This window comes from Pseudoalteromonas sp. MER144-MNA-CIBAN-0113, from assembly GCF_040308965.1.
GTDB classification, from domain to species: domain Bacteria; phylum Pseudomonadota; class Gammaproteobacteria; order Enterobacterales; family Alteromonadaceae; genus Pseudoalteromonas; species Pseudoalteromonas tetraodonis.
On the sequence record NZ_JBEOOG010000031.1, the window covers coordinates 1 to 43,308 of the forward strand.

The following is a 43,308-nucleotide window of genomic DNA, read 5'->3' on the forward strand; positions in this document are numbered from 1 at the left end:
GAGTATTATTCATGGACGCTCCTAACATGATTTGATTTACTTAGTATAGCAAACCAACACAGAAATGGATCAGCGCCCTAATGCCATACTTCCCGCTGGTGGTGGTGTACTGTCAAAAATACGTTAAAGGCACAGGCATAGGTACGCTTATCGCGATGATGCTACCGTATTCAATCGCCTTTATGATTGGCTGGAGTATCTTTTTGCTAGGCTACTGGGCACTCGGTATCCCATTAGGACTTGATGCCAGCTACGTGTACCCAGCAGTAGCGCCTTAACTTATATCTTGATTCATAAACCTCACTCACTCGAGTGAGGTTTATATAAAAGTGCTGTAATATTCAAAGCAAGTCTAAGTTACCTTTCTAAATCTCTCACTATATAGCCAAACAAACTAGCCTCACCAAAAATATAGACATAATCGTTTTTGTTATTCATTATTGTAGACTTATCGTCGTACCACCTAAAATCATGAGTTTCGTTTGTTTTAGGATCTTTAAAATATAAACGAGTACAATTATCTTCATAATCAGAACCACACTTTTGCACATCAGTTAGGATATATTCCTTATACCAATAGTCGCCTTGCGTGTAGTAAGCCCATAATTTAATGGGGGCAGAGAATAAAAAATAGAGACTTGCATAGATTAACAAAGGGATTAATGGGTACGCGAATATTAATGATAATTTCGTTTTTGTATCTGAAAAACTATATTTAAGATGCTCCCTGTATTTACTGCAGCGTCTATATTTATTGAATACAAGTATATTTAAATAGATGAATGATGCGCCACAAATAATAGGGAATGCTATAAAGAAAATAACGTCGTATATTTCATTTGTGATAAATGGTGGATCTGTAAAGTCCATTAAAATAGGAATAATGATGCATAATAAAATAGGTAACATTATTACTACAAAGAGTAAGTTGTCGTAATTTCTTTTCAATTTTTAATTCGTCCGTGAATTATAGCCTTTGCTTAGTTTACATAAATTTTATTGTTTTAAAAATCAAAGAAAACATGTTTATACACATTAAGTAATCTGAGTTTTGGTTAATAAAGCTATCTCAAGCAGCTTTTTCAACGCTAATTGCGTTGAATTTACTTACAATAAGCTAGCTATTGACGCGTAATTTCGCCTTGTTTTCACTGCAATCTCTGGTTAGAGAAAACAAACAGAATATTTTTAATTCAATATTTTAGTTAAGTATCTAATACTGGCTTGCGGCTTCAAGTTACGGAATTTAAGCTGACCTGATACCTGAATTCCAGACACAAAAAAACCTTGGCACTTTCGTGGCAAGGTTTTTTTACTAAAGAGTCGTTGCTTACTTAGCGGTGAAGCTAACTGGGCGACGTTCTTTACGAGGACCGCTACGCTTATCAGGGCGTTGGCCTTCTTTGTTAAAGCTACGCTTCTTGTCACCAGCAGGGCGTTCAGAACGCTCGCCGCGTGGCTCAGAAGGGCCTTGATCTTGTGTTAATGTCATACCCATTGGGCGTTTACAAATAAACACTTTTTGGAAGTGATCAAGTACATCTTTAGGCATGTTTTGCGGTAATTGTACCGTACTGTGACTGTCGTGAAGACGAATGTCACCAATAAACTTGCTTGAAATGTCTGCTTCGTTAGCAATTGCACCAACAATGTTCTTAACCTGAACACCATGCTCACGACCTACTTCGATACGGTACGTATCCATAGGACCTGCATCACGGCTATTACGCTCGCGAGGTTTACGCTCAGCGCGCTCACCGCCACGTTCGTTACGACGACCACGGTCACCACGATCATTACGGTCGTTGCGAGGGTTGCGTTCGTTACGTTCACGCGGTTGAATCTTAACTTCTTCAACTTTAATTGGTGATTGTTGCTGTGCTAAACACAGTAATGCACCCGCTAAGTCTTCAGGAGCAAGCTCAAGTTTTTGTGCCATGTTGGCAGCCACTTCGTTGAAGAAAGTAATATCTTTGTTTTCAAGTGCAAGCGTAAGCTTTTCTTGAAGCGCATTGATACGTTTCTCTTCAACAACTTTAGCTGTTGGTAATTCAACTTGTGCGATTTCAGATTTAGTATGACGAATGATATTTTTAAGTAAATAACGCTCGTTATGCTTAACGAAAAGAATCGCTTTACCAGTACGACCAGCACGACCTGTACGGCCGATACGGTGAACGTAGGCTTCAGAATCTTGTGGAATGTCGTAGTTGATAACTAAGCTTAAACGGTCTACATCAAGACCACGTGCCGCTACGTCTGTTGCAATAACAACGTTTAGCATGCCGCTTTTTAAACGATCAACTGTGCGCTCACGCGCTTGCTGGTTCATGTCACCGTTAAGTGGAGCAGCAGAGAAACCTTCGCGCTCTAATAACTCAGCTAGTTGAACTGTATCGTTACGTGTACGTACGAAAACAATAGCACCTTCATATTGTTCTGCTTCTAAGAAACGAACAATTGCTTTGTTTTTATGTACGTGTGCATTCCAAAACACTTGCTCTACTGACGATACAGTTGAGTTGCGTGCAGAAATATGAACCTGTTCAGGATTGTTCATATATTTGCTGCTGATGTTTTGAATTTGCTTAGGCATAGTCGCAGAGAAAAGACATGTTTGCTTTTCACGCGGCGTTTTTTCCATGATGCTTTCTACATCATCGATAAAGCCCATACGTAGCATTTCATCGGCTTCATCAAGTACAAGTGCTTGTAAAGCATCAAACTTGATAGTGCCACGGTTTATGTGATCGATTAAACGACCCGGTGTAGCAACAATAATCTGTGCGCCACGACGAAGTGCGCTCAACTGGATGCTGTAGCTCTGGCCACCATATAGTGCCAGTACTTCAACACCACGAGTGTGTTTTGCATATTGTTCAAATGCCTCAGCTACTTGGATCGCAAGCTCACGGGTTGGTGTGAGTACAAGGATCTGTGGCTGTTTCACAGACGGGTCAATATTATTTAGTAATGGCAGTGCAAATGCTGCTGTTTTACCTGTACCCGTTTGTGCTAGTCCCAGTACGTCCTTTCTTTCTAGCAATAACGGTATACATTGAGCTTGGATTTCAGATGGTGTCTTGTAACCCAACTCTTCAACTGCCTTTAAAATTGCAGGAGAAAGATTTAGAGATTCAAACGTGACTGGTTCTGACATTAATACGCCTCAACGAATTTAAAGAGGCGCGCATTGTATAGGAAATGCGAGGCAAATGCTTGTATAAATTACAACTAATTTATATGTGTTTGATGTTGGTCGAAATTTAACCAGCCTCAATTGTGCGTTAATTGAGCTGGTTAACACTCTGTCTACAAAATTACTGGTAAAGGCCTAGGTTTTCTTTAGCATAAGCTTCAAATTCAGTGAATCCACCAATATGAGTTTGGTCTACAAAAATCTGCGGTACGGTTGGGCATGGTTTGCCTGCAGACTTCTCTAAATCTTCTTTACTGATACCTTCTTTGATGATGTCAATGTAGCGGTATTTAAAATCATCGCGATCATTAGCAAGTTGCTCTGCAACATCTTTAGCGCGAACACAAAAAGGGCAGCCTTCACGGCCAAAAATTACTGTTAACATAACGCTCTCCTCAAATTAGTTGACCCTAGTGTAACTAATTTCATTTTTTATTACAGTGCAAAAAAACGATTATTGCGTTCGCTTTTTTAGGGCCTGTAAAAAAATAAAAATATTTTATAAAAAAATCTTGAAATAAAATTGCCCGCCCATAAATAGTTATTTGAGGACGCCTGATGGGTCTTTAGTAAATCAGAATTATTTGAAAATTATATTATTAATTAACTTTTGCCGTTACTTGTTCAAACGAAAAGTGGCAGCAATATATCGCTTAAATATGAGGATATTATTATGCGTACAGTAGATTTATCACCCCTATACCGTTCATTCATTGGTTTCGATCACTTAGCATCATTAATGGATGCCGCTGCACGAACTGACAAGCAGCCAAGTTTTCCTCCATACAACATCGAAGCACTTGATAAAGACAAATACCGTATCACTATGGCAGTTGCTGGATTTAGTGAAGACGAGTTAACCTTACAATCTGAAAACAACACTTTTGTTGTATCAGGCACTAAAGCAGGTAAAGAGCAAAATGATGAGCGTAAATTTATTCATCAAGGGATTGCCGAGCGTAACTTTGAGCGTAAGTTCCAGTTAGGCGACCACGTTAAAGTACTTGGTGCAGACTTAGCCAATGGCTTACTAAGCATCGACCTTGAACGTGAGATCCCAGAAGCGCTTAAGCCACGTAAAATCGAGATTGGCTCAGGCAATATGCTAGAAAGCAAATAGTTAAGCTAGCACATGTATTTTCCCTGTGAAAAGCCGCCATTTGGCGGCTTTTTGCGTTGTTAGTCTTTTAAGTTTATTTGCATTTGTTTTAAAGCGTTAATTTTATCTATCGCAACTTGCAGTTGTTCTTGTGAAAGCTTTTTTTGTCGGCCTTTAGCCAGTAATTCTTCAAGTTTTTATATTTTGGCTTGTGCAGCAATAACAAAACGTTGCTCTAGCTGTCTTTGCTGTTCAAGGTGGAAATCTTGATATGCCTGGTGATTATTTAAATCACCACCGTACTGAGCAACTGGCTGAGTATTTTTTACTATGTTGGGTAAATAGGCAGGAGAGGTTATTGGTGGCAAAGGCTGAGGGCTCGTATTGTTAGTTGTAACCGTGTTTAATTGCGTGCTTTTCAGCTCTTGGGTCATGTCAGCAGTAGTCAGCTCAAGTGACGTTATTTGCTTAACACTTTTAGCTTGGTTAAGGGAATCAATATTCTTTATCGTTGGTTTACTAGTATATTGAGTAAAAAGTGCGTACATACCAACACAAGCTACAACAACAGAAACGAAAACTTTTTTGCTCATAAAATTACTCCTGTCTTATTTTGCCACTTGAGCCAAGTATCCTCATACTGTTGTACCGCTTTTTGTTTTGCGATGGCCTTTGTTGCTTGGTATCGAACGGTTTCATCTTCTGGCGAAAAGTACTCAAACTGATGCTCATAACTGTGTATCACCACCCATTCACCACTGGGTGTACGTATAACAGGAGAAATAGTGTTTTCTTTAGTTGTGAACGCAAGTTGTACAACCCAGCTACTTTTGTTTTTACGGTTTAATTCACTGTTGTATTGAGCATATATATCTTGTTTTCCGGATATTACTAATGCTTGTTTTAGCGTTTTGTTAACGGCCAAGGTGCGAAAACCTACAGCATTGGCTCGATGAGCAAATTGAGCTCCATGGGCTTTTACGTGGCTTAAAAATTTAAACTGCGATTTATTGGCTTGATAAAATGCTTTAATTTCGCTTTTGTTTACTTGTTTCTCTACTTTTTCAAGAACGGGGCTTTGCATATGCATCATTGTATTTATACCTAGCCAGCTTTGAATGGAGGGGCGCAGAATATCTCCTTTAGCTATTTCATACAGATGTTCAATATCAATATTCTGTTTTGCCAAAATCGGTTTGGCTTTTGAAAACGCTATATTGAATTGCCGTTTTTTTATTAATTCACTTTTGAATAGTTCACTATCTCCTTTGTGGAGTTTAAAGCGTACCTGCATTGATAGTGAATCGACAAATTCATATAAATTAATAGCGTTATACAAAAGAGGGGTTAAATCAAACTGCTGCATTTTTTTGATGGCGCTTTGCACATACTGGCCATTTTTAGGGTAGGGCCCTAATGTGTGTTTAAGCCATTGCTTATCATAAGTTTCAAGCTTTATCGGGCTTGACTGTGCGATTATAGCTAATTGTGAATCGAACAGATTTTTTAAGTAACGTTCAACATGGTATTGAGTACTAAAACCAACGGCAGATTGTCGTTTTATTATCGCAGGGGTTTTTAGCGCAGCTTGTTGTAATAAAAACTGATTCTCATACAGACGAGTTCTAACTTCATTGATTGTAATATCAGGGTTGTGCTTTAAATAAGCACGATGCATAAAGTTAATTTCATCACTGCTGTATTGTGTAAATGATGCCATTACTAGGGAGTGGTAAGACACACCTAGTAATGTAATCACTAAAATAGCCATTTTTTTCATTAGCGAGCAACCATGGCGTGGTTTAATAAGTGCACCACCATTGCTATTGCATGGGGCACGACCTGCTTAGCTATATTAAGGCGATCAAAATGATTTTCTGAGTTGAGTACAATCCCACCTTGTGCATAAGAAAATGAACCGCCTTGAGTTAATAATGGGCGAACATCTTGGCTATTTTTATCTAAAGGCGAGAACGTTTGCATTGCTTGAGTAACGAGTGATAAATCGTTGAGCTGCTCTTGGTCATAGTAATCGTTTACCCAACTTTCCCAGCTAGAATGATTTAGATCTGATGTGGTCCACGTGTGGTGAGGTTGTAATAAATCAGTAGTATGGAACACAAACCCTAATACTTGCGGATTGCCGCTTTGTAAGTAACCTTGATACCAATATTGCCCTAAATTATCGATAGGTTGAAATGGCATTTCTTCAAAGTCATCGTACATAGAATAGGTTGAGTTGCTATCGATTCTGTAGTGAGATTCTGTTACACCATAACTGTTATATTTTGAAGAATCGGCATTAAACCAACCTGTTTCTCCCCCTTTACCATCATCAAGGTAGTCACCTTTAAGCCAAGCAGATGCAAGATTATCAATAGTGCCCCAAACGGTGAGCTTTTCATAATTATAACCACCAAAATCGTTTCCATGTTGGTCTGCACCTTGGGTATGATTTTGAAAATGCCAATAGCTTGTATATTTAACTATACTTTGCGCTGCTCCCCATACTGGCGCTTGAACACATGAACCTGTAATAGCACCACAGAAAAAGGTGTCTTCAAAGTCATCTACATCATAAGCAGCTTGTCCCAGCAGCTCGGCTAATTCAGAGATTGTCAGATTGTTTTGTGCAGCGTACTGACGTAGGGCAGCATATTCGGTGCTGGCTGGGTGTTGCTGCATATAATTTACGGCATCAAGAACAATACGTTTGTGAGTTTCTTGACTAAAAGCTTGAGCTTGGCTTGTACCGAGCAATAAAAGTGTCGCTGCAATTAATTGTTTTTTCATTTTATTCTCATCATAGTCTGGAGTAAGAGATGCAATTAAAAAATAAGCTCATTACACTGACATGACAAACAGATTAAACATTTAATTAACAATATTACCTGTATTTGGTACTTTAATATTAACTATTAAGGATGTTGCCGCCAATTGACGGCATTTATATTTAAAGCTTTTCAATATTATTTAAATAGTTGTTAGCTTGCTCTAAGGTTTCTTGGCGCAATGATTCATCTTGTTTATCCCAATTGCGATAAACCATGCCTATCCGTGGATTTTTTTCAAGCCGCTCTCGGTGTGTTTGCATAAATTGCCAATAGAGGCTATTTAAAGGGCAAGCGTCTTTTCCTACTTTTTCTTTCACTTTATATTGGCAGCTTTTACAGTAGTCGCTCATTTTATTTATATAGTTGCCGCTAGCCGCATAAGGCTTGGTAGCTATGATGCCATCGTCAGCAAATTGGCTCATCCCTCGGGCGTTAGGCATTTCTACCCACTCAATAGCATCGATATAAACACCTAAATACCATTCATCCACTTCATCGGGACTGATGGCGGTTAATAAGCAAAAATTACCTATTACCATTAAGCGCTGAATATGGTGGGCATACGCGCTGTCTAAGCTTTGTGTTAATGAGTGGCTTAAGCAGTTCATTTTTGTTTTTCCATTCCAAAAATAACGTGGCAGTGCACGGGTTGCATTAAGCTGGTTTTTGTTAGCGTAATCGGGCATGTTTTTCCAATACACGCCACGCACATATTCGCGCCAACCCAGTACTTGACGAATAAAGCCTTCAACCTGAGAAATAGATATTTCATCTTGGCGTTGTTGGTACTCTTTAACCACACGGTCGATAATATAGCGAGGGTGTAAAATTTTGGCATTTAACGCAAATGATAACCGGCTGTGATAAAAGGTATCTTTATCAGGGCATTGATCTGTCATCGCATCTTGAAATTGACCAAAGCGGGGAAGTAAATGTGCACAAAAGTGATCAAGTGCGCTTATTGCTTGTTTACGGGTTGTTGGCCAGCTTAATTGGGTTTCTATTTGCCCAAAGTATTTTATTTTATGTTTATCTAAACGCTCAATGATGGTGCTAACATCATTTTTAAATAACTTGGGTTTGGGGATATCGGCTAAATCGCTTTTTGAAAACTTATTACGGTTATTCGCATCAAAATTCCATTGACCGCCATGAGGTTTGTCATCGTCCATTAAAATATCAAACTGCTTTCGCATTGCCCGATAAAAATGCTCCATGGTGACGTGTTTATCTTTTTTAAAGCGTTTATCTATGTCGTTAAATGCTAATAAAAAATGCTCGCTGTCACAGGCATTCACCGTTAACTCGCTATTAGTCGCGAATTCGTGAAGCTGTGTTTTTAAACGGTACTCATCTGGGTATTGATATTCAATAGAGGTACATTCATGCTGCTTGGCTAAACGCTTTAAAAGAGCGGGTAAGTCATCATCGTCTTTGGTGTCATCTAGCGTGAGATGTAAAACATTGAAGCCAGCATCTTTTAATGCATTAGCGAAGTTTTCCATGGCTTTAAAAAAGGCTGATATTTTTTGCACGTGATGCTTTACGTACTGCGCTTCTTGCATGAGCTCGGCAATAACAAACACCGTGTCATCGGATTTATCTTTAAACCAAGAATGAGCGGGGTTTAGCTGGTCACCTAAAATTAGTTTTAAGGTTTTGAATTTTTTCATAATGAGCCAAAATTATTTTTATACGCTGTATTTTAAAAAGCGATCGATTTCTACATGTCGTTTTAATCATAGAGCAAAGCAATAAACAGCATTGCTTTTTTTATCAACTTATTACTTATTGTGGTTGCTAATTTAGGTGTACATCTTTATAATAGCGGCCATTGTTTAGTGGGTTATAAAATTTACTAACAGCGATATTAAGTTATTAACTTTTTATCTATTGGCGCGGGATGGAGCAGTCTGGTAGCTCGTCGGGCTCATAACCCGAAGGTCGTTGGTTCAAATCCGGCTCCCGCAACCAATCTTAATAGTAAGTTTATACTTACTACTTTATATCGCGCATTCTAAGTAATGCGCGTTTTGCGTTTAAGCTAATGAAGTTTAATTTGGTCAGGATACTGACTCGCAACCAAGCTTGGCCCTAGGCCACACAGTTTTGCGTTTTTTGGTGTGACGCCCCGCTTGGTTCGGGGCGTTGTTGTATCTGCACCGTTTGATTTAATGTTTATCGATTAAATCAAAATTTAAACTCAGTATTTTAGGGCTATAAGCCCTTTTTTTGTTTGTATGGAGGATTTTCGTGACAAAACTTGAACAAGATTTAGTAACCATGTTAACGCCTGCGGTAGAAATGTTAGGCTTTGAATTACATGGGCTTGAGTTTGTACAAGCGGGTCGCCATTCTACCTTAAGAGTATACATTGCTCATGAGGATGGGATTTCAGTTGACAACTGCGCCGATGCAAGTCGTCAAATTAGTGCGATTTTAGACGTCGAAGACCCAATTACAAACGAATACGATTTGGAAGTGTCGTCTCCTGGTGTTGATCGTCCATTATTCAAACAAGATCACTACGAGCAGGCGCAAGGAGAGGAAGTACGCGTGCGTACTAAGCTTCCACAAGATGGTCGCCGTAATTTTAAAGGCGACTTAATAGCAGTTAGCAGCGATATGATCACACTATCTAGCGATGGTGCGGAGCATTTAATCATGCTTAGTAACATTGAACGTGCGAACATAATCGCAAAGTTTTAATTCGAGTGCGAAGGAATAGGGCAAGCGAGGCATTACCCATGGCAAAAGAAATATTATTGGTTGCTGAAGCCGTTTCCAATGAGAAAGCGGTTCCAAAAGAAAAGATTTTTGAAGCTCTAGAGTTCGCATTAGCGACAGCGACAAAGAAAAAGCATGATGGTGAAATTGATGTACGTGTTGCAATTGACCGTAAAACCGGCGATTACGATACCTTCCGTCGCTGGCAAATAGCTGAAGTTTTAGAAGATGGTTCTTTAGAGAATCCATACAGCGAAATCACGTTAGAAGCTGCTCAAGTTGAAGAACCTGACTTGAAAATGGGCGACTACGTAGAAGAGCAGATTGAATCAATTAAATTTGACCGCATAACAACACAGATGGCTAAGCAAGTAATCGTACAAAAAGTACGTGAAGCAGAGCGCGCCTTAGTCGTTGAAGCATATAAAGATCAAGAAGGCGAGCTGGTAACGGGTGTTGTTAAAAAAGCAACCCGTGATGCAATCGTACTTGATTTAGGTAACAACGCAGAAGCGGTTATTTATCGTGACGACATGCTGCCACGTGAAAACTTCCGCCCGGGTGATCGTATCCGCGGTCTTTTATATGAAGTAAAGCCTGAAGCACGCGGTGCACAATTATTTGTAACCCGTTCTAAACCAGAAATGCTGATGGAATTATTCCGCATTGAGGTGCCAGAAATTGGCGAAGAAATGATTGAATTACGCGCTGCAGCACGTGATCCAGGTTCACGCGCTAAAATCGCGGTTAAATCTAACGATAAGCGTATTGACCCTGTTGGTGCGTGTGTTGGTATGCGTGGCGCACGTGTTCAAGCGGTATCGTCAGAACTTGGCGGTGAGCGTGTTGATATCGTACTTTACGATGACAACCCTGCACAGTTTGTTATTAACGCAATGGCACCAGCAGAAGTGGCTTCAATCGTAATGGATGAAGATACACACTCAATGGATATTGCTGTTGAAGCTGATAACTTAGCACAAGCTATTGGTCGTAATGGTCAAAACGTACGTTTAGCAAGCCAATTAACTGGCTGGGAATTAAACGTAATGACCGTTGATGAAATGCGCGCTAAGAACGAAGCTGAGTCAGATAAGTTAATTAACTTATTTACTGAAAACTTAGATATTGATGACGAATTTGCATCATTACTTATCAACGAAGGTTTCTCAACACTTGAAGAAGTTGCTTATGTTCCGGCTTCAGAGTTTTTAGAAATCGACGGCTTAGATGAAGAAACAGTGGACGTATTACGTTCACGTGCAAAAGATGCATTAACAACGAAAGCGCTTAAAACGGAAGAAAGCTTAGAAGGCGCTGAGCCTGCTGAAGACTTACTTGCGCTTGAAGGCTTAGAGCGTCATTTAGCATTTGTTATGGCAAGTAAGGGTGTAGTAACACTTGAAGACTTAGCTGAGCAAGGCATTGATGAGCTTGTAGATATTACAGAGCTATCTTCAGAGAAAGCGGGCGAGCTAATTATGGCTGCACGTAATATTTGTTGGTTTGCAGACGAGTAATTTATTAACGGAGGTATTAGAGACTATGGCAGAAGTAAATGTTGAAAAACTAGCCGGTGATATAGGTACAACTGTTGATAAATTGCTACAGCAGTTTTCACAAGCCGGTATTACTAAACAAGCAGGCGATAATGTAACTGAAGCTGAAAAAGCGACGTTACTTGATCACCTAAGCAAGCAACATGGCGGTACTGGATCTGAAGGTCCAGCGCGTATGACATTGCAACGTAAGAGCAAAAGCACATTAAGTGTGACTGGCTCTACGGGTAAAGCAAAGGCTGTGCAAGTTGAAGTTCGCAAAACCCGCACTTACGTGAAAAAAAGTGCTGTTGAGCAAGAGCAAGAACAGCAACGTCTAGCCGCTGAAGAAAAAGCGCGTCTTGAAGAGCAGCAAAAAGCTGAACAAGAAGCCGCAGAATTGAAAGCGAAACAAGAGGCAGAACGTAAAGCGAAAGAAGACGCTGATCGTAAAGCCAAAGAAGAAGCTAAACGCAAAGCAGATGCTGAGCGTAAAGCGAAACAACAGCAGATGACCCCTGAGCAAAGTGCTAAGTCTGAGAAAGATCGCATCGAAGCTGAGCGTCTGCAAAAAGAAGCAGAAGAGGCCGCATTGAAGAAAGCTGAAGAAGAAGCGAAACGTCAAGCAGAAGAGGCAAGAAAGCTAGCTGAAGAGAATTCAGCACGCTGGAAGAAAGAAGAAGAAGAACGTAAGAAACGCGAAGAAACCGCGGATCACCACCTTACGACTTCAACTTACGCACGTGAAGCAGAAGATGTAGCAGATGCTCGCGAAGAGCAAGGCTCACGCCGTGCGAAGAAAAAGAAAAAAGCGCCAGCAAAAGATAAATTTGCAGCGTCTAAAGGTAAAAAAGGTAAGCTAAAAGCGCCAGCGTCATTACAGCACGGTTTCCAAAAACCAACGGCTGATGTTAAAAACGAAGTGCGTATTAGTGAAACAATTACAGTTGCTGAGCTTGCATCACGCATGGCGGTTAAAGGTGCTGAAGTTGTAAAAACTATGATGAAAATGGGTGACATGGTTACTATTAACCAAGTTATTGACCAAGAAACTGCGCAACTTGTAGCAGAAGAAATGGGCCATAAAGTTATCATCGTTAAAGAAAACGAATTAGAGCAAACAGTACTTAATGACCGCCATGAAGATGGTAAGTCAGAGCCACGTGCGCCAGTAGTAACTGTTATGGGTCACGTTGACCACGGTAAAACATCGACGCTTGATTACATTCGTTCAGCTAAAGTTGCATCAGGCGAAGCCGGTGGTATTACACAGCACATTGGTGCATACCACGTTGAAACTAACGGCAACATGATCACTTTCTTAGATACTCCGGGTCACGCCGCATTTACATCAATGCGTGCTCGTGGTGCAAAAGCAACTGATATCGTAATCCTAGTGGTTGCAGCCGATGATGGCGTAATGCCACAAACTAAAGAAGCGGTACAGCATGCTCGCGCAGCTGGCGTTCCTTTAATTATTGCTGTTAACAAAATGGATAAAGAAGGCGCAGATCCAGATCGCGTTAAAAACGAACTAGCTCAGCTAGACGTTATCCCAGAAGAGTGGGGCGGCGATACACAGTACGTGCACATTTCAGCAAAAACTGGTTTAGGTATTGATGACCTGCTAGAAGCTGTATTAATGCAATCTGAGCTTTTAGAGTTAAATGCGCCGACCGAAGGTATGGCTGCAGGTGTTGTTATTGAATCACGTCTAGATAAAGGCCGTGGTCCTGTTGCGTCTATCCTTGTTCAGTCAGGTACGCTTAATCAAGGTGACATTGTATTATGTGGTCTTGAATACGGCCGTGTTCGTGCAATGCGCGATGAAAACGGTAAAGACATTAAGTCTGCCGGTCCTTCTATTCCAGTTGAGATTTTAGGTCTGTCTGGTATTCCAGCTGCCGGTGATGAAGCAACTGTAGTTAAAGATGAGCGTAAAGCACGTGAAGTTGCACTTTACCGTCAAGGTAAATTCCGCGATGTTAAACTAGCGCGTCAACAAAAAGCGAAGCTTGAAAACATGTTTACTAACATGACTGAAGGCGACGTATCTGAAGTTAACGTGGTACTTAAAGCAGACGTTCAAGGTTCAATCGAAGCAATTTCAGACTCACTAACTAAGCTTTCTACTGATGAAGTAAAAGTGAAGATTGTTGGTTCTGGTGTTGGTGGTATCACAGAAACTGATGCAACTCTTGCGGCAGCGTCTAACGCGATTGTGGTTGGTTTTAACGTTCGTGCTGATGCATCAGCGCGTAAAGTGATTGACTCTGAAAACCTAGATCTTCGTTACTACAGCGTAATTTACGCACTTATCGAAGAAGTTAAGCAAGCTATGTCTGGTATGCTTGCGCCTGAGTTTAAACAAGAGATCATTGGTCTTGCTGAAGTACGTGATGTATTTAAGTCTCCAAAAATTGGCGCAATTGCTGGTTGTATGGTTACTGAAGGTACTATCAAACGTAGCGCACCAATTCGTGTACTTCGTGATAACGTGGTTATTTACGAAGGTGAACTTGAGTCATTACGTCGCTTTAAAGATGACGTACAAGACGTTCGTAACGGCATGGAATGTGGTATCGGCGTTAAGAACTACAATGACGTTCGCGTTGGTGACCAAATCGAAGTATTTGAAACAGTTGAAGTACAACGTAGTCTTTAATTGTTGTTAGGTGTTGTTGGACATTCAAGGTCGTACCTCGATAGCCCAACATAACCTATGCTAAGATTTTTAATGGGGGCTCAGCCCCCATTTGTGTATCCATTATTTAGTTAACTTGTTATTGTTTTTCAATAAGTTATAATTTTAGGAAAGTGAAATGAGAGAATTTTCTCGCACTGATCGTGTTGCTCAGCAAATTCAAAAAGAAATTGCTGTGATTCTACAACGCGAAATTAAAGATCCGCGCTTAGGCATGGTGACAGTGTCTGCGGTAGAAGTATCACGCGATTTATCTTATGCCAAAGTTTTTATCACGGTGTTTAACACTGAAGACGAAAATGCAGCAAAACAGAGTGCAAAAGTACTGAACGAAGCAACGGGCTATATCCGTTCGTTACTAGGTAAACGTATTCGCGCACGTATTATGCCAGAGCTTAAATTTGTGGTTGATAACTCATTAATGGAAGGGATGCGCATCTCTAACTTAGTGGACTCTATCATTCGTGAAGATAATGCTAAGCATGTTGATGATGAAACAGATAGCGAAGAAGGCACTAAAGACTAATGGCAAGACGCAGTAAAGGCCGTCCAGTTGATGGTATTTTGTTGTTAAACAAACCAGAAGGCATTTCATCAAACAAAGCACTGCAGCAGGCTAAAGGTATTTATTTTGCGCAAAAAGCGGGGCACACAGGTGCGCTTGATCCGCTTGCGACCGGCATGCTGCCAATTTGTTTTGGTGAAGCGACTAAGTTTACCCAGTTTTTACTCGATACAGATAAAACCTATGTTGTTCGAGCTAAGCTAGGTGAACGTACTACCACATCAGACTCTGATGGCGAAGTGGTCGAAACTCGCGATGTGAATGTTACTTCCCAATTACTAAGCGATGAGATTGCTAAGTTTTTAGGTGAGTCAGACCAATATCCATCAATGTATTCAGCGCTTAAATATGAAGGTAAACCTTTATATAAATATGCGCGTGAAGGCATAGAAGTTCCTCGTAAGTGTCGAAAAATTAACGTATTTAGCTTAACGCTTGATGAGTTTGATGAGCAAGCTAACGAAATACAAATGACTGCACATGTATCTAAAGGTACGTATATTCGTACTATCGTTGATGACTTAGGTGAAAACTTAGGCTGCGGCGCGCATGTGATTATGCTGCATCGTAGTGCTGTAGGGCATTACCCTGCAGATAAAATGGTCACACTTGAGCAGTTAGAAGCGTTATTAAATCAAGCGAAAGAACAAGACGTTGCGCCTTCCACTTACCTTGACGAACTATTATTGCCAATGGATACCGCGTTAGTTGATTTACCTGTTGTGGAAATTACTAAAGAGCAGGGAATAGCATTTAGCCATGGTCAAGCTGTGGTGCTAGGTAAAGAATTACCTGAAGGTGCAATAAAAGTTCTGGCAGACGGAATTTTTATTGGTACTGGTGAACGTAATCCTGATGGCCATCTAAAATCAAAACGTGGCTTGTCTAATCAGCAACCAGAGTAAAGTTTAACTTGTAGTTATGCTGATAATTGGTAGAATACGCCCGCTTAATCGTTTTGGCTGAATTAGTGATCGGCTAAAGCACCTATTAAATTTAACTTTTGGAGTTATTATGTCACTAAGCAATCAAGAAAAAATCGATATCATTGCTAAATTCGCACGCGCTGAAGGCGACACTGGTTCACCTGAAGTACAAGTAGCATTACTTACTTTTGATATCAACAAGCTTCAAGGTCACTTTGCTGATCACAAGCATGACTTCCACTCACGTCGTGGTCTGCTTCGTAAAGTAAGCACTCGCCGTAAACTGCTTGATTACCTTAAAGGTAAAGATATCTCGCGTTACACTGCGTTAATCAAAGAGCTTGGCCTACGTCGCTAAGAACTTGATTATCAAAAGGGGAGCTTTTTAGCTCCTTTTTTTGTGCTTAAATTTCCCCATACCCACTATCCACATCGATTAATCCCCTTGAAATATCAGCTAAAAGCCACATTGTAAGTAACAGCAAAGTACATAATTTAGCAACGCGTTTATCTCTGGACTAAGCTCGCAATTTTACCTGACTTTGTTATATACTATGGCGCGTAGATAAAAAGGTTTATTTACGGTTATTTACATCATTGCCAATTGTAGTACTTAATTGATTTCCAACTGAATACAATTATGTACTGTAATTGGTACTTTGATGAAAACTTAATTAATACTAAAAATACATTTAAGGAATATTTTAAGTGCAAGCAATTATAAAAGAATTTCAACTAGGTCAACACACAGTGACGCTAGAAACAGGTGCTATCGCTCGTCAAGCAGACGGCGCAGTACTAGCAAGCATTGGCGACACGTCAGTACTCGTAACGGTTGTTGGTAAGCGTGAAGCTCAACCAGGCCAAGACTTTTTCCCACTAACAGTTAACTACCAAGAGCGTATGTACGCTGCAGGTCGTATCCCAGGTGGTTTCCTTAAGCGTGAAGGTCGTCCTAACGATGGCGAAACGCTAATTGCACGTCTTATTGACCGTCCAATTCGTCCACTTTTTCCAAATGGTTTCGTAAACGAAGTACAAGTTATCGCGACTGTTGTTTCTGTAAACCCTGAAATCCAACCTGATATGGTTGCGATGATTGGTACATCAGCAGCACTTGCTATCTCTGGTATTCCGTTCAGCGGTCCAATTGGTGCATCACGTGTTGGTTACATCAACGGTGAATACGTACTTAACCCAACACTAAAAGAGCTTGAAGAAAGCCAACTTGATTTAGTTGTTGCTGGTACTGATAACGCCGTACTTATGGTTGAATCAGAAGCAGACGTACTTGCTGAAGACGTAATGCTAGGCGCGGTTGTATACGGCCATGAGCAATCACAGTCTATCATCAAGGCAATCAACGAATTTAAAGCAGAAGCAGGCAAGCCTACTTGGGATTGGACTGCACCTGAGAAAAACGTTGCATTAGAAGAGAAAGTAGCAACACTTGCTGCTGATAAAGTAGGCGAAGCTTACCGTATTACTGATAAAGTAGCGCGTAAAGAAGCATTAACTGCAGCAAAAGATGCCGTAGTTGAAGCGCTTACTAGCGAACTTGCTGAAGGCGAAACGCTTGATAAGCAAGAAGTAGGTAAAGTATTCGGTTCACTTGAGAAGAAAATCGTTCGTGGCCGTATCGCTGCTGGCGAAAAACGTATCGATGGTCGTGAACCAGATATGATCCGTGCACTAGATGTAATGACTGGTGTACTTCCACGTACTCACGGTTCTGCAATCTTTACACGTGGTGAAACGCAAGCATTAGTAACAGCAACACTTGGTACAGAACGTGACTCACAGTTAATCGATGATTTAACTGGCACGCACAAAAACCACTTTATGCTTAACTACAACTTCCCTCCATTCTGTGTAGGTGAAACGGGTTTTGTTGGTTCTCCTAAGCGTCGTGAAATCGGCCACGGTAACCTAGCTAAGCGTGGTATCCAAGCTGTAATGCCAACATTGACTGACTTCCCATATTCAATTCGTGTTGTATCTGAAATTACTGAATCAAATGGTTCATCTTCAATGGCATCGGTTTGTGGTACGTCTCTAGCGCTTATGAACGCAGGTGTTCCAATTAAAGCTTCTGTTGCGGGTATCGCGATGGGCCTAGTTAAAGAAGAAGAAAACTTTGTAGTACTTTCAGATATCTTAGGTGATGAAGATCACTTAGGTGACATGGACTTTAAAGTAGCGGGTACAACTAACGGTATCACTGCTCTACAAATGGATATCAAAATTGAAGGTATCACGCAAGAAATTATGCAAATCGCGCTTAAGCAAGCTAAAGCAGCTCGTTTACACATTCTAGGTGTGATGGACGAAGCGATTTCTGCACCTTCTGAAGAGTTATCTATGTTTGCACCGCGTATTTACACGATGCAAATTCCACAGAAGAAAATCGCAGAAGTTATCGGTAAAGGTGGCGCAACTATCCGTCAACTTACTGAAGAAACAGGTACTACGATTGAAATCGGTGATGATGGCACAATCAAAATTGCTGCTACAGACGGTGAAAGTGCAGCAAATGCAATTAGCCGTATTGAGCAATTAACTGCTGAGCTTGAAGTTGGGACTATCTACGAAGGTAAAGTTGTACGTATCGTTGACTTCGGTGCGTTTGTAAACATTCTTCCTGGTAAAGATGGCCTAGTGCATATCTCACAAATCAGCACAGAGCGTGTTAACAACGTTGCTGATCACCTTAGTGAAGGTCAAGAAGTTAAAGTTAAAGTACTAGAAGTAGACCGTCAAGGCCGTGTACGTCTAAGTATTAAAGAAGCAATGGAATCAGCAGCACCTGCAGCTGACGAGTCTAAAGACGCGTAATTGCTAATCTTTCATCCAGATAATTACTGGATAGTATAAAAAGGGGCTGTTTAGCCCCTTTTTTTATGCTTTAATGTTAGCAACCTATTATGTTCAAGACGTTAAGTAACATATAACAAGAATGAACCTTACAAGACAGCTTATGTCTTATCTATTTGCTACTTACCTCGGTATTAAGGATTTTAATGAGACTTAAACATTTAGCCTTGGCATCTTTTGCTATTTTGTCTTTAAGCGCTTGTCAGGCTACTACTAAACCCGCTGCTATTATTAATGTGCCATTTACTGCGCCACTTGCATCAGACTTTAGAAATGAAATTGCCATTGCTCGTTTTTCAGAACTATTAAATAGGGCAGACTTAAGTACAGAGCAACAAGCAAAGCTGTATTATGACCGTGGTGTGCTGTTTGATAGCTTAGGCATGACAACTTTATCGCGAATTGATTTTAACCGAGCAGTTAAACTGAAACCTGATTTGGCTGAAGTGTATAACTTTTTGGGGATTCAACATACCTTGATGCAGCAATACGAAAAAGCATACGAGTATTTTGATTCAGCCATAGAGTTAGACCAAGAACATGAATATGCGTATTTAAATCGTGGTATTGCTTTGTACTATGGTGATAGAGCCACGCTTGCAAAAGATGACTTTAAAACGTTCTTGGAGCGCTCTCCTAACGATCCTTATCGTGTTCTGTGGCTTTATTTAGCGCAAGCGGCACAAGATAAAACTCAGGCACTCGCTTCGTTAAAAGCTAATGCGGCAGCCCTTGATGAAAACGAATGGGCATATCAGCTTATTGCCTTGTATGTAGGTGATATGAGTGAAAAAGCATTTTTTTCAGGCATAGCCGATGGTGTAAGTTCACAACAAGAATATGCTCAACGTTTATGTGAAGCTTATTTTTACTTAGCTAAACAGCACCAAGCCGCAGGTGAGCTTTCAATTGCAACAGATTACTTTAAGTTGGCGCTGGCCACGAACGTTCATGAATTTATAGAATATAAATATGCACGTTTAGAGCTTGAGTTGATGGCAAGTGAAAGCGCGGGCTAATTTTTTTAAATTAAGTATTTTATTACTGTGCACTAGCTTAATTAGTGGCTCCAGTAATAAACAAAATAGCATTGGCTTTTGGCAAGTATTGCACGCCAAAGCCAATGTGATTGATAGTTATTGGCAATTCCCTAGTTACTTTGCATCGCATATTTTACAACTCCCCCCGACCTCATTAGCCACCTTAGCACGCAATAAAATAGCCCATGCACAATACGGATATGGGTTATCATTAATAGCCAATAATCAAACTGAAACCGCCAAGCTCTTTTGGCAAGCAAGCCTCGATGAGATAACAATTAAACAACAAAAACATCTCGCAGCTTCATTGCTTGCTCAACAGCGTTGGCAAGATTTAGCGTTATTAAAAGCTCACAATAAGTTACCTAAAGGGGATGCCTTTTATCATTTACAGTTACAACAGCATGCTCCCTTCGATGCATTAAATCACTCCTTTATGAATAAATTAGGGTTTTTGGTAGCGAGCGATCAAATTGAGATACAAAAGCAATGCACATTTAATGTGCTAATGCTGAGCGATCACCGTGATGGTTTATATAGGCTCAACCACTTTGTGAAAAAATACGCACAACACCCAGAGCCTAGTAGTAATGCATTTTGTTTTTCAAAGCCTATATATGTTGGTAATGCAATTGCTTGTAACAGCACTAAAGCAACGCTTGCGCAGTGCGATTGGCAACAGTCATCACTTAAGCAGCGGCTTCCTAAAGGATTCGATTTTGCGATTATGATGCCCAAGCAAGGTACTGCCAATGTGCATCAGGGCTTAATGCATATTAACTCGCAGGCTAATTATGCAGTCTTTTTACATGAATTAATGCACTTTAATGGTTTTGAAGATGAATATGCTTTACCAGCAAAAAAACAAGCTTGGCTTTGTCAGCTTGAGGGGTTGGTTGCCCCTAACTTGTTTATTGCTCATAACACTGATGCGCCAAAAGGATGGCACAAAAGCAAAAGCTGTCAGCAAGGAGGTGTTGCTTATAAGCCAAGCGCACAGTGGTCTATTATGCAATATCAACAGGTTGGACTTTCAGAGCAATATCGGGCTTTGTGGCAAACTCATATAGAGCAACATGCAGATTTATTCCCGCGCTTTTAATCATTAAATAGAGTGCTTTTAGGTTGTTTAACCAATGATTATATGAGCCTATTAAAACTGCTTAAAAGCTGAGCCGGTTTTATCCCAGTTCATTAATTTATAAACTTTTTTGTTTGATTATTGCCCCGCTAGAAGCGCTTTCTATAGACAAAAACCGTGTTTATCAGTATAACTGTACGTATTAATGTTGTTAAAAAACAGATATAAAACGTATACCCAAGTCACTTTGGTATTTAATAATAACAAGTAGCGAATTGATAAACTTTATGATTCAAAAAGGCCCTTCATTATGACTTTGCTCTGGATACCCCTGTTATCCTTATTAGGCAGTGTTATTTCTGCATGCACCGGCAAACTTTCTCGAAATCAGGCAACGAGCCTAACGGCTATTGCGCCTTTAGCCGCGCTTGCAATTACACTTTATCATGCGCCTGCGGTTCTCGCGGGAGAAACTATTCGTTTTAGCGCGCAGTGGATACCTGCTTTAGGGCTGGATATTTCCTTACGCTTAGATGGATTGAGTTTACTGTTTTTATTTATGATTTTAGGAATAGGGCTGCTGGTTATTTTGTATGCCCGTTATTACCTAAGTCAAAACGATTCACTGCCAAAGCTATTTAGTTACTTAATGTTATTTATGACCGCCATGCTGGGCATTGTTATGTCAAACAATGTGATTCAGTTATGGGTATTTTGGGAGCTAACCAGTATTAGCTCGTTCTTGTTGATTAGTTACTGGTGGCATAAATCAGAGGCGCGCAAGGGGGCGCGTATGGCACTGGCGGTAACCGGTGCGGGTGGTTTAGCATTACTGGGCGGCTTAATGCTGCTAGGTGATATTGTTGGAAGCTACAACCTAGACACTATTTTAGCTAGCAAAGCGATTATTCAATCACATGATTTATACGAATTAGCGCTGGTGCTAGTATTACTAGGCGCCTTTACCAAGTCTGCACAATTTCCGTTTCATTTTTGGTTACCCCACGCCATGGCAGCACCTACGCCTGTTAGTGCCTATTTACACTCTGCCACTATGGTAAAAGCGGGTATCTTTTTACTTGCGCGTTTTTATCCAGCACTGGCGGGTACCGACACTTGGTTTTTATTAGTCGGTTTGACGGGGTTAACTACACTTTTATTTGGCGCTTACATCGCGCTATTCAAACATGATTTAAAAGGCTTATTAGCCTATTCAACAATTAGTCATTTAGGCCTAATTACTCTATTACTCGGCCTAGACACACAACTTGCAACCGTAGCCGCTATTTTTCATATTATTAACCATGCTACGTTTAAAGCGTCGTTATTTATGGCCACGGGTATTATTGACCATGAAACCGGCACGCGTGATATGCGCAAACTCAATGGCATGTGGCGCTACTTACCTTATACGGCCACATTGGCGATGGTGGCCGCTGCCGCTATGGCGGGTGTACCGCTATTAAATGGTTTCTTATCTAAAGAAATGTTTTTTGCTGAAACACTGCATCAGCAAGTACTTGGCTCTATGTCGTGGTTAATTCCTGTGCTGGCAACCGTTGCAGGTGCGCTGTCGGTAGCGTACTCATCTCGCTTTATTCATGACGTGTTCTTTAATGGTGAACCGATAGACTTACCACGCACCCCTCATGAGGCGCCACGTTATATGCGTGTGCCTATCGAAATTTTAGTGGTGCTATGTATTTTAGTGGGGATTTTTCCGCACTTTGCAGTAGATGGTATTTTATCGGCTGCCTCATTGGCCGTACTTGGCCAAGCTATGCCTGAGTACAAGCTAACTATTTGGCACGGTTTCAATTTACCTCTACTTATGAGTGGTATGGCGGTGATTGGTGGTTTATTTATTTACGTTAATCGTAAGTACTTGTTCCAGTTTCAGGCGTCGTTACCTCCTTTTAATGCTAAAAAAATCTTCGAGCGTTTTTTAGCGGTTGTGGTTAATTGGTGTCAAAACAAAATCCAATCAACAGAAAATGGCTCATTACAACGCTATGTATTTATTATGTTAGGCGTTGTATTACTTGCCTCAGGTTGGCCATTATTTGAAATGAAACAGCTAGCTGGCAGTGTACCTAACACCCCAGTTGATATTCAAAATGCTATAGGTGCAGGGCTACTGATTATTGGTGCTATTGCTACCGTTATTTGGCATCGAATTCGGATGGTGTCGTTATTAATGCTGTCGATTGTGGGATTAATGGTGTCGGTAGCGTTTACACGTTTTTCAGCGCCTGACTTGGCCTTAACGCAACTTACTGTAGAAGTAGCCACTATTATACTATTAATGTTGGCACTGTTTTTCTTACCTCAAAGCACGCCAAGAGAGTCAAGCTCATTGCGTATTTTACGTGATGTGGTTATTTCCTCTACGGTGGGGGTAATTATTGCCAGTATTTGTTACGCCTTACTGACTCGTCCGCTTGATTCAATTTCTGAGTTCTTTATTGCTAACGCCAAAACAGGCGGTGGTGGTACTAATGTAGTTAACGTTATTTTGGTTGATTTTAGGGGCTTTGATACTTTAGGTGAAATCACCGTGTTAGGGATTGCTGCACTGGGTATATTTAAACTGCTATCAAGAATTCCACTTTATATGCCAGCAAGCGACAGTGAAGGACGCCCATGGTCTAAAGACCGTCACCCTATTTTATTGGCTTGTATTTCTCAAAGCTTACTGCCATTAGCGCTATTAGTATCTGCTTATATTTTCCTACGCGGTCATAACTTACCGGGCGGTGGCTTTATAGCAGGTCTCGTAACTTCTATTGCCTTTATTTTACAATATATGGCACATGGTACTGCGTGGATTAATGAACGTTTTGATGTTAACTATCGAAAAATTATTGCATCAGGTATCGCTATCGCCATGTTTACGGGTGTCGGAAGTTGGTTCTTCGATAAACCATTCTTAACTACCTGGTTTGATTACTTTGATATTCCGTTTGTTGGTAAAACAGAGCTAGCCAGCGCCATTGTATTTGATTTGGGCGTGTACTTAACTGTTGTTGGCGCTACGCTGATGATCCTTGCAAGCTTAGGTAATATGACCGCGAACGCAGAGAAAGAAGAGGTAAATATTTAATGGAACTGTTATACGCATCTTGCGTTGGCGTGCTAGTCACCTGTGGTGTGTTCTTATTATTAAGAGCGCGCACATTCCCAGTGGTACTGGGGCTGACAATGATTTCTTACGCGGTTAATTTGTTTTTATTCTCATCAGGGCGCTTAACTATCAATAAAGCGGTGGTACTTGGAACTGGCGCTGATTACGCCGATCCGCTGCCACAAGCCTTAGTATTAACAGCTATTGTGATAGGATTTGCCATGACTGCGTTTGTGGTTATTTTATCGATACGAGGGCGAGCAGATTTAGGGAATGATCATGTTGATGGCACCCTAACCAGAAGTAAACGCAAGGAGAGAAAATGATTCAGCATTTAGCATCTTTGCCTGTTTTAATGCCTATGCTAGCGGCAATCATTCTGCTACTGCCACCGTGTGGCAAAAGTTTATTTGCACGGCGATTAACTTCAAGCCTAATGGCTATTTTAACCTTTGTAATTACAGTATTGCTGCTGGTTCAGGTTAAAGATAACGGGATTATTGTTTATGCAATCGGTAACTGGTCAGCGCCGTTTGGTATTGTACTGGTAGCAGATATGCTCTCAACTTTACTGGTTACTTTAACCGCCTTTTTAGGTCTTGGTGTGGTTTTATATGGGTGTGCCGGCGATGACGAGCAAGGCAGCTTTTTCCATCCCTTGGTTCATTTTTTAATATTAGGGGTAAATGGTGCGTTTTTAACGGGTGATTTATTTAACGTCTTTGTCTTTTTTGAAGTGTTACTAATTGCTTCTTATGCGCTATTAATGCACGGCGGCGGTAAACCAAAAACACGTGCAGCACTGCATTACGTTATTTTAAACTTGGTTGGCTCAAGTGTATTTTTAATCGGCTTAGGTATTTTATATGGGGTGTTGGGTACCCTAAACATTGCTGATATGGCTAATAAAGTACCGCAGTTAACCGGTGATGATGTTTATTTAGCTAAAGCGGGCGGGTTACTATTGCTTGTAGTATTTGCCCTTAAAAGTGCACTATTACCACTGCATTTATGGCTCCCAAATGCCTATTCAAGTGCGACACCTGTGGTTGCTGCATTATTCGCGATTATGACCAAAGTAGGTGTTTACGCCACTTTACGCGTATATACAGTGGTATTTGGTGAGCAAGCCGGTGAACTTGAGCATATGGCGCAGTCTTGGCTATGGGCGTTGGCCATTGCTACTATAGTGATTGGGGCAATCGGGGTGTTGGCAGCACAAGATTTACGTAAGCTTACCGCAAACTTAGTACTGGTTTCTGTGGGTACTTTAGTGGCACTGGTTGCACTTCAAAATATAAACGCCACAGCTGCACTATTGTATTATTTGGTGCACTCAACGTTAGTGACTGCAGCACTATTTTTACTGGCTGATTTAATTGCAACTCAGCGAGGTAAAGCCGGCGACAGATTAGTTGGCGGACGCGTAGTTAAACAACCATTCTTGTTGGGAGCGTGTTTTATTATCGCTGGACTAACCGTCATAGGTATGCCGCCACTTTCAGGTTTTGTAGGTAAAATTTGGATTTTAAAAACCACCTTAAACAGTGAGCAAGCACTGGTATTTTGGCCTGTTTACTTAATTATGAGCTTAGCGTTAATTGTTGCTATATCACGTGCAGGCACGAGTTTGTTTTGGGAGCATAAAGACAAAGGCGGTGAGGCTGCTGATGTTGCTAATGCACATCCGTTGCAAGTTATCGTACTTGTTGGCCTGCTCACAAGCTCAATACTGTTGGTTGTTTTTGGTGATTTGGCAACGCAATATGCACTTGAAACAGCAACACAACTTCACGATATTAGTGGTGGTATTAATGCGGTACTCAAGGGAGGTCTGTAATGCGCTTAGAAGCTCGTTTTCGTTGGTTACCCACACCGTTTCGTAGTCTATTTTTATTTATAGTATGGCTATTATTAAATAACAGTGTGTCTGTAGGGCATACTATATTGGGTGCATTGTTAGCACTGCTTATTCCTTTATTCAGTATGTCATTTAGAGATCCACAACCACTCATATTAAAGCCTGGCTTGGCGTTCAAGCAGTTACTTATTGTGCTTTACGATATTATTGTGGCTAATTTACAAGTGGCCTTATTAATACTGGGCCCTTCAAAAAATTTACGTCCAGGTTTTGTTAAAGTGCCTATCGATTTAATGCATGAAATGCCAATTACTATTTTAGCTAGTTGTGTGTCTTTAACGCCGGGTACAGTAAGTGCTGAGGTTTATCCTCTCATTAAGTCACTTAATGAAGATGATGAACCAGCGCAGCGATATTTATTAATTCACGTGTTAGATTTAGATGATGAGCAAGCACTTATCAAACAAATTAAAGCACGCTACGAAGCTCCCCTAAAGGAGATATTTCAATGTTAGATACAGTATTACTGATTGTTTTTTCAATGGTTGGATTGTCATTACTACTAAATTTATGGCGACTTATTATTGGTCCATCAGTACCAGATCGTATTTTGGCGCTCGATACAATGTATATTAACGTTATAGCATTGATTATTTTATATAGCATCAGTATGGGAACAGGTTTATATTTTGAAGCCGCTTTGCTTATCGCAATGTTAGGCTTTATAAGTACAGTGGCAGTATGTAAGTATTTACTTCGTGGCGATATAATTGAGTAAGGTATTAAAATGATAAGTGAATGGATCGTATCAATATTGCTGTTATTAGGTGGGCTCTTTATTTTAATTGGCTCTATTGGCTTAATTAAACTGCCGGACTTTTTTATGCGTTTACATGGGCCAACTAAAGCAACCACTTTAGGGATGGCAAGTATACTCACGGCTGCGATGGTATTTTTTGCCAATTCAGCTAGTGGCTTAAGCGTAAAAGAAATATTAATCACTATATTTTTATTAATCACGGCGCCCATTAGTGGTTATATGCTAATTAAAACCGCTATTCATCATAAGTTAAAAGCCAAAGATGGAACGAAAGGACTCGATAATATCGAAAAAGATTAACCCTAACAAACGACAAAAAGCCGAATAATGGTAGTTATTCGGCTTTTTGTTTTTTTGGTTGTTCCCATTTACAACACTTATTGAACATGTGAGTATGGCGTAAATTCAAATACAAAAAGGATATTAATATGGGTAAGGTATTACTTTTATCACTACTTATTTTTTCAACTAGCCTATATGCAGCGCAAACTACTAAGCAACAAAAAATTGATGAGCTGGTAGAGGTGATGGATATGGACGCCATGGTTGACTCTATGTATTCTCAAGTTGAGGGCATGATGCAAAATATGTCGGTGCAAATGGGGGTAAAGCCAGATGAAAAGCCAATATTTGACAAATATTATGCCGATATGACTAAGGTGCTAAAAACCAAAATGAGCTGGCAAAAAATGCAGCCTATGATGGTTAACCTTTATGATAAGCAATTTAGTGAGCAAGAGATTAGCGATATGCTCGATTTTTATAAAACAGAGTCAGGGCAAGCTATTTTGAAAAAAATGCCACAGGTGATGCAAGCATCTATGCAAATGTCACAATCTCTAGTGCAAGAAGCCATGCCTGAGATCCAAGCAATTGCTGGGCAGCTAGGTGAAGCACTTAAAAAATCGCGTAGTGAAGCAAACTAAACTATAGTTAACCTAAGTCGTAGCAAAATAACGTCTACATTTTCTAGCAGTCACTATTTTGTGACTGCTGTATTCTTCCTCTTCTTTAAGCAAACGTAATCACTTATTTAATGTGCCGAGAACGCATTCCCAGAGTTTTAAAATAGCGGTTGACCTGTGTGTTACACATAGGTTTATTATGTCACTATTAAAACCCGATGGAGTGAGTTATGTATGTTAAACAGCTAGCTAAAATCATGGGAGTGACCCAAGATACAGTGCGGCACTACACGCGTATAAAGCTACTTAAACCCATTCGTAGCCAAAACAATGGCTATCAGGTGTATACCAAAGACGATCAACGACGTTTAAAGTTTATTATTAGTGCACGGCAACTTGGTTTTTCTATTAAAGATATTCAGCAAATAGTTGCTCAGTCGGAGCAAGGGAATTGTCCGTGTCCACTGACACGACAATTAATAACTAAACGGCTCGAAGAAACAGAACGGCTATTTCAAGAAACACTCAAACTAAGAACGCGTATGCAAGCAGCGGTAAAACAGTGGGAAAACTCAAGCGATGGTGCTGTAAGTGCCGATATATGTAGTTTAATTGAGACCTTTGTAGATCCCCTTAACGAGCAAGTTAGTTCCGAGGAAGCAAAATGAGCAACAATAAAGACACAGTGCAAAACTTTATAATTGAAGGTGCTAATTGCGGGAGCTGCGTCGCAAAAATAGAAAAAGCGCTAAAAAGTGTATCAGGTGCGCAGCGTGTTGAAATGAACTTTGCTGATCGCAGTGTGCAAGTTGAAGGCAATGCGCCATCAGCAGAGCTGATTGAAGCAGTCGAAAATATTGGTTACAAGGCTAAGCCAATGAATAGCGAGTCGGAGCAAGACGCGTTAGATGAAAAAGCCAAAGCCGATAGCGCACACTATAAAAAGCTAATGCGTAATATGGTATTGGCGCTAGGCGTTGGCGCTCCGCTTATGTTGTATGGGCTTATTTTTGATATGAGTGTCACCACCAACGCGCAGCGTATTGGCTGGTTTATTGTTGGTATAGTCACTTTAGTGGTTATGGCCATTGCGGGTAAACAGTTTTACAACGGCGCATGGCAGTCATTTAAAAACCACACCGCCAATATGGATACACTGATTGCGTTGGGCACAGGTACCGCGTGGTTGTATTCTATGGTGGTAGTCATTGCGCCAAGCGTGCTACCCGAGGTGGCTAGGCATGTTTATTTTGAAGCCTCAGCGATGATCATCGGTTTAATTAGCCTAGGCCTTGCCTTTGAAGTAAAAGCCCGCGGTCGTACTTCTGAGGCGATAAAACGCTTAATCGGTTTGCAGCCAAAAACCGCTCGGGTAGTGCGTGATAACAAAGAGCAAGATATAGCTATCAGTGAGGTACTAAAAAACGAGACTGTGCGTGTACGCCCCGGTGAAAAAATCCCTGTGGATGGTGAAGTCATTGAAGGTCGCAGCTCAGTGGATGAGTCAATGCTCACGGGTGAGCCTATGCCAGTGAACAAAATTGAGGGCGATATCATTGTTGCAGGCAGCATTAATAAAAGTGGCACGTTACTATTTAAAGCCACCCATATTGGCAGTGAAACCACACTTGCCAGTATTATTAATATGGTTAAACGAGCACAAAATTCTAAACCCTCCATAGGGCGTTTAGCCGATGTAATATCCGGCGTATTTGTTCCTACGGTAATGATTATTGCAGTGCTCGCGGGCCTTGCTTGGCTTAATTTTGGCCCCGAGCCGAGCATTGCTTATGCGGTAGTGGCCGTGACCACGGTGCTTATCATTGCCTGTCCGTGTGCGCTGGGTTTAGCAACCCCTATGTCAATTATGGTTGGGATAGGTAAAGCCGCTGAATCGGGAATACTTATTCGTAATGGAGAAGCGCTGCAAACCACCTCTAAAATAACCACCATGATTTTAGATAAGACTGGCACGATCACAGAAGGAAAACCCACCGTTACCGATATCATTAATTTTAATGACAGCGATAAAGTACACGTGCTAAAGCTTGCCGCTAGTCTTGAAAACGGCTCTGAACATCCTTTAGCGCAAGCTATTGTAAGTTATGCTGAAAATGAAGATATCACGATTGAAAAAGTCAGCGATTTTAACGCTGTGACGGGGCAAGGTGTTACAGGCAGATTAAATGGGCAAACTTTATTGTTTGGCAATGAAGCGCTTATGAGCCAACACAATATCAGTATTGCAGAGGCAAAAGAGCAAGCTGAGCAATTAGCCAGCGCCGCTAAAACGCCAATGTATTTTGCAATTGATACCCAACTACAAGCCATTATAGCGGTGGCCGATCCGATAAAAGACGATTCAGCAGAGGCCATTAAACGTCTACAAAAAAAAGGTATCCATGTTGTTATGCTGACCGGTGATAACCAAGCTACCGCCAGAGCCGTCGCTAACAAAGTCGGTATTAAGGACTTTATTGCCCAAGTAATGCCTGATGACAAAGCCAGTGAAGTAACTAAACGCCAAGCTAAAGGTGAAATAGTCGGTATGACGGGTGATGGTATAAACGATGCGCCTGCACTGGCACAAGCCGATGTTGGGTTTGCTATTGGCACTGGCACCGATGTGGCGATTGAGAGCGCTGATATCACCTTAATGCGCGGTTCATTACAGAGTCTTGGCGATGCCATTGCGGTTAGTAGCGCCACTATAGTCAATATTAAGCAAAATTTATTTGGTGCATTTATTTACAATGTGGCAGGTATTCCAATTGCTGCGGGGCTGTTATATCCATTCTTTGGTATATTACTCAACCCGGTTGTTGCAGGTGCTGCTATGGCGTTGTCATCACTAACTGTGGTCACAAACGCCAATCGCCTGCGCTTTTTTAAACCCAGTAAATCGTAATTTTATAAATAGGAGTAGCATTATGTTGATGATCAATATACTCGGCGCGTTGTTAATTGCGGTTATTATATACTGGTTTTGGCTATACAAACCTAAGCAAGTGCAGAGTAATAACAACAAAATAACGATAGTGGTTGATAACGGCGTTTATTATCCTGCCCATATTAAAGTGGCTGCTGATAAAAAAGTAACGCTGACGTTTAATCGACAAGACAGCGCTCCATGCGCCGAAACGGTGGTGTTTCCTTCACTCGATATCAGTAAAACGCTCGCTATGGGTGAGAATAACACTGTTGAGCTGCCGGCACTTAAAGTGGGTGAATATGCTTTTCATTGCCAAATGCAAATGTATAAAGGCACGTTATTAGTGTCTTGAATATTAGGGTCTGTTGACCTTTTCGGATTACAATTTGTTCAAACTAGGAGCGGTTTAATCGCGGCGCGAGGTTTGTAACCTAGTGGACTAAGTAAGAACCGAGCAAAGCTTCCGCGTCCTGCTCACGCCCCTTACCTACATCCATGTAGGTAACAAAGAGTAAATCGCCCCTAGGCAGAACCCGAAGGGCAGCGCCTGTTTGGCATTGATGCTGCGTTATCGCCTATTTCTGGGGAATAACCACACCACATAGGCTCTGCCTTGCCTAAATACCAAACAGACTGCTGCAAATTTAACCTTGAAAGGTCAACAGACCCTAGATTAATAAAACTAAAAATGGCTCTGATGCGTATGTTCAAGTAGAAAACTTAGAAGGCGTAGTATGAATAAATTAAACCCTAAAAAACTGCTTAATAGTAAATGGACAGCGATCCCAGCAATTAATAAGGAAAAACATTTTATTATTGTTGAGGTTGAGTTTGATGAAGACGGCAACGTCATTGAATGTATCACTGAGGCGGTAATGTCAAAAAACCAATACCCAATCCAGTGGCGCGATTTAAAAGATCAACAAAAATGGCTGCAAGGTTGGAAATAAAGCAGACTTTGTAAAACACATTGCTCACGCTCATAGCCATTATGAGTATGAGCGACTAGTTTATTGATTTTTAGAGCAACACATTGCTAGCGACTCTTCTCTTATACAGCTTTTTTCATCCCAATTCGCCATTTGGCAACAAAACGATAGTTTTTAATTCGCTCTTAAAAAATTTTTATAAAAATAATAGAAATATTATTTTAGTTATTATATTTCAATACGTTATATGTACTATTTTATACCGTTAAAGTAAGTATGTCGGATGTGTTCAGAGTCGGTTTATTCTCATAACTGCTCTAAACATGATTTTTCCAGTTTTTTCATTCCCATGTCTCTTTTTATTATAATTTAACTTATTGATTTTAAATGTTTATTTATTTCAGCCCCTGTGGCTGTTGCTAAAAAGCAACAAAATCATGGTTTATTTTTATCAAAATACTTCAAAATCGTTCTAAATACATGTTTTTAAATAACTTTAAAAACATGGCATCGAAGTTGTAATACCTAAGCTGTATTTAGCAAAAACGTGATAAAGCATATCGCTTTTATCGCACAACCTAATGAAGGAATTACATTATGAAAACACTTAAATCAACACTGGTACTAATGGCTTTAGCTTCTTCATCAGCGGCTTTTGCGGCAACCGATTTTGACACTCTTGATGTGGATGGCAACGGCGCTATTAGCCAAGCTGAAGCATCAGTTGACGCCTCACTTATGAGCCAGTTTACTGAGCTTGATACTGACCAAAACGGTGAGTTATCTAAAGCAGAGTTTTCTAAGGCGTAACCAGCTTTAGTGCTCAATACTACCATTGATTCTGAGTTGCCCAAGACAACCTAAATAGGCAAGGGAGCCTATGACAAAGAATCGCAAGGATATGAGGTTGATAGTTTTGAGCCAATTATTTTTTATTTGACGAACATTGCACACTTTGAAGGATTATATTATGAAAAAGTTACAATCAACACTGGTATTAATGGCGCTTGCTTCTTCATCTGCAGTATTTGCAAGCACAGACTTTGAAACGCTTGATGTAGATGGCAGTGGCACCATCAGCCAAGCAGAGGCATCGGTTGCTGCTGAGCTTATGGAGCAGTTTGCAGAGCTAGATGTAGATGGTAATGGTGAACTTTCTAAAGACGAATTTTCAGCGTACTAGTTTCCCTTAAGGATCTTTGAAAAGGACTTCTTACCATTTTAATTAAGGCATTTAGCCTAAGGATTAATTATGAAAACATTTACTAAAACACTCGCTTTAATAGCACTTGCTTCATCTTCAGCGGCTTGCTGCGGTTGACTTTGATTCTTTCGATACTGATGGCGACGGCGTTATTAGCCAGTCTGAAGCACAAGCTAACTCACAACTAGCTCAATTATTTGATGATTTAGATGTTGATAGCAACGGTGAGCTTTCAAAAGAAGAATTCGCAAAAATTCAGTAATTACATTACGGATGAAAGCGTTTATGTAATTTATAAACGAGACATAAAAAGCAGCTAAGTAGTAAATACTCAGCTGCTTTTTTGTGCGTGGCGAGAAATAGTGTGTGCAGTTGTCACTAAAATAGTGCAATGGCATCAATGTATTTAATTTAATCTATTGATTTTTATATTCTTTAATTCTTGGTTTTAAACTTGCTTAGCTGTTGATTAGGGTATTTAAGGAGCCTAACTATGGCGAGAATGAGTTATATAAGTAGTGTTGAGCGCTATAACGAATATGAGCAGATAATACATAGCTTATTAGAATCAATTTTAATGAGTATAGATGACGGCATCGCTAATAATCGTGATATGCGCTATTTAACAAAGCATTATCCTTTTTTAGAATTACAATACTGTTTGGACGAGAAGGGCTCACAACAGGGCAATAACGTTTGTTTTAAACGTGCCTACAATAAAAAATTAGCACAGAGAGGCAATAATCAGGATTTAAGTGAGCGGCCTTATTTTTTAAATGTAAAAGCCTGTAATGCTATTTGTTTTACTGCGCCTTATATTTCTATTGCGACCAACCATTTATGTATATCTGCGATTAAAGAATTAAACAAACCTATCAATAATCAACATTATTTAGTTGTTGATGTAAGTTTAACGCAGCTTATTGAGTTTGTGATGGGTGATACCGCACGTGCGACTATGTCACCTTATTTTAAAGCAGGTTATGGCATTATTGTGGCGTGCTTATTTAGTTTGGTGCTTTTTTTACTCAACATCGTATTTATCGACATCTATGAATTAATAACTCACGTAAATAGTTCGTCCGATCCCCTAGAACCCTTTAGCATCATTATTTATATCACGTTAGCATTGGCTGTTTTTGATCTTGGCAAAACAATTCTTGAAGAAGAAATCCTCATGCATAAAGATATTTTTAGACACTCATCAACACGACGAACCATTACCCGGTTTATCTCTACCGTGTTAATTGCTATATCAATTGAAGCACTACTCACTATGTTTAAAGCCGCATTAGGGCAATCAGAGTATTTAATGCCAGCTATAGCGATGATGCTTGCAGTGGTGGGACTTTTAATTGCTTTAGCGATATATGTGTATTTAGGGGCAAAAGCTGAAACATTGCTTACACAGGCACGGGTAAAACTAAAATCCTCCGAGTAGGAGGATTTTAAGTAGTAATGTTTAATTGTATTTATTGTTTGTCAGCGGTGCGTTTGGCTTTAAAGTCAGACTCGCTTGTCCATTTTGGCCAATCACCGTTATTCGCCAGTTGTGAGGCTATATCAACAATCAGTTCTACATCTTGTTTTACCCCACCTAATGACCAATCAGCTGAGTAATCGTCAGCTTCTTTATGGTATTTATGAGTGATGTAGTCAGGATCGGTATCACCTAGGCTCATAAACAGTAAGCTTGGCACACCTTGTTTGGCGAGTGAAAAATGATCCGATCTAAAAAATAAGCCATTTTGCGCACGAGGATCCAGTTTAACTTGACGTCCTTGCGCGTTTGCGGCTTTAGCTAAATAGTGTTCCATAGTCGAGAGGTCTTTACCGTACTGTAAAATATAGTCGGTGCTATCGAGTACGTTCATCCCATCAATATTTAGTAGGGCAATCATATTCTTTGTTGGGATCAGGTCACCAGAGGCAAACTGCGCTGAACCTATTAAACCGGTTTCTTCGGCGGTGAAGTTGGCAAAAATAATCGAGCGTTTAAACGGTGTTTGCTGATGCATTTTTTGCATTATTCGAGCAATCTCAAGGGTGGCCGCGGTGCCTGATGCGTTATCAACGGCGCCATTATAAATTTTAGGACCGCTGTCGGTTTGTTTAGTGCCAAAGTGATCCCAATGGGCACTAATAACGATGTATTCATCTGGGCTTTCACTGCCTGTGATTTTTGCGACCACATTATGTGATTTTGCATGTGACACTTCGTTTTTAAATGCAAGGGTTGCTTTTAAATTCAACGCTTTAGCTTGAAATTGCTCACTAAGTGCTTGTTGTTTTAATTGTTGGTAATTTAAGTGTGCTGATGCAAATATTTGCTCGGTGGCATCGAGTGTTAGCCAGCCCATAACGGGCAATTCAGATGCATTGAGGTTGTTATCCATTAGACTGTATTTAGTGCCGGTATTTGAGCTTTCAACTACCCCCCAAGGGTATGCGGCAGGAGCTGTTTCGTGAACAATAAATACCGCTTTAGCGCCTTGGCGCGCGGCTTCTTCATATTTATAAGTCCAACGACCATAATAAGTCATGGCATTACCAGTAAATAACGTATCGTCTTGAGTGGCAAAGCCCGGATCGTTTACCAGCACAATAACGGTTTTACCGGTTACATCAATATTGGCGTAGTCGTTCCAGTTATATTCAGGGGCATTTATACCATAACCGACAAAGACCACATCAGAACTGCGAACATCAATAACTGGCTGCAATTGTTTAGTACGAGCAGTAAAGTCTTTACCCGCTTTAAAGCTTAAATCACCCATGGTCAATTGCATGTTTTGATCTGCGGTGATCATGGCCATTTTAACCGGATGTAAAAAATCACCGTTATAGGCACCAGTTAACCCTATGGCTTTGTATTGTTCACTCAAATAGCCAACGGTTTTTACTTCACCCAATGTTAATGGACCGCGGCCTTCAAAGTCATCAGAGGCAAGGGTTTTAATATGCTGTTTTATATTATTTAAACTAACGCCCGGACTGTTTTCGAGCGAGGAAGTGGGGGTTGCAGACTCTGAGCAACCCGTTAGTACAATAACTAAAAAAAATGTGATGGTTTTTATATAAGACATAATAAGTTAGGAAATAATATTTTTTTCGACTATAACCCCAAACAATAACACAATGCGAATTTTTATCCATTTTAAACCTATTTTTATGCAGCTTACCTCTTTGGCCCTTTACCCATTAATCGCCATTAGGTAAGTTAAAAATAATAACAAAAGGGATATGTAATGAAGCAATTTAATCGTCGGGATTTTTTAAAGGCAGCCAGTGTAGCTGCCGCTGCTGGTGTGGTTAGTGGCTGTGCATCTAGTGGCAGTGTTCATACTAGCGCGCCTATGCAACAAGGGCGCTCCGTTATCGGTTTGGTCGCACCTAAAATGGATGTGGTGAGAGTAGGGTTTATTGGTGTGGGTCAGCGCGGGTTTGGCCATGTAAAGCGTATGAGCCACATTGAAGGCACTCAAATAGTGGCTATTTGCGATACTCATACAGAGGTTTTAGAACGTGCCGCTAATTATTTAGTTGATACGGGAGTGGCAAAGCCTGCATTGTATAGTGGCAGTGAGCGCGCTTATCAACAAATGCTCGAACGACAAGACATTGATATTGTGATTATTTCAACACCATGGGCATGGCATGCCCCAATGGCTATCGATACCATGAACAGCGCAAAACATGCTTTTGTTGAAGTGCCTCTAGCACTGACTGTTGATGAAATGTGGCAAATTGTCGATACCGCAGAGCGTACGCAAAAAAACTGCATGATGATGGAAAATGTTAACTACGGACGCGACGAGTTAATGGTATTAAACATGGTACGCCAAGGTGTATTTGGGGAGCTGTTACATGGCGAAGCGGCGTATATTCATGAACTGCGCTGGCAAATGAAAGAGCTTGAGCACAAAACAGGCTCATGGCGAACGCAGTGGCATGCAAGACGTGACGGTAATTTATATCCTACGCATGGATTAGGGCCGGTATCGCAATACATGAATATAAATCGTGGCGATCGGTTCGATTTTTTAACCTCAATGAGCTCACCTTCACTTGGCCGAAGCGCCTATGCGCAACGTGAGTTTGCTGCCGAACACCCCCGTAACCAGCTCAATTATATTGCCGGTGACATGAACACGACGCTGATTAAAACTCTCAAAGGGCGCAGTATTATGGTGCAGCACGATACGACAACCCCTCGGCCGTACTCACGACATAACTTAATACAAGGCACGAATGGCGTGTTTGCCGGTTTCCCTAATCGTATTGCCCTTGTAACTGGTGACTCAAAAAGTTTTCATGAGTGGGATTATGATATGAGCGCATGGTATGAGCAGTACGACCATCCCTTATGGACAAAAATGGGTGAAGAGGCGCAGCGCAATGGTGGTCACGGTGGCATGGACTTTTTAATGTTTTGGCGGATGATTTACTGCTTAAGAAATGGTGAACCGCTAGATCAAGACGTTTATGACGGGGCGGCATGGTCGGTTATTTCGCCGTTATCAGCCCAGTCTGTGAGTGAGCGTAGCCGCTCAATAGATATTCCCGATTTTACTCGCGGGGCATGGCAAACCGCACAGCCTTTGGGCATTGTAAGCTAAGCCAAATAAAAAAAGAGCGCATGCGCTCTTTTTTTATTTATTGGTTATGTTTATTAGCTACTTCTCACATCAACCTTGAGTTTAAGCTTTTGGCCTGGCTGTAAGTATTTTTGCCCAGCCAAGTCATTCCATTTAATTATATCGCTCACGGTTAAATTAAACTTAGAGGCTATACGCGCTAATGAATCACCCCGACGCACTTTATAAGTAATAGTGCGATTGGTGTTATTCGCTGACTCTTTAGGCTGATTTGCTGATTTATAAACAACCAATTTTTGATTTAAACGCAGCACTGCATTTTTTTTCAGCTTATTCCACTTAGCTAATTCACCTATAGTGACATCGTATTCGCGGCTTATGTCCCACAATGTGTCGCCACTTTTTACCGTGTGTGAGAGCTTAGTACGCAAACTTTTATTAGCGGCCGCGCGTACTTGCTGAGGCAAATGTTCACTGTTAATTTTACCATCTGTTAGCGGCACTAAAATTTGTTGGCCAACACGAATTACGTTTGAATTAAGCTTATTTAATGACTTTATTGCATTGGTGCTAGTGGTAAATTTACTGGCAATTACCGACAGGCTATCACCTTTTTTTACTTTATATTGTTGCCAGCGAAGACGATTTTTAATGTCAGTTGCAGCCAATTTTTCTGTAAATTGCTCTACTTTATCGGTGGGTATTAATAAAAAGTGTGGGCCATCAGGGTCTGTTGCCCAGCGGTTAAATCCAGGGTTTAGTCTGTATAGCTCGGTAAGGGTCATGTCAGCCATGTCGGCTGCCAGCGCTAAATCAATTTGTGACTCAATATTGACCACTTCAACCACTTGCGCGTTAATGATAGGCTTCCATGACACATTAAAATCATCAGCGCGCTTTAATAAATCGGCTAATGCTAATAATTTAGGCACGTAGGCAGTGGTTTCACGAGGTAAATCAAGTGACCAAAAATCGGTAGGTAAATGCTTTTTACGATTCTTTTTAATCGCACGCAGTAAGCGGCCTTCACCTGAGTTATAAGCTGCAATTGCGTTCAGCCAGTCACCCTCAAGGGTTTTGTGTAAGTATGAGAGATAATCAAGCGCTGCGCGAGTTGATTGCACAATGTCGCGACGGCCGTCATACCACCAGTTTTGTTTTAAATCAAAACGCTCGCCGGTTGCTGGCATAAATTGCCAAATACCCGATGCGGTGCGATGCGAGTAGCCATAAGGGTCAAAAGCACTTTCTACTATAGGTAAAAGTGCAATTTCGATTGGCATTTCACGCTTTTCAATTTCTTCAACAATAAAGTGCAAATACGGCTCAGCACGTTTAGAGATACGATCTAAGTATGCTTGATGGCGCGCATAATAGTTACGCTCAGCGACCACTGGGCGATTTTGGGGAATATCGATAGATAATTGGTAACGAATACGCTCCCAAACATCGTCAAACACAGGGGCTTCCTCTTCGATATCGTTCACTTGTTGATATTGCGCGTTCATCATCAGCGCCGTGCTAATATCGTTTGGGCTTGCGCCTTCAAGCTGGTCTAGTGCCTGATTTTGTGAATCTGTGTTTAACGTTGTCAGTGTTTGACAACCGCTTAGCGTCATCGCTAAGACCAATAAAAGAGGAGATTTATTCATAAATACCAATACATAGGGTAAAAAACTCGGCGAATACTACCCATAATGAGTCAACATTGCCACTTATGACCGTTAAAAGTTCCAAACAAATATGATTAGAAAATGTTAACTTATTGTTTATTAACTAATCGTTTTATTATTGTTGTTGCTAGCGCATGTTTAACCTTGAAAGGTCAACAGGCCCAAATTAAAAATGATCTTTGAACTTTCTCAGACTAGCAAAGTTTTCCCAAGGTTCATTGTTTTTTGTAACTAAACAATATTTTTTTGGTATTAATTCTGTAATGTTTGGCAAATTACTACGCATAAAAGGGTTAATTTTCAGCTCATGGCCTATGGTACTTGGCAACGTTATTTCATCTTTATTACGCAATTCATCCACTTGCTGGCTGTAAGCGAGTAACTCGGGGTTTCGTGGCTCAACCGCTTTTGCAAACGCCAAATTCGCCTGGGTGTATTCATGAGTACAATACACTTTGCAATCACTCGGTAGTGCACTAAGTTTATTAAATGAATGCCACATTTGTTCTGGAGTGCCTTCAAATAAGCGCCCACAACCACCGCTAAATAATGTGTCGCCAGTAAAGGCAAGTGCATCATTAACATAACAAATATGATCGAGTGTGTGGCCAGGCGTGGTGATAATATTAAATGAGGTGCCTAAAACGGTAATCGTTTGGTCTTCATTTAAAGGCTCTGTTATTCCTTTAAATGGACTGTTACTTGGGCCGTAAACCTCAACGTTTGGATACTGTTTTACTAATTGGGTAACGCCATCAGTGTGATCATAATGATGATGCGTTATTAAAATACCGCCTAGGGTTAAATTATACTGTGCTAAATGCTCAGTGACCGGCGCAGATTGGCCAGGGTCAACCACCCACGCTTGATTATTATGCTCGGTGGTTAAGCACCAAATGTAGTTATCAGAAAAGGCTTTAATTGCTTTGACTTGCACCATGTATCGTTGCTCTATAAAGTGGTATTTAATTAATATTATAACGAGCTTATATAATGAAACCAGCCCTTAGTTTTCAAGAAGGCCCCAAACCGTTGTCATGGCAACAGTTTCCGCATGGTGATTATTTACGTTGTGATATAGAGCGCAAATTGTCGCCGTGGTTACCACGTATGTTTGGCTATCATATGCTTAAATTGGGTAATTTAAGTGGCGAGTTAGATACCAGCAAAAGTTCCATTAAGCATCAAGTATGCGTTGCAGAGCCAGGCCCTTATACCGGAGTGGTGGCTGACATAGACGAACTGCCTTTTTATGAGCACAGTATAGATGCGTGCATTATGAGCCATTGTTTAGAGTATCACTCAGATCCGCATCATATATTACGTGAGGCTCATCGTACGCTTATTCCCGGCGGTTATATTGCCATTACCGGTTTTAATCCTTTTAGCTTTTGTGGGTTAGCGCAATTACTGCCATTTAGTGGTCAAAAATTACCGTGGACAGGGCGCTTTTTTACCCCTGCACGCGTTAAAGACTGGCTTAATTTGCTTGGGTTTGAAATTGTGGCCGATGAACGCTTTATTTATTCGTCGTTGGCACGCGGTAACCGGTTGTCGCGGTTTGCGTTTTGGCGCAGCTTTACCAAGCAATATTTAAAACCTATGGGCAGTGTATATTTGCTGGTGGCACGAAAGCGTGTTGCGCCACTTACGCCAATAAAACCTAAGTGGCATGCTCGGCCACAATTTGCGCCAATAAAAGGGGTAGGGCTTAGGCAGACCTCAAAGCAACATTATCAGCAAAATAAAAAATAGTGCGATATTGAGGGTTACGGTTGGTAACCTTCATCATCAATTAAGTTGTTGCCGCTGGCCGCATCACGGGCAAGGTCGTCAACAATTTCATTATATTTATGGCCACTGTGACCTTTTACCCATTTCCAAGTAACATCGTGCTCGGCGCAGGCTTTATCGAGACGTTTCCATAAGTCGACATTTTTAACCGGCTTTTTAGCAGAGGTTTGCCAACCGCGTTTTTTCCAATTGGTGATCCACGACTCAATGCCTTGTTTTACGTATTGGCTATCGGTAGTCAGGGTAACAGGGCATGAACGATTAAGTGATTCTAGCGCAACAATGGCAGCTAGCATTTCCATGCGGTTGTTTGTTGTGAGTTTGTAACCTTGACTTAATTTTTTTTCATGGGCTTCATAAATCATAAAAATACCATAACCACCGGGGCCTGGATTACCTAAACACGAACCATCGGTGTAAATCTCTACGGTTTTTTGCACTGTTTTACCTTGATATTATGTACAATAAAGTGATTATAGAAAGATACCAGAGTCAGGCTTAATTCGATATGGCACGCAGACAAATAGTTTTAGATACAGAAACCACCGGCATCGACCCTAAACAAGGGCATCGTATTATTGAGATAGGCTGTGTGGAGCTAATGAATCGTCGGTTAACCGGCAATAATTTTCACGTTTACATAAATCCACAACGCAGCATTGAAGAAGAAGCAATCGACGTTCACGGTATTACCAACGAATTTTTACGTGACAAACCGCTTTTTAGAGACATTGCCCAAGAGTTTTTTGACTATATTAAAGACGCAGAACTCGTTATTCATAACGCGCCGTTCGATATTGGCCATATGGATAATGAATTTGCGTTATTAAATCAAGGTTATCAAAACACCCATGATTTTTGTGGCGTGCTTGATACCCTTAAAATGGCGCGTGACTTGCACCCAGGACAAAAGAACAACCTAGATGCGCTTTGCCGTCGCTACGATGTTGATAACACTAAGCGTACGTTACACGGCGCCTTACTGGATTCTGAGATTTTAGCCGATGTTTACCTGGCAATGACCGGGGGACAAGTAAAGCTAAATCTTAATCAAAATAAAGATGACTCAAGTGAAGATCAAAAGGGCGGTATTAGGCGCTTAAACAGCGATAGAGCCCCATTGGTTGTTGTAGCAGCAAGCGAAGCAGAGCAAAGCGCACATCAATCACGTTTAGACATTGTACAAAAGGAGGGCGGCCATTGTTTATGGCGCGCTGAATAAGGCACTATTATGAAAACGCTATTAGTAGTTTCACTGTTTTTAATCGCCGCGTGCTTCATTCCCGATGCACACAGCGTAAAGCAAGTTGAAGAGTTAAAAGGCAGCGGTAAACAAAATGAAATCCCGTTACTGGATAACCGTTTTCGTGTTGATGACAAAATTGATGAAATAAAATTAATATTTTTTAGACGCCCTGGATCGCCTGCCGTAATTTTAGTAAGACCCGATGGTACTAAATACTTTGCAACCAATGCGGTGAGAAACACTAGTCTTGATTGGTACGACGAATTAAATTATGACTTAGTGGTTATTCGCAATCCCATGCCTGGGCCGTGGCAAGTTATTGGCCAAATAATGCCAGAAAGCCGCATTGTTGTTATTGGTGAGCTATCGCTAAAAGTAGACCCACTGCCTAAAATTCTGTTTCAGGGTGAAACTGTAAAGGTAACTGGTGAGATTTTAAATGATGGCGAGCCGATTCGCGCCAACCTATTTAAAGATGCGGTATCGCTTAATGTAAGCTTTGTGAGCACCAATAATGAAAACTTTGAAAACTTTGGTGCAGGCATACAACAAGTTACTGAATTTAAAGACGATGGCTACGGATTTGATGAAAGTGCAAAAGACGGTGTGTTTACGGGTGAGTTTACCTTAAATTTTACTCCAGGCGAGTGGCGGCCAGAACTTTATATTACCACCGATGTCCTTGAGCGACGAGTTGTTCAAGACACGATAGTTGTGCATGAGCCGCCTTTCAGCTTTACCTCCGTTGAAGCAACCGAAGAGGGGGATGATCATCGCATTACCATCAATATTGATGATGAGCTTTTAAAACCTGATACGGTGATCATGCAAGGTAAAATTTATTATCCCAATGGTGAAGAGCAGGTATTTTACTTAGATAGCAACAGCACTACTGCTAGAGAGCTGGCTTTACAAGATTATGGTTGGGGGCGCTACAACATTGAAATCTCTGTTTTTGGCTCAACAATCAATGACCGAGAGTTTATGGCTACATTGCCAACCTATTTATTTGAAATAGAAAGACCGATTGAAGTGATTCCAGAAATTCCAGTTGCCAGTGTTAGCGAACCAGAAATTATTCCTGTGCCAGTTGTAAAACCAAAAGTAATGTCCACGGGATTAATGGTTAGTTTAATTGTTGGTGGAAATTTGGCCATTTTATTTATAGGTTGGTTATGTATTCGTGTTTTTGTGCAGAATAAACCAATAAAACTTAAATTGAATTTAGCTTTTTTAAATAAAAAGAAAGCTGTTGAGTCAAAAAAAGCTGAACGGCAAAAATCAGATGAACCAGAAAATAGCTCAAAAAATGATAAATCAGGTGGAATTTTAAACCTTTCGATGTCAGATGACTAAAAAACCTGTAAAAAAACAAAAAAGCCCTTGACGAAGCAGGGGCTGGTTCGTATTATTCACGCCGCTGTCAGGGGAGACTCAGACAGAAACGAAAATGCGGAGTGGTAGTTCAGTTGGTTAGAATACCGGCCTGTCACGCCGGGGGTCGCGGGTTCGAGTCCCGTCCACTCCGCCAATTTTCGACAATTTGTAAGTATGCGCTGGAGTGGTAGTTCAGTTGGTTAGAATACCGGCCTGTCACGCCGGGGGTCGCGGGTTCGAGTCCCGTCCACTCCGCCA

At 40.8% G+C, this 43,308-nt stretch carries 38 protein-coding genes, 3 tRNA genes and 2 pseudogenes; 33 read left to right on the plus strand and 10 right to left on the minus strand.

Annotated features, from left to right (window positions below):
• Positions 1 to 68 precede the first annotated feature (68 nt).
• A pseudogene (locus AAEY57_RS09920) lies at positions 69 to 278 on the plus strand (AbgT family transporter); the annotation flags it as partial.
• A 1,052-nt stretch (positions 279 to 1,330) separates the two neighbouring features.
• Here AAEY57_RS09920 and AAEY57_RS09925 read toward each other — a convergent pair.
• Together AAEY57_RS09925 and AAEY57_RS09930 are read right to left on the minus strand one after the other, a co-directional pair.
• The gene (locus tag AAEY57_RS09925) at positions 1,331 to 3,160 is read right to left on the minus strand and encodes a DEAD/DEAH box helicase (RefSeq protein WP_036956903.1); all 1,830 of its coding nucleotides are present in this window, start codon (positions 3,158 to 3,160) and stop codon (positions 1,331 to 1,333) included.
• Between the two features lie 160 nt (positions 3,161 to 3,320).
• The gene (locus AAEY57_RS09930) at positions 3,321 to 3,584 is read right to left on the minus strand and encodes a GrxA family glutaredoxin (RefSeq protein ID WP_008114535.1); all 264 of its coding nucleotides are present in this window, start codon (positions 3,582 to 3,584) and stop codon (positions 3,321 to 3,323) included.
• Between the two features lie 288 nt (positions 3,585 to 3,872).
• Here AAEY57_RS09930 and AAEY57_RS09935 point away from each other — a divergent pair, with 288 nt between their 5' ends.
• Positions 3,873 to 4,319 (plus strand): Hsp20 family protein, encoded by a 447-nt coding sequence (locus AAEY57_RS09935; RefSeq protein WP_350607717.1) that lies wholly within the window; start codon positions 3,873 to 3,875, stop codon positions 4,317 to 4,319.
• Between the two features lie 176 nt (positions 4,320 to 4,495).
• Here AAEY57_RS09935 and AAEY57_RS09940 read toward each other — a convergent pair whose 3' ends face one another.
• The 4 genes from AAEY57_RS09940 to AAEY57_RS09955 all read right to left on the minus strand — a co-directional run bounded on the left by AAEY57_RS09940 (position 4,496) and on the right by AAEY57_RS09955 (position 8,805).
• Positions 4,496 to 4,891, minus strand: coding sequence for a hypothetical protein (locus AAEY57_RS09940; RefSeq protein WP_235190298.1), 396 nt, complete (start codon positions 4,889 to 4,891; stop codon positions 4,496 to 4,498).
• Entirely contained in the window at positions 4,888 to 6,078 is a 1,191-nt protein-coding gene (locus AAEY57_RS09945; RefSeq protein ID WP_138561758.1) for a peptidylprolyl isomerase, read from the minus strand. Before AAEY57_RS09945 ends, AAEY57_RS09940 begins: the two co-directional genes overlap by 4 nt.
• Positions 6,078 to 7,091 (minus strand): phospholipase C/P1 nuclease family protein, encoded by a 1,014-nt coding sequence (locus tag AAEY57_RS09950; RefSeq protein ID WP_350607720.1) that lies wholly within the window; start codon positions 7,089 to 7,091, stop codon positions 6,078 to 6,080. The genes AAEY57_RS09945 and AAEY57_RS09950 overlap by 1 nt, the downstream gene beginning before the upstream one ends.
• A 160-nt stretch (positions 7,092 to 7,251) precedes the next feature.
• Positions 7,252 to 8,805: a cryptochrome/photolyase family protein gene (locus AAEY57_RS09955; RefSeq protein WP_036956912.1), complete on the minus strand. Its 1,554-nt coding sequence runs from the start codon at positions 8,803 to 8,805 to the stop codon at positions 7,252 to 7,254.
• A gap of 224 nt (positions 8,806 to 9,029) precedes the next feature.
• Between AAEY57_RS09955 and AAEY57_RS09960 the strand changes: the two genes are divergently transcribed.
• The 25 genes and pseudogenes from AAEY57_RS09960 (at position 9,030) to AAEY57_RS10080 (ending at position 33,803) form a co-directional block, all read left to right on the plus strand.
• Positions 9,030 to 9,106, plus strand: a tRNA-Met gene (locus tag AAEY57_RS09960).
• A 279-nt stretch (positions 9,107 to 9,385) separates the two neighbouring features.
• Entirely contained in the window at positions 9,386 to 9,841 is a 456-nt protein-coding gene (gene rimP / locus AAEY57_RS09965) for a ribosome maturation factor RimP (RefSeq protein WP_008114543.1), read from the plus strand.
• Between the two features lie 38 nt (positions 9,842 to 9,879).
• Positions 9,880 to 11,379, plus strand: a complete 1,500-nt coding sequence (gene nusA / locus AAEY57_RS09970; RefSeq protein WP_013464535.1) for a transcription termination factor NusA — start codon at positions 9,880 to 9,882, stop codon at positions 11,377 to 11,379.
• 25 nt (positions 11,380 to 11,404) lie between these two features.
• Positions 11,405 to 14,062 carry a translation initiation factor IF-2 gene (gene infB / locus AAEY57_RS09975; RefSeq protein WP_036956915.1) on the plus strand — a complete coding sequence of 886 codons (2,658 nt, stop codon included), beginning with the start codon at positions 11,405 to 11,407 and terminating at the stop codon, positions 14,060 to 14,062.
• Positions 14,063 to 14,219: 157 nt separating this feature from the next.
• The gene (gene rbfA, locus AAEY57_RS09980; RefSeq protein WP_008467148.1) at positions 14,220 to 14,627 is read left to right on the plus strand and encodes a 30S ribosome-binding factor RbfA; all 408 of its coding nucleotides are present in this window, start codon (positions 14,220 to 14,222) and stop codon (positions 14,625 to 14,627) included.
• Positions 14,627 to 15,571: a tRNA pseudouridine(55) synthase TruB gene (gene truB / locus AAEY57_RS09985; protein WP_036956917.1), complete on the plus strand. Its 945-nt coding sequence runs from the start codon at positions 14,627 to 14,629 to the stop codon at positions 15,569 to 15,571. Before rbfA ends, truB begins: the two co-directional genes overlap by 1 nt.
• 109 nt (positions 15,572 to 15,680) lie before the next feature.
• A complete protein-coding gene (rpsO, locus tag AAEY57_RS09990) occupies positions 15,681 to 15,950 on the plus strand; it encodes a 30S ribosomal protein S15 (RefSeq protein WP_006793376.1) in 270 nt (89 codons plus the stop codon).
• A gap of 350 nt (positions 15,951 to 16,300) precedes the next feature.
• Entirely contained in the window at positions 16,301 to 18,427 is a 2,127-nt protein-coding gene (gene pnp, locus AAEY57_RS09995) for a polyribonucleotide nucleotidyltransferase (RefSeq protein ID WP_036956920.1), read from the plus strand.
• Positions 18,428 to 18,612: 185 nt separating this feature from the next.
• Positions 18,613 to 19,485, plus strand: coding sequence for a lipoprotein NlpI (gene nlpI, locus AAEY57_RS10000; RefSeq protein WP_013464539.1), 873 nt, complete (start codon positions 18,613 to 18,615; stop codon positions 19,483 to 19,485).
• The gene (locus AAEY57_RS10005) at positions 19,469 to 20,608 is read left to right on the plus strand and encodes a hypothetical protein (RefSeq protein ID WP_028835353.1); all 1,140 of its coding nucleotides are present in this window, start codon (positions 19,469 to 19,471) and stop codon (positions 20,606 to 20,608) included. Before nlpI ends, AAEY57_RS10005 begins: the two co-directional genes overlap by 17 nt.
• Before the next feature lie 289 nt (positions 20,609 to 20,897).
• Entirely contained in the window at positions 20,898 to 23,690 is a 2,793-nt protein-coding gene (locus tag AAEY57_RS10010; RefSeq protein ID WP_036956923.1) for a monovalent cation/H+ antiporter subunit A, read from the plus strand.
• Positions 23,690 to 24,037, plus strand: a complete 348-nt coding sequence (locus tag AAEY57_RS10015; RefSeq protein ID WP_013464542.1) for a Na+/H+ antiporter subunit C — start codon at positions 23,690 to 23,692, stop codon at positions 24,035 to 24,037. Before AAEY57_RS10010 ends, AAEY57_RS10015 begins: the two co-directional genes overlap by 1 nt.
• A complete protein-coding gene (locus AAEY57_RS10020) occupies positions 24,034 to 25,551 on the plus strand; it encodes a monovalent cation/H+ antiporter subunit D (RefSeq protein WP_350607728.1) in 1,518 nt (505 codons plus the stop codon). The genes AAEY57_RS10015 and AAEY57_RS10020 overlap by 4 nt, the downstream gene beginning before the upstream one ends.
• Positions 25,551 to 26,087, plus strand: a complete 537-nt coding sequence (locus AAEY57_RS10025) for a Na+/H+ antiporter subunit E (RefSeq protein ID WP_350607731.1) — start codon at positions 25,551 to 25,553, stop codon at positions 26,085 to 26,087. Before AAEY57_RS10020 ends, AAEY57_RS10025 begins: the two co-directional genes overlap by 1 nt.
• Entirely contained in the window at positions 26,081 to 26,350 is a 270-nt protein-coding gene (locus AAEY57_RS10030; protein ID WP_008114565.1) for a K+/H+ antiporter subunit F, read from the plus strand. The genes AAEY57_RS10025 and AAEY57_RS10030 overlap by 7 nt, the downstream gene beginning before the upstream one ends.
• A gap of 9 nt (positions 26,351 to 26,359) precedes the next feature.
• Entirely contained in the window at positions 26,360 to 26,692 is a 333-nt protein-coding gene (locus tag AAEY57_RS10035; RefSeq protein WP_013464546.1) for a Na+/H+ antiporter subunit G, read from the plus strand.
• A gap of 128 nt (positions 26,693 to 26,820) precedes the next feature.
• Positions 26,821 to 27,318, plus strand: coding sequence for a DUF2059 domain-containing protein (locus AAEY57_RS10040; protein ID WP_350607733.1), 498 nt, complete (start codon positions 26,821 to 26,823; stop codon positions 27,316 to 27,318).
• A 209-nt stretch (positions 27,319 to 27,527) separates the two neighbouring features.
• Entirely contained in the window at positions 27,528 to 27,965 is a 438-nt protein-coding gene (locus AAEY57_RS10045) for a MerR family transcriptional regulator (protein ID WP_013464548.1), read from the plus strand.
• Positions 27,962 to 30,205 carry a heavy metal translocating P-type ATPase gene (locus AAEY57_RS10050; RefSeq protein WP_138561774.1) on the plus strand — a complete coding sequence of 748 codons (2,244 nt, stop codon included), beginning with the start codon at positions 27,962 to 27,964 and terminating at the stop codon, positions 30,203 to 30,205. The genes AAEY57_RS10045 and AAEY57_RS10050 overlap by 4 nt, the downstream gene beginning before the upstream one ends.
• A gap of 22 nt (positions 30,206 to 30,227) precedes the next feature.
• Entirely contained in the window at positions 30,228 to 30,581 is a 354-nt protein-coding gene (locus AAEY57_RS10055) for a cupredoxin domain-containing protein (RefSeq protein WP_013464550.1), read from the plus strand.
• 382 nt (positions 30,582 to 30,963) lie between these two features.
• Positions 30,964 to 31,179: a TIGR02450 family Trp-rich protein gene (locus AAEY57_RS10060; RefSeq protein ID WP_008467123.1), complete on the plus strand. Its 216-nt coding sequence runs from the start codon at positions 30,964 to 30,966 to the stop codon at positions 31,177 to 31,179.
• 576 nt (positions 31,180 to 31,755) lie between these two features.
• Positions 31,756 to 31,968 carry an EF-hand domain-containing protein gene (locus tag AAEY57_RS10065; RefSeq protein ID WP_008467122.1) on the plus strand — a complete coding sequence of 71 codons (213 nt, stop codon included), beginning with the start codon at positions 31,756 to 31,758 and terminating at the stop codon, positions 31,966 to 31,968.
• 160 nt (positions 31,969 to 32,128) lie between these two features.
• Positions 32,129 to 32,341, plus strand: a complete 213-nt coding sequence (locus AAEY57_RS10070; RefSeq protein ID WP_008467121.1) for an EF-hand domain-containing protein — start codon at positions 32,129 to 32,131, stop codon at positions 32,339 to 32,341.
• 69 nt (positions 32,342 to 32,410) lie between these two features.
• Positions 32,411 to 32,624, plus strand: a pseudogene (locus tag AAEY57_RS10075) (EF-hand domain-containing protein).
• A 231-nt stretch (positions 32,625 to 32,855) separates the two neighbouring features.
• A complete protein-coding gene (locus AAEY57_RS10080) occupies positions 32,856 to 33,803 on the plus strand; it encodes an EAL-associated domain-containing protein (protein WP_016899465.1) in 948 nt (315 codons plus the stop codon).
• A 31-nt stretch (positions 33,804 to 33,834) separates the two neighbouring features.
• Here AAEY57_RS10080 and AAEY57_RS10085 read toward each other — a convergent pair whose 3' ends face one another.
• A complete protein-coding gene (locus AAEY57_RS10085; RefSeq protein WP_076921582.1) occupies positions 33,835 to 35,448 on the minus strand; it encodes a M28 family metallopeptidase in 1,614 nt (537 codons plus the stop codon).
• A 162-nt stretch (positions 35,449 to 35,610) separates the two neighbouring features.
• On the opposite strand from AAEY57_RS10085, the gene AAEY57_RS10090 reads away from it, so the two are divergent.
• The gene (locus tag AAEY57_RS10090) at positions 35,611 to 36,981 is read left to right on the plus strand and encodes a Gfo/Idh/MocA family protein (protein ID WP_138686389.1); all 1,371 of its coding nucleotides are present in this window, start codon (positions 35,611 to 35,613) and stop codon (positions 36,979 to 36,981) included.
• Positions 36,982 to 37,034: 53 nt separating this feature from the next.
• Here the strand turns inward: AAEY57_RS10090 and AAEY57_RS10095 are convergent, their stop codons facing one another.
• Positions 37,035 to 38,612, minus strand: coding sequence for a lytic transglycosylase (locus AAEY57_RS10095; protein ID WP_013464555.1), 1,578 nt, complete (start codon positions 38,610 to 38,612; stop codon positions 37,035 to 37,037).
• Between the two features lie 187 nt (positions 38,613 to 38,799).
• The gene (gene gloB / locus AAEY57_RS10100; RefSeq protein ID WP_138686390.1) at positions 38,800 to 39,573 is read right to left on the minus strand and encodes a hydroxyacylglutathione hydrolase; all 774 of its coding nucleotides are present in this window, start codon (positions 39,571 to 39,573) and stop codon (positions 38,800 to 38,802) included.
• A gap of 53 nt (positions 39,574 to 39,626) precedes the next feature.
• On the opposite strand from gloB, the gene AAEY57_RS10105 reads away from it, so the two are divergent.
• Entirely contained in the window at positions 39,627 to 40,388 is a 762-nt protein-coding gene (locus AAEY57_RS10105) for a class I SAM-dependent methyltransferase (protein ID WP_008465729.1), read from the plus strand.
• 14 nt (positions 40,389 to 40,402) lie between these two features.
• Here the strand turns inward: AAEY57_RS10105 and rnhA are convergent, their stop codons facing one another.
• On the minus strand, positions 40,403 to 40,867 hold the full coding sequence (gene rnhA, locus AAEY57_RS10110) for a ribonuclease HI (RefSeq protein ID WP_013464557.1): 465 nt from the start codon (positions 40,865 to 40,867) through the stop codon (positions 40,403 to 40,405).
• Between the two features lie 68 nt (positions 40,868 to 40,935).
• On the opposite strand from rnhA, the gene dnaQ reads away from it, so the two are divergent.
• From dnaQ to AAEY57_RS10130, 4 genes are all read left to right on the plus strand, one after another.
• Positions 40,936 to 41,649, plus strand: coding sequence for a DNA polymerase III subunit epsilon (gene dnaQ / locus AAEY57_RS10115; RefSeq protein WP_013464558.1), 714 nt, complete (start codon positions 40,936 to 40,938; stop codon positions 41,647 to 41,649).
• A gap of 9 nt (positions 41,650 to 41,658) precedes the next feature.
• Positions 41,659 to 43,029: a TIGR03503 family protein gene (locus AAEY57_RS10120; RefSeq protein WP_350607741.1), complete on the plus strand. Its 1,371-nt coding sequence runs from the start codon at positions 41,659 to 41,661 to the stop codon at positions 43,027 to 43,029.
• Positions 43,030 to 43,127: 98 nt separating this feature from the next.
• Positions 43,128 to 43,204: transfer RNA gene (locus AAEY57_RS10125), tRNA-Asp, on the plus strand.
• Between the two features lie 27 nt (positions 43,205 to 43,231).
• A tRNA-Asp gene (locus AAEY57_RS10130) sits at positions 43,232 to 43,308 on the plus strand.

Excerpts from the sequence above, each read along its gene's own strand:
- AAEY57_RS09930 (WP_008114535.1), bottom strand. The coding sequence starts at position 3,584 with ATGTTAACAGTAATTTTTGGCCGTGAAGGCTGCCCTTTTTGTGTTCGC.
- gloB (WP_138686390.1), bottom strand. The coding sequence starts at position 39,573 with ATGGTGCAAGTCAAAGCAATTAAAGCCTTTTCTGATAACTACATTTGG.
- AAEY57_RS10055 (WP_013464550.1), top strand. The coding sequence starts at position 30,228 with ATGTTGATGATCAATATACTCGGCGCGTTGTTAATTGCGGTTATTATA.
- AAEY57_RS09945 (WP_138561758.1), bottom strand. The coding sequence starts at position 6,078 with ATGAAAAAAATGGCTATTTTAGTGATTACATTACTAGGTGTGTCTTAC.
- AAEY57_RS10035 (WP_013464546.1), top strand. The coding sequence starts at position 26,360 with ATGATAAGTGAATGGATCGTATCAATATTGCTGTTATTAGGTGGGCTC.
- rpsO (WP_006793376.1), top strand. The coding sequence starts at position 15,681 with ATGTCACTAAGCAATCAAGAAAAAATCGATATCATTGCTAAATTCGCA.
- AAEY57_RS09935 (WP_350607717.1), top strand. The coding sequence starts at position 3,873 with ATGCGTACAGTAGATTTATCACCCCTATACCGTTCATTCATTGGTTTC.
- AAEY57_RS10105 (WP_008465729.1), top strand. The coding sequence starts at position 39,627 with ATGAAACCAGCCCTTAGTTTTCAAGAAGGCCCCAAACCGTTGTCATGG.
- truB (WP_036956917.1), top strand. The coding sequence starts at position 14,627 with ATGGCAAGACGCAGTAAAGGCCGTCCAGTTGATGGTATTTTGTTGTTA.
- AAEY57_RS10030 (WP_008114565.1), top strand. The coding sequence starts at position 26,081 with ATGTTAGATACAGTATTACTGATTGTTTTTTCAATGGTTGGATTGTCA.
- nlpI (WP_013464539.1), top strand. The coding sequence starts at position 18,613 with ATGAGACTTAAACATTTAGCCTTGGCATCTTTTGCTATTTTGTCTTTA.
- AAEY57_RS10050 (WP_138561774.1), top strand. The coding sequence starts at position 27,962 with ATGAGCAACAATAAAGACACAGTGCAAAACTTTATAATTGAAGGTGCT.
- AAEY57_RS10045 (WP_013464548.1), top strand. The coding sequence starts at position 27,528 with ATGTATGTTAAACAGCTAGCTAAAATCATGGGAGTGACCCAAGATACA.
- AAEY57_RS10025 (WP_350607731.1), top strand. The coding sequence starts at position 25,551 with ATGCGCTTAGAAGCTCGTTTTCGTTGGTTACCCACACCGTTTCGTAGT.
- AAEY57_RS10060 (WP_008467123.1), top strand. The coding sequence starts at position 30,964 with ATGAATAAATTAAACCCTAAAAAACTGCTTAATAGTAAATGGACAGCG.
- AAEY57_RS10120 (WP_350607741.1), top strand. The coding sequence starts at position 41,659 with ATGAAAACGCTATTAGTAGTTTCACTGTTTTTAATCGCCGCGTGCTTC.
- nusA (WP_013464535.1), top strand. The coding sequence starts at position 9,880 with ATGGCAAAAGAAATATTATTGGTTGCTGAAGCCGTTTCCAATGAGAAA.
- AAEY57_RS10085 (WP_076921582.1), bottom strand. The coding sequence starts at position 35,448 with ATGTCTTATATAAAAACCATCACATTTTTTTTAGTTATTGTACTAACG.
- AAEY57_RS10080 (WP_016899465.1), top strand. The coding sequence starts at position 32,856 with ATGGCGAGAATGAGTTATATAAGTAGTGTTGAGCGCTATAACGAATAT.
- AAEY57_RS10095 (WP_013464555.1), bottom strand. The coding sequence starts at position 38,612 with ATGAATAAATCTCCTCTTTTATTGGTCTTAGCGATGACGCTAAGCGGT.
- AAEY57_RS10020 (WP_350607728.1), top strand. The coding sequence starts at position 24,034 with ATGATTCAGCATTTAGCATCTTTGCCTGTTTTAATGCCTATGCTAGCG.
- infB (WP_036956915.1), top strand. The coding sequence starts at position 11,405 with ATGGCAGAAGTAAATGTTGAAAAACTAGCCGGTGATATAGGTACAACT.
- AAEY57_RS10090 (WP_138686389.1), top strand. The coding sequence starts at position 35,611 with ATGAAGCAATTTAATCGTCGGGATTTTTTAAAGGCAGCCAGTGTAGCT.
- dnaQ (WP_013464558.1), top strand. The coding sequence starts at position 40,936 with ATGGCACGCAGACAAATAGTTTTAGATACAGAAACCACCGGCATCGAC.
- AAEY57_RS10070 (WP_008467121.1), top strand. The coding sequence starts at position 32,129 with ATGAAAAAGTTACAATCAACACTGGTATTAATGGCGCTTGCTTCTTCA.
- rbfA (WP_008467148.1), top strand. The coding sequence starts at position 14,220 with ATGAGAGAATTTTCTCGCACTGATCGTGTTGCTCAGCAAATTCAAAAA.
- AAEY57_RS09950 (WP_350607720.1), bottom strand. The coding sequence starts at position 7,091 with ATGAAAAAACAATTAATTGCAGCGACACTTTTATTGCTCGGTACAAGC.
- AAEY57_RS10040 (WP_350607733.1), top strand. The coding sequence starts at position 26,821 with ATGGGTAAGGTATTACTTTTATCACTACTTATTTTTTCAACTAGCCTA.
- AAEY57_RS09940 (WP_235190298.1), bottom strand. The coding sequence starts at position 4,891 with ATGAGCAAAAAAGTTTTCGTTTCTGTTGTTGTAGCTTGTGTTGGTATG.
- AAEY57_RS09955 (WP_036956912.1), bottom strand. The coding sequence starts at position 8,805 with ATGAAAAAATTCAAAACCTTAAAACTAATTTTAGGTGACCAGCTAAAC.
- AAEY57_RS09925 (WP_036956903.1), bottom strand. The coding sequence starts at position 3,160 with ATGTCAGAACCAGTCACGTTTGAATCTCTAAATCTTTCTCCTGCAATT.
- AAEY57_RS10015 (WP_013464542.1), top strand. The coding sequence starts at position 23,690 with ATGGAACTGTTATACGCATCTTGCGTTGGCGTGCTAGTCACCTGTGGT.
- AAEY57_RS10010 (WP_036956923.1), top strand. The coding sequence starts at position 20,898 with ATGACTTTGCTCTGGATACCCCTGTTATCCTTATTAGGCAGTGTTATT.
- AAEY57_RS10065 (WP_008467122.1), top strand. The coding sequence starts at position 31,756 with ATGAAAACACTTAAATCAACACTGGTACTAATGGCTTTAGCTTCTTCA.